We start from the raw sequence: 56,436 nt of genomic DNA on the forward strand, positions 1-56,436 counted from the left end.
GAAATGCGTTAAAAAAGCAACAGACATGTGCTGTTATAATTCCATGTTGTCACGCGTTATTATGCAACAAGCTTATCCGCAATTAGGAATAGACCCTGTCGCCTCTAATTGCGTGGGGCTATCAATAAAGCAAATACAGCAACTGGATTTCGATAAAATTGATCTGACGGAGTGGATTAATGATGCAGTTCAGGTAGGAGAAGTTCCTGATCAATATTCAAAATTCTCCGAAGAATCAATTGTGGAAAACTTACCATTCCAGAATGAGAACTATCAACTTCCATCAGAACGTACCAAGGAAGCAATGGGCGGTGAAGAAAATATGATAAAGGCCAGACAAGAAAATGCTCAGGCTATAAAAGAGGAAAATGTAGATTGTAGCTATTTACCTCGACCGGCCATATGTGAGGTAGGTTCAACTACGCTGGATCCGGTTACGGGCAAGCAGTTGCCGAAATATTGAAGAAGGGGCCGTTAGGCCCCTTTTTTAATTACTTGGCTTTCAATGTTTTTTCTGGGAAGCCTTTTTTACCGTATTCACCGGTAAAGAGGTAATAATCTTTTCCGTTGATGGAGGCTGCAACACCCCCTGGAGTTGTTGTATTTGGGCTATCAGAACGGAAAATGATACCCGAAAAATCAGCGCTTGTTTCGTTTCCTTTAAATGGGATGAACACATAACGAATTACAGCGTAATCACCAGCGGGAAGGTTTAGCTCAGGAATTTCGGTTCCTGTTGCGGGGCGAATCGCCTGAAAGCTGTACATTGAATCTGTAGGGAAAACATCAGCATCAGGCTTAGAGGGCAGATCACAGGTACTCCATTTATTGACGACTGCCATATCAATTTTACATGTGGCCAGAGCTGCTTTCTGTTTTTCAGGGTTGTATCCAAATGAGGCCTGAGTTGCTTTTGTATGCTCAAAAACATACTTAGCTCCCTCACGTACCAAACTTTCATCATTGTAAGGCAATTTTTTTGGATTGGGGACGAACACTAGGTATTGATTGACCTGGATGTATTCGGCGTCAGAAGAACTGTACAAAGAGCTGAGGCTCATGATCCCAAAACCTTTTAGACCGCCTGTTACGTAGCCCATCGAACTATTGATGAGATACTTAGAAAGAAAGTTGTCGGCATCCCCTCCAGGAGTAACCTCTTGCTCCTTAAAATTAACGTCGAAACCAGCAAACGAATAGGCATTCTTGGCGACAGAATCATTTGCATTAGCATGCCAGTACTGGCCGTGACTGTACGCATTCAGAGCGGTGCCTGGCGTAGTGCCGGTGTCACCGGCACAACCCGATAGGGAAAAACCAATGACGACAGAAGAGACCAGAGATACTAAACGTAAAAGTTTCATTTAAAGCCCTTTTTGTAATGTCTTTTGGAGATGGAACCATTATTCCATAGTCACGCGTTTCACAAACAACCTGATTGCATAAAAAAGGAAAAAAAGTGATTTCCAGTAGAACCAGCAGTACACAAGAAAAGCGCTTTTATAAAAATGTATAATTATTAAAACGAAGTAATGAGGTTGAAATGGGTAAGCCAACAGAAGAGCAAAGACCTGTTATCGAGAATGCTAGCGCAAACAATATGGTGATAGCAGCGCCTGGATCAGGCAAATCGTTCACCATGATAGAAGCGGTTATATCGATTCTCAAAAAGTATCCATATGCAAGAATCGGGATGGTGACCTTTACTCGCGCTGCAACAAACGCACTTGCAGCAAAGTTACAAAAGCGATTGAGCAAGAAGGATCTTGACCGGGTGCTGGTGGATACTTTTCACGGACTCGTTAAGAAGCAACTGGACATGATTCGCTGGCCGGGAAAGATGTTGATAGGGCCAGCACAGAGATCTGTCATTCACCGGGCTTTGAAAGAATCCGGTGTAACGATGAAGTTTGCTGAAGCTGAATTCGTTATTGATGCTATCGGCAGAGAAATGGATACGGATGTGATTTCAGTTCGGCATAACAGACAACAGATCCATTTGTTTAATACCTATCAGGCGTTATGCCAGAAAGACCATGTGGCGGACCTCAATGCTCTTTCAAAATTTGTTGTCGGTCAAATGCATTCGGGAAAAATGCGCACGTTAGATTTGACACATTTGATAGTAGACGAAGTTCAGGATACTGACTCTATACAATTCTCATGGATAGCATTGCATACAAGAGCTGGAGTCTATACGAGTATAGTTGGAGACGATGATCAGGCCATCTACTCCTTCAGATCCTCAGGAGGAGTCAAAATATTTCAACAGTTTGAAAAACACTTCAGACCTAACATATTTTACTTAAACACATGCTTTAGGTGTGAACCTGAAATTTTAGAGGTGGCCGGAGCACTGATAGGAAAGAATGTTTACCGTTATGCCAAAGAGTTACGCTCGGCAAAAAAGGGAGGGGGAAAGGTCACTTTTCGTTCATATGTAGATATGGAGGAACAGATACAGGGTATTTTAAGCCTTATAAATCAGGATCCACATGGATGGGCAATTCTAAGCCGCAATAATGCTCACTTGGATGAGCTAGAAAGTTTGATCGAACAGCCAGTAATTCGTTACGGAGGTAAATCATTCTGGGATGAAAAAGAAACAAGCGATGTGTTAAGCCTTATGGCCTTTTTCCGACAATCAAATGATCCTCGCTTAATGAAGAGAGTATTGGCATTGTTTGGAGAACAGGAATCAGTTTTGGATGAAGTGGCATTGAGTATGAGAGGAAGAAAAGTTACTTTTGGCGACCTTGCCATCCCGGAGGACAGTTCTCTCGAAACAAAAACATTACATTCAAACTTCGTGCGCTTTACCCAGGAAAGTTCTGATAAAGTTGAGATAGCAAAACGTTTCGCCAACCTTACGAAATGGATGGAATCGTCGTCAATCAAGATGAGGAGTAATAAAGGTACAGCAACCTTAACAAAAATTGCTTTAGACACTTGTAAACAGTGGGCAGAAAAGACTGGTTGGATGAATATGATAAATCGTGCTGCTGCAATGTCATTAGGCCCTAGGAAGAAGGACGAGGAATACAGCCCAGAGAAAGTAGTCCTATCAACCTTGCATGGTTCAAAGGGTCTTGAGTGGAATAAAGTAATAATAATGAGTTGTAATGCGGATCAGATACCAAGTAAAAGATCAGTTGGGGAGGAGGCAATAGAAGAAGAAAGACGTTTGCTTTATGTTGGATTTACGCGTGCAGAAAAGCAACTTTTTGTAATGTGGTATGGTGATCCTTCTTTCTTTTTAAGAGAATGCAGTGAAGAAAAGATAAAAGAAGCAGCTAATATTCGAATTTCTCCACTTTATACAGAATAATTCGATATGGGCATTTACTTATGCTTAAAGCTATAGTATAAAAACAATGAGCTTAAATATCAGCTCCCAAATTTGAGTAACTTTGCTTAAAGTTACTTTCGCGTTAAGCGTTGATTTAGCCGTGAAAAGCGGCCAGCTTAAACAAGCTGTAAGACACCACCGGCAAAATGTCACCTTTGTCGCTGGTGCACTTCCCATGCCTGCAAAAGGCAATCTGAATTTACCAAACCGTAACTAATTTAGCTCCTCCTGGGGCTATTTTTGTTGCGTACTTCTAATGCCAGATAGTATAAATCAGGCGGTTCATAGCTTACGGGAGATGAATGACAGGCTTTGCCTTCGTGTTGAAACAAAAATTTGTTTCTTCCTTCTTACTATATATAGGTGACCCCAAATGTCTAAAAATAAAGCTCGCAGTAAAGCCCTTCATCAAACCTTTAGTGAAATTATTCCAGAGATGGATAAGGCGCTAAACAAACAGCTCTTAGAAGTTCTGATGAAATATACAGAACGTGATAATGAACTGATTGTTATTTTGAATGAGGACGGCCCAAATATCATTGAACTTAAGTCTCTTAAGCCTGTGTCTTTGTTGGCCGAAAAGCTTTCTGCTTATTCAAGCTATTATCATGTGGATGTTGTGGAGCTCGTGGTCAAGAAAATTGATTTCGAAGGAGCTTATAAGCTTCTTAAAGCTTCCCCAGATGTACCACTTTTTAAAAGCTTAACTGAACTGGATAAATATCTTGTTGAGGAGTTTGAAAAATACGGATTAAATTCATTTCTTGACGTGGATAATCTGGATTACTCACTTGAAAAAGCCAGTGAACTCAAAAATGAGCAGTTAATAAATTGGGTTTCGGACATCATTTGCAAACGTGAAAAATTAACTTTACGTAAGCGTTTTGATGTCGCAGTAAAGGCCCACTACGAAAATGTAGAAAAAATGTATGATACCATTCGTCCGTTAATGAAAAAACTGGGTTTCCCAGAAGATCTCATGACGCACACCTTTAGTGAGTTAAGCGTTTTTGAAACTAAAGGATGGGACCATGCAATAAAATCGAAAATTGAGACTCTCGCTAAGCGTGAAACTCAATATTTAGATGATGCGGCTAAAGCAGAGAATCGACGTCTTGTAACAGAGAAGTTGGAGAACTCTTTAGCGATTGCACCAACTAAACCAACAAGAAATTGGTTACATATTGCCGGAATTGCCTGTTTGGTAGTCTGCACGTTCATGTATGTAACTAATAAATTTATTTAATCCTGTTAAGGGGGAACCCTAACGGGGCTTCTCTTTGAACAAATCGAGGAGCGGAAAATGTCATATCTTGAATATATCAATGAAGTAAAAGTGTCCGGGATAGTTATCAGTGCTGTGGAGAAAAAAATGACTGACCAGAGTATAGGTTTGTTAATAAAGCTCAAAAATAGGATGAAGACAGAAGTTGATGGTGAAATCACTGAGAGAGAATTTTCAGTTCAAATCAAGGTGTCGCCTGAAATGTATTCAACCTGTTTCACTGGTATAAATCAGGGTGATGAGTTGATGGTCTCCGGTTATATTGTTGTCGATACTATTATGATTGAAGGGAGAGAACATCCTCTTGACTACATGAGAGTGGTAGCAACAAGTAAGTTGGCTCACATACCTAAACCTCTAAAAGGTTTTGGACAAAGTAGCTTTAATCAGATCTGACATTAAACCCACCCTAAAGGGGAGAAATCCCTTCATGGGATTTCTCCTTTTGGAGTCCCCATGAAACAAAAATTTAGGGCTACTGCAATAAGTAGTAATCAACTTAGTTTTTTTTCTATATTCGATATAGATGAAGATGAAATAACGCAAATAGTTGATTCACCCAAAGAGCATTTAAATGATGCATACACGTCCGGATTAAACTTTAAATCAGATGAAAGTAACATTTCTGAGATAAATTATGATTCTGAAAGGCGTGAAAATCACCTTTATGAAAAATCCAAATTACTTAAAAATCAGATTTTGCATACAATTAATTTTGCAGCAGAAACAGATTATCTATATTCGGTTGAAGAATATAACCCAGATTTGGGTGGTCTGGTAATAGAATGGACCCCTGAGGATGTGTATGTTGTTTTTCTATCCGCTATGGAAGAGTCTTTGGAAATCATTAAAGAACTAGTGTTGAGGAGAAAGTTATTCTTCAAAGATGACAATGGTAATATCACAGTGAATCCACTTTTAGAAGCTGAAACACGGTGGTATATGTCAAAATCATTTGAATACACTTGTTTATCTCATGGACTTGATGCATGTGAATTTAGAGCGGAATTAAAATCATGGCTCTATTATCATTCGCATCGTTCGATTAGTGAAAACACGAAATTAGCTGAATGCAGGAATGATGATGAAATCATTTTGCATGATTGCAATGACGATATGGGCTGGGACATCTTCTTTGATCAGGATTATTTAATGTCAGAAAAAAAACTGGCTGTTAAATGGACTGACAGGGAAATTATGGATGTTTACATAAAAGCTTTTAAATCCACATTAGAGTTGTTTGACGAGCTTGTTTCATGTGATCTGTTAACTAAACGAAACGCTTTTGGCAAGTTAGAAATAAATCCAATATTCGAAAATCATTTTGAATGGATCATGTCTGAAGCTTTTGAAATAGTGGGAAATCATCTTGGTTATAATGTGCCTCAAATCAGGAAACTGATGGCAACTATTTGCCAAATGAATCTCAAATAAAATGCCACTGGCAAACATCTGCCAGAGGGCGGTGTTTGCATTTTACCGGAGTTAAAAATGTCTAATGCCGCTATGAAGTTAAATGAAACATCTTCTGATGCTTATGAAAAATTAGAAGCTCTTCTTTCCCCGGATGTTATAAAGTTAAAACATTATGTGGATAAAGGTGAGTATCTTTTAGTTCTAGCAAAGGACCTTTTTGGTATTCCAGAAATGGATCCAAAGATGGCTGTGCCTGTTTTCAAAACTAAAACCTCGTATCGAGCTCCGCTGAACAAAGACTACATACCAAATCCCCGAATACTTGAACAAGTGGTTAAACTGCTTATCAGTCCGGATATAGATTTAAGTGTGTGTCTTAAAGGTGAGTCCGGTTCTGGCAAGACTGAAATGGTAATGTACATTAGCCACATGATGAATTGGCCGCTGACAATTAAGCAGATCAACAGCAATATTCGAGTTGATGAGCTTGAAGGTGAGCGCAGTCTTAATGGTGGTAATACAGGTTTTGTACACAGCGATTTGGTAACGGGATTTCGTAATGGTCACCTCATTCTTCTGGATGAAGTGGACAAAATCGATCCTGATACGGCAGCAAAACTTCACATGCCCATTGAACGTAAGCCCTGGTCACTCAGTGCTAATGGTGGTGAGGTTATAACTGCTAATGGCTACACGCGATTTATTGGTACTGCAAACACAAACATGAGTGGAGGCGCTCGCCGGTTCGTTTCTTCTCAACGTCAAGATGCAGCTTTTATAAAGCGGTTCTTGATAGTTGAAATGGTGAAGCCCGACAAAGTTGCTTTAACCAATGTGCTTACTAAACGATATAGCTCTTTGCCTTTTCAGGTCATTGAGAAGTTCGTAAGAGTAGCGATTGCAGTAAATGACTCTGGTACAGAAGACAGTGTGATGGATATTCGTCAATTAGTAGCTTGGGTTGGCACGTCGATGACGTTAAAAACCTTTAGTCTTCTTGACACTTTCAAAATAGCTTTTGCTTCTGCTTTACCTTTACATGTGGTCGATCTTGTTCTTCAAGCTATAGATCTTTCTCTTGGCGAAGACAAGGATAAATCGCTGGAGTATTTCACAGCAAAAAAGTCGAGTTAGATGGGATTTGTTATGAAACCTCTGATATTTGTATCTCAGAGTTATCCCATCTTGAATTTAGTGCGTTTTTAAGTACGGATGGTGCTGCTACCATTGCTATAGCAAAAAACGGAACTAATTTTACTGGACTTATGCAACTGAATAACGACTATTCTTTATTGTTTTATCATGATGGTAAAATAAATATGGAAGGTATAATTAAAGAAATGGAATTAAAAGGTTATATGTATCAGGGAGCAATGGGCAATGATGATGTTGCCGCTGAGTTTCCCGGTATTCTTTTAATTGCGCCAGAGAAGCTTTAATATCAACCCTATCGGGAAATCTTTCCCGTTGGGGAGGGTTTCCCCTTTTTTTTGGAGAAACCCATGACTTTAAATACTTCAATGCTTAACAAAGTATCTGCAAAACAAATCTCTGAGAATTTTGCAAAATCATATCCAGATTTACTGGAAGGTGCAGTTATAACAAAAATTGAAATAAGTGGCTGTCAAGGATCGCGTCGAACCGATAAAATCGATTTGTCTTATGATGGAGATGATATTACGGATCAAAAAAGCGTATCTAAAAGCGAAGTACGTTGGATTGACATAAAAGCCCTTAGCTTCAAAAGTACGATTACCAGCAGAATATCAACCCTTTGCTCACGCTTGTGCATCCGCTATAGCAATATGTGGATTTTACCAGTTTCCAGTATGGAAGAGTTTCTGGAAGGGGCCCAAGAGATTGAACGAGAGTTTCAGGCAGGTATTCAAAACGTTGTAGACAATTATGAGATGCATATTGAGGCTGAAAAAAATAGAAGCCCAAGAATGTCTTCTTTGATTGATCAGTTGAAATTAACTAAAGATGATTTCATAAAATCCTTTAGATTTAATATTGCTCACTTTATTCCTTTTACGCCTATTAGCGTTGAAGGTGATGAAACCCAGGACTACTATCAGGAACAATTGATAACAGATCTGGCAGAAGAAGCAATGAGGGTTTATGAAAAAATTAGTAAAAATAATAATTTGCGCTCAAGTACTATTGACCGACTGAAGCAAATGCAAAATAAGATCATTAGCTTCATGTTTATACATAAAGAGGCGGCAGTACTTGCAGAAGCTATAAAACACATAATGAATAATTTACCTAAAGGTGCCATTTCTGAACCTCGCGACGTTGCGGTGTTACAGCAGTGGTTTTATTTCATGAGTGATGCTTCAATGTTAAAGCGTATTATTTCAGGAGAGCAAAAGGTTACTGACTGGTTGGAATCTATTACCAGATCATTTAATCAAAGCTCACAAACAGAACCGAACGCGCTACAGAACACAGGTATTGAAGCTATTTTAGATTCAACAAATGTGTTTCAGGTTGAACCTGTCGTAGAGAACGATATAAAAAACAGCACGTTTTCAAACACTGATTCTGTAGCTGAACCTGAGAAATCAGTTTCGCAACAGGAAGACAATGCTGAAAATGGTTTTGATATCGAGCTCAAAGGCTGGTAACTGTTTGCTTTATTAAAAACCCCAGATGGGTACTTCACCATCTGGGTGAGTACCCCTTTTTTATAAAGAGGTATTCTATGAAATTAGATCTTAAATCATCGCCGCGCCATATTAAGCGTTTACAGAATATAGCAAAAGTCATTAGCGGCTTAGGCGATGTAAGAGTTGTAATAGACGACAATACCAAAGGACCGTATTTTGATCCTGTCAATAAAGTTTGTGTTTTACCAAACGGCGATTATAGCGATGATGACTTTGTCAGTCTGATTGAAGGTTTTACCTGTCATGAAGCTGGTCATGGTCGCTATACCGTCAGTGAGGTTTACAGTGACGCCTTTAATAGTGTTCTCATGTCATCTGAAGGGTTTACACGCTTCGATGACGGAATGAATGCAGAGTTTGAGAGCCTCGCTGAGAAACGTAAAGCTTATAGCAGGGCAAAACGTCTTACCGGGCTTATAAATCTGTTCGATGATGTACAGATGGAAGAGAAGGTTGGTAACGATTATCCGGATGCAAAGCGGCGGCTTGCAGCCACTTACGCACTGATGGTTAAAGCCGGAAGGATGACTCCTGATATATCTTCTCGTCCGGAAAATCCTGTCCTATTTATTGAGTGGTATCTGCTTAACTCATTGCGAGTAAAAGTCCTTCAGCAGGTAGGTCACAAAGAAACCCTCGATCCGTTTTTTGACTATGCCCAAAAGATACTTTCTCCAGTAATTTCTGATGTTGAGGAAATTTTTCATGATGCTCTTGGTTGTGAAAATACTCAGGGCTGTGAATCCCTTGCTCGTAAGACCCTGGCTCTTTTAGAGAGACTGCGGGATGAGGCAAAGGAACAACAGCAGCAGACAGAGCAGGAGGAGCAGGAGGCATATGATGAATCCGAGACCGATACCGATACCGAATCAGAAGATAAATCGCTTACGTCGACTGATAGTCGTGAGGATGATTCTGAGGACGATAGTGAAGGTCAGGCAGATACTTCCGATAACGCTGATCTTGCTCAAGAGGGATGTTCTGAGCCTTCAGAACTTGCTGAAGATAACGAGGGAAATAATGAACCCACCGGTGGCAATCCCACGGGTGATAACATTATTGAAGACGATACTGATGCGATTAACCCTTCCGAGAGTGAATCAGATGAAGCCAGTTCGACTAACGTTGAAGATGAAAGTAACTTTTCATCGGCTCAATGGGAGATACTGGCAGATTTGTTGGATGCCTTTCTTAGCAGTGATGAGGATAGCGAAGATTATCACGATGCTTTGGCTAAAGAGATTGAAGGTATTGCATCAAAAGTATCCGATGACGTGAAAGCCGAATTCGGTGCTTCTGAATGGGATATCCCTGATCTCCTTATCGATTTGAATGTTTACAATGAGGCTTTGTCTCTGAGTCATTCAATCGGTAGCGACTTGTCTGTTTTACAGCAGGTTAAAATGCGTGGCCGAAACAAAACTCATGAGCGTGGAATTACCTTCGATGGAAATCGATTAATTCTGTCACAAATGGGAGTTCGTGATGTCTTCAGAGCTCAAAGCGAATCTAAAAATAGAGGGCATGTTGGCCTCGTATTAGTTCGTGATATTTCAGCGTCAATGGCTAATGATGAAAGATATATTCATGCCATTAAGTCAGATCTTGCTTTATCGATGGCCGCTGAAAGTTTGTCAAAAATGCATGTCTCCAATATAGTTTTTCCCTTCAAGGAAAGTGAATTTGAGATTATCAAAACGTTTGATCAAAGCGTTGAGGAATCTCTATCGAAATTCACTCTTGGATGTAAGGGTTATTATACCCCTACGGGATCTGCTTTAATGGCAGCTGTTGATCTGTTACTTGACAGCCAATTCGATAGGAAAATAATTTTTCTTATAACTGATGGTTATCCGAATAAATCGGAATTTACTATCGTCGAAGTTATGGAAAAGGCTAAATGTAATGGAATAGAAATCGTTGGTGTTGGTATTAAGACTGATGAAATAATTGGTTTTGAAACGGACACTTTCGTAACAGTTGATGATACTTCTTTATTGTCTATTGAAGTCAGTAAGCTAGTTCATCAAATACTTTCTTAATAAACTCTACCCAATCGGGGCAAAAAGGCCCCGGTGGGTCTTTTTGCTCCATGAAGGAATAAGGAGCAAAATATGACTCAGATAAAAACTTACCGTGTAGAACATGAAAAAGTCGGTGCGATGCATAAAGTCCGTATTTTCGGACGTGTTGGTGAAGTTATAAGCAATGATAGCCCTCAGGAAAGAATCTTCCGCGAAGTCACTATAGCGGAGGGTAATAGCCAGCAGGCTGCGTTACTTGTAGATAACTACATACAGCGTCTTGAGAATAATGGCTTCACGACTGAAGCATAAATGTTGAGGGCCCCCGGGCCCTCTTTCTTAAATTCTGCGTTGTGGGTTTCTCCCTGTCTTCTGCACCGCAGAAGGCATTGAGAAACTCACAATGCCAGATAAGAGAGATCATCATGACTTATGCATCCCCGGCTCTTCGTCGTAAACCACAGGAAGTATCTGAACACTTTATTAAACTCGTTCATGCTCGAATTGCTGAAGTGTCTGGCTGGAAGTATATATTCGAAAGAATACCTGCTTTCAAAGACGCTTGTGCAAAAGCCCCGAGCCAGGTTCCTTGCCCGTTTACTGGCGCAGGGAAATCGAAGTTTCGTTTCCGGCAAAAAGACCTTTATACCGGATGTGCGATCCATAATGACTTTCCGGTAAATGAGTTTTGCGACGGAATTGATGTTCTGGCGAAATATTATGAATTAAGTAAAACGCAGACTTGCAAAAAGATTCTCTCAGATTTTTTCGGGATGGATCTGCATGCTCCGTTAACTGACGCCGACATTGAAAATGAACGACGCTATAAATCAGCAGTTCGTGCCACAGAAACTCTTGACCGAGAGGAAGTGGCAAAGCGAATGCGAAAACTTGATGTGATGTATCACTATACCGGTGAAATAAAGCCTAATACTCCTGTTGCTTTGTACCTCCGTAATCGTGGGATCTCCCGCTTACTGAGTCACTTACCAAAGGATTTAGGCTTTAATAACCGGATCTACTATTGGGATAAAGATAAGCAGAAATCGATTATCTATCCGGGAATGATTGCAATCTATCGTGACACCCGAGGTCGGCCTCTGACTATCCATAGAACATACGTAGACAAAAACGGTGATAAGGCACCTGTAGAAAATCCAAAGCTGATGATGAAGCCTCCTGCCGATATGACAGGTGGCTCAATTCAGTTGTTTGACCCTCACTATGATTCAGGTAGTTCGACCTGGACACTGGGAGTGGCTGAAGGGATCGAGAATGCGCTTTCTGTTGTAGAAGCGACTTCAACACCATGCTGGGCAGCCAGCTCCGCATGGTGCCTTGAAAACGTTACTGTTCCTGATTTTTTACTGCCTCCGCCGGATGTAAAATATATAAACTTTTATATCTGGGCGGATAAGGATATTGCTAACTCACAAGGCACTCGTGCCGGTATCGAAGCTGCTCAGCGACTTCAAAGCCGCATGGTTGAGTTTTTGGCTAAACGATATCCCGCATCAAAGCTGACAATTGAAGTCTTCGAACCAGCACAAGATATTCCTGATGGGAAAAAGGGTATCGACTGGAACGATGTTCTCCAGTTAACAGGGCAGGATGGATTCCCGATTCACTGGGCTCCTGAATGTCTTAATCAGCTGTAACAACGATAACTCCCCCGCATTTTGCGGGGGGGGTTATCTTATCAATATTATTTTTTAAATTGTATTGATAAGATAACCGCTTTCCTTCGTGATAATTACCTGCCTTTAAGGTCTTTTCACGGCTGAGATGCTTGCTCAGTTAAATAAATGTGCGGTACTACTGGCTATGGTCGGTTGTATGACATGGTTATTCCATAAACTATTAAAACCCATAACGGGAGTATTACCGTTATGGTGATGCTCGTCGTTTTACATCGGAGAGCATTTTAATGAATTTTCAAACTAACGAAGTTTTTAATAAATTTGCTGCTGTTATAAAATCGCGCATCGTCAATGAACCATCGTCATGCTATTTGCTGCATGATAATGAGATAGATATAACGATTTTGAAACATGGCATATTAGAAAATGACAGAAACCTGTTGTACGTAGTTCGTCCTTCAGGAACGTGTTTGTTGCGTTGTGACAAATATTTCTATCCGAAATATTATCTTCGTTGCCGTGGAGATTATAAGTCATTCATATATGTCCATCTTGATCTACATAGTGGTGAAGCTAAAGAAATCACATGGGAGCAAGCAGACGATATGCTGTCTAGTCCAGGAAAACCCCCATTAAAAGGAAATCTTGGACGATTTGAGTATATAAAAGTTGTGGTTGAGGACCTTCGTATTCGAGGTTACGCTGATTATCTTCCTGCGTATAATCTTGATGACCTTCGCCGTTTTGCCTTACAGGACGACCGCCCATCCCTTGTCAGATACATTGACAATGTAATGGCAACGGTCTGATTGGTTGCTAATTGATTTACATATTTTCCCTGATGGCCAACCTGCATCAGGGAGGCCTCAATAACGACTGGAGGCTGTATGAAGTTAGCTACGGACCTGGTAAAAGCTATTTTGATTAGAAATGGTGTTGAACCAGTAAATATAAGCGAATCATCTAAATTATCTTTGAAACAACCACTGACAGAACTTAAATTCAGTTTATATTTGCGAACTGAGCATTTATCTCACTTCCTACCCGGTTATGTTTATTCTATAAAAGAATGTCCACTGTCATATGACATCGGGATCGAAATTCAGAAAATCTTCGAAAGTTTACATTTGTTAAACGAAGAATTTGAATCCCTCGGTTTTGTTTCTGTATGGATAGAAATGCATCAAAGCATTTTTGAACAAAGTCGGTTTAAGAAAAGTAACTTTACTTTTCGGGAGGAAGAGGTCGAGCTTGCTAAAGGGCTTGTTTGTTCTCACAATTCACAAATAAGTAATGCGGCTTATTTCTGGCTTCAGCACTTTGAGGAGTTTATGATTTATGTTCGTAATAAGCTTATCGACCTCTTTCGAGAGGCCTATGACCTGATCCTTGGAATGCAGCAAGTATTTTTCATTCGGGAAAAGGAAGAGCTGTTGAAAACTATAAGTTATGGGGATGACCTGTATGAGGTGAAATTAATGGCGGCTGAGCTTTACTCTATCGAACAGAACTTAAAGTGTTCTGAATCGATAAGTACAAAATCTCAAGCTTCGGCATATATTAACCGCATCCGTGAGTTTGTGCGTTCGGGGTGGAGGCAGGGCTATATAGTCTGCCATCATAAGCGAAGTAATCAAATCTCATCATTGTCATTACCGATGTACTTGAAAGATACGTCAGGCCGAAGTGCTCGAAAGCGAGTAAAACGTCTTATATCTTCTACAGTTTGTGGTAGAAATAAAGATTTAGGTCTTACAGATTTTTAATTAAATTATACCCATGTGGGGATCACACCCCATATGGGAGTGATCCCTTTTTTATTGAGAGAGGATCACATGAAAATTATCGAAAAAATCATTAATGCCTTTTTGGTTGTTCAACATAAAAAAATACAGGTTAAAAACATTACATTTTTAGACAATGGGCAGGGCATGTTCTCTGGTATGTCTTTTGATGCTGATGTTTCACTGGAGTTTATGTATGAATCAGCAAAAGCATATAGTTCTTGTTTCTGTGATATTCCCTTTCCAGGTTTTGAAGATGCAAATCTGGAGGAAATTACGAAATTTCAATTAGATGCTTTGAAGCAAAGAAAGAATCATTCTTTCATTGTTAACCATTTGAGGTTTCCTATAGTTTTAAGGGAAGGGTGCAAAATCGAAAGAGGAGAAGTCTATTCAATTTCGAATTGCACTTATAATAAAGAAAGATTGCAGTATCTTTTTTCTCAGGATATTTACGGTAAGTTGTATAATTCCTTAGAGAAAGAATTAAGCTCGTTTTTCTCATTTATCAATGTTGAGGTGCACGAGTTGTTAAAAGATGCTGTATGCTTTGCATTAAAAATCCTGAATAAGATATCTTTGGATACACCTGAAAGACTTATTAAAGCTTTTAATTATCGTGACTGGTATTGTAGTTACGATGTTGAGCTTTTTAGGAAAGGCTTACCTGGTCATATTCTGGAAGAGCTCATTGCTCCAGATATCTTACTTTCAGACCTTAACGGTTGTAGAAAAATACTTAGAAATGCAAAACGATTTCTAAATGGACATACAAAAACCAATTGTGTTTATATTAAATATGAATGGTGGTTGGGGCCTGTGGATACCTCACACTCAGCTAAGTTGATGTCTGACAAAGAAATTAACAACCGAAGTGACTTGAAGAATTTTTCAAAGGTCTTTTTCAAAGAGTGTTTAAGTTCTGGTAAGTCGGAATATGAAAACCATCTTAGTGAAAAAGAACATGCGCTTCGCTACAATTATTAATTAAAATTATTTTCTCCCATAGGGATTTCTCCCTTTGGGAGAAATCCCTCTATTAAGAGGGTATTTAAATGAATGCGATACAAAAGTTAGTTGAATCTATTCTTGTTAAAATGGGTTTTGTTGGCGCTGTAGTGGAAAATATATATTTGGATTCAAAACCATTTCGGCATATTCGATTTGTGGCTGATATTCCAGTAATATCTTTTCTACCTCATTTGGTGAAATATCTTAAGGGCGCAGACCATCTTTACTGTGGTAACGATGATTTGCATCCTCTTTTCATTTATTTTTCCGAAGCGGCTACATTAAAAGCAGGCCCTGTAAATCTCGCGAACTTTCGTTTTGAAGTTTCTATAGCTTCAACTCATTTACGACTGGTCTCAGAGAAGCCTGATTTGCTTATCAAAGGATTTAACCGGGATAATCTAGAATACGTTTATTACCGCTCAGATTTGGCCTCTAAGGATCTTATACTAGGCCTTGTTGAACACGGTTCTCCTTTCATAAAACATCTACATGGACTTATACAAAAGCGAATTTTAAACGAGTTCTCTCTGATTTTTTCTGTTCTTGAAAAGATTTTAGAAAGCGCGAAGCCACAAATTCTTGCTTGCTTCCATAGTGTTGATTATGAAATGAACGTAAAAATAATAGCCGAAGCTATACCTGAAACTGTATCTAATCAGATAGTCACATCTGATTATATAGTTAATTCTATATCAGATGCGGACAAGTTTATAAATCATGTTCGTCGCTATTTAGCAGGCAGGGTAATGAAGAGGCGGATATACGCTGAATTAGATGTTTGTGAAGAAACATCAAATATTTCACTAGTGAACTTAGGATGCTTTACGTCTCCTCTGCTCGTTACGGAATATCAAATGTTTAAGCCACACTCTTCAGGGTTATATCGAAAAGCTATAAACAACTCCTTAAAACAGTTCAAACCAGAAATGCATGTACCTTCTGAAGAACTCTTTTATAATTAATCTAACCCATCCGGGAACTTGCTTCCCGGTGGGAAGCACTTCCTTTTTAGTCATGAGGTAGTGTAAATGTTTAAAGAATCTGACCACGTGGAATTTGTTAGTGCCTTTCTTTATCAAAATTTAGGCCTTAATGTTCCCGCTGACGATATAACCGTTCAATTATCTGATACTTCGTTCGACAAAGTAACCTTTGATTACGATGTAGATATCGATAATTTAAATTGTATGTTGGATCTCTACATATCTGAACTAATAAAGCACAACGCATCTTACTCCGATTCTATTCTTTTGAAACAAAAAATAATTTATTTTCTTGGAGTATTTAAGAATTTCGGATTTTTTACGTTTGATATTCGCGGATATAGTAATACTTTAAGCCCAGTTAAAGTTATTGATATTGTTTCAATGATTATTAATGACTGTGAAGAGTTATCTAAAGCTAATTCTTCTACTGATGCTATAAGAAATCTTTATCTCGATAAAATGAAGGTGGATGGGAAAGTGTTAGTTGCGAAATTTGCACTTAAACAGTTTTTTCATTCCGACTTTGGTGACTTTATCTCATTTGTCGAGAAAAGAATTACAGATTGTCTTAATGAAACTTTAAGGATTATCAAAGCTGTTGAACATGGCTTTGTACGTGTTGGGCAGCATAAGATTAATCGCCGTATTAATGATGACTTATAGTTATGCATTGATTTCAATACTGATGATTATCCGGCAAATATGCCAGATATATATATTAAGTTTAACGATACATTTGATGGGAACGGGGCGTTATATTGTGACAATGATGCCCTCATATCCCTCTATACCGATGTTGCTTCAATTATCAATGTGCCGGTGATGATGGAAGTAAGATTGATCAATAAAAGAGGGCGTGTTGTCTGTGATTCTTCGCATTCAACTTACGTATCTCTCGAAAGTAATGACCGATACAGAGTAACTGATCGCACATTACTAATAACTGAAGCTTTTGACGATTTTCGTAACGCGTCTCAATGATCCTTTTGCTTCAGTCCAAAAAAGTAACTTTGGTTGGCTGAAGACACTTGTCTATGACAATGTAAAATCTGTCGCTGGCATCTTCTTTTAGCTTAACCAAACTTTTATCTAACCCAGTGGGGAAGTCGCTTCCCTTCTGGGGCACTTCCTCTCAAATTTGAGGTAGTGTATATGACACATTCATCTGATGATAAAAACTATGTCCGAGCAGTTCTGAGCTATCTTGGCATAGATTTTGATGAGGCGGATATAGTATTAAGTGTTTGCCATTGTCAAAGTGACGAGCTTTCTTTTACCTGTAATATCAAAGCTATTGAACTCAAGAATGCTGTTGATTTATATGTCGATAGTATCTCTGAGAATGAAATAGAAGCTTTAAACAGAGAATCTTTAAAATCTCGACTCTGTTACTTTCTTGAGGTGTTTGACGCAGTCTCTGGTCAGTACCTTGAGATTTCAGGAAAACACTTTGCAACTAGCCGTTTTGAATATGATGATGTTTGTAGTGAAGTTCTTAGCATGTCTAATGATGTTTCTCAGTCGAAAGGTTATGACCGGGATGAATATAACAGACTGATGCAGGTTGATGGTCAGGTTATGATTGCCCGTTTTGCTTTGCAACAGTTCTGGGATACTCATTTTATTGGACTAATAACATTTGTATCTGAGTCTATAACATCGAGCCTCTATAAAGCTTATGAAACTTTTAGTGATATAAGTTTGGCTTGCTATAAACTGAGTGAATATTCTTATTCACGCTCTATCAACAGTGAATTGACCCTTAATATTTCACTTAAAGAAAATGACTTCTGTGAGGACCTATCTGATTGCTATATGGAAGATGAGGCTTTACCTTCTGGTAGGGTAATTTCTCGACGCAACAATGACTCCATAATAAGTATTTATGAGAGCTATGCTGCGGCTTCTTATATTCCGATGATTGCATCTTTGGAAGTCGTTGATGAATACGGCGAAGTGGTTACTGACCTCTGCCATACCGTTTATGTTTCAGAGTTAACCGGTGGGCGGATTAAAATCCACGACCGTAATGACTTAGTATCTGAAGTTTTCGATAACCTAAGAAATTTAAATCTTGCAGTTGGAGATTCAGTTTCACAAGCTGCTTGATTCTTTCCCTGATTTTGATTTTTTCTCACATACTCTTATGGCACGGTTTCCGTGCCTTTTTTTTGCCTCGCTTACAAGCGTCTACTCCTCTTCTACCTATCCCACCTTACATCACCACTTAAAATCTATCTTTCTAATTCCATTATCCTTTTCGTAGCCTCTAATGCTCTGGTATGAACATACTCTTTAAACTCAAAAAAGTGCTATTAACGAAAAAAAATCCCTAAAGTGATTTGTATACTGTTCTCAACCAAGGAGAGCTCATGAATGAACTAAAATCCAAAAACGAGAACAGTACCAAAAGCAACTTTCCCCCGGTTGATAATCAGTTTTGCTTTTACCATGTTGATTTCAGCATAGAACGACTACTTTCAACGGCCGAGGATCTCCAGCTTGAGTACATCTTCCAGAAACCTGGAAGTGAAGTAAGAAAGGATTTGGTTGAGCGATTCGAACGTGGAGAGCGCTTTGTTACAGCTTCACACTGTGACAATTTCTGTGAAATCCTTGGTTGTCAAGGCCATCAGGAAAATGCATAAACCCATAAACCTACATTTCCACTTTTAAGGATGTTCACTAAAGAATGATTGGAGAAAGTATTTTTGACTGGGTAATTTACGGAATATCCATTTTGATATTTGCCTCAGCACTAATTGAAGGAAAGACAACTCGCTACCCAGCACTTTTTTTCTATGGGAGTTTAATTTTAATGTTAATCCTGATAGTTGCTGGAGGCCTTAACTGGTGGTTCTACAGGTCAAAATATGGCGCAGTAATCGTTATCTTCACAGTGGTCTCTTTACTGATGACTCGATTCCGCCTGGTCATATATAAATTAAGATTAAGAAAGTTAGTTTCAGAAATCAGATTTCGTATAAAAACGGGTTTTCGTATAATTCTTGTTTTGTCGGATAATGAGGATGAGCGTAATGTTCTGCTGTCTATGCTTAGCAACGTATTGCCAGAGCAAACGCTTATTCACACGCGTGATGCTCTCGGACCTCATTCAGAGCCTATCCTAAAAGCTCTTGAGCTACATCATCAACAGGGAACAGGTTACATACTCGTCTGTGAACAACAAATCTCAGCGCGTACGTGGTTGAGTATCGTAGAAAATGGGAAACCTGATACATCTATAGCTGTTAATTTTCATTCGATCCCAGAAATGGAGTGATTTTTCAATGAGTAGAACCGTTTCACAAAGTGTCACAGAAGATTGTCTTTTTGATACCCGCACACAAGTCAGATTACAACTAAGTCGAAGCGTTCATAAAACGCTGGCATCTGCTAAAGAAATTTTACAGGGAAGGGGGGTTGATTCGGTCTCTATTGAAGATCTTGTGCGAGCCTGTCTTGAAGAGAACCAGCCAATTGATCTAGCCTCACTTTACCTTGAAAATCTCTTAAAACAGAAAGGTACCAGCATTTGCGATTTTTAGTGTTTTCAAACCTATTAGATAAAATGCCGGTTGTGTTTATATAACATCAATAATTTCATGCAACAGGTAAAACATGAGTACTCAAAAGCAACTTTCCAGAACTACCGGCACTGAACGTATGTTTAAGGAAGAGCTGGCGTTATCCTTAATTTGTTGGGTTTTCACCAGTCCTTTTACCAACTGGACCGATAAAGTCTTCAGTGGTATTGAAGTTCCGTCTGAAGGACCGTCATCATTACGGGGTGAGACAGAAAAATTCTTTCGTTTTGTCGTTAATGAAGAAGGCTACGACGCAGGAAGGGCTGCTATTGGTCTTGACCTATGTTGTTTTTCACTTCCGTTGTGTTTGTTCCCGGACGCTGCCCTGTCTGAGGAAGAGGTTATGAGTAAGTTAACCGGAGAAGTTATCCATGGAATTCTTCTTTCCTTACCTGAGTTTATTGATATGCCAGAAGTGCTCGCTTACCAGGTCAGGGATGAAATTCTTGCTTTTAACACTCGCTGTGGAGACGGGATCTTTCATGGTTGGAACACGGCTTCAGAATTGTGGAAGTTTGAAATCTTTCCCCGCACCACCATCATGATGCAGCATACTTCGGCAATACATTAAAATTAGGCGGGGCAGAATGCATAAAAAACTTTTTCTTCTCGAATGGAAACCCTGTCAGAGCCGCGTATGGGCCGGTTGGATGGCCCTGTGGTTGACTATCAGTTTTCTGATGTTATCTGCCTTGCTTATGACAGATCATCTCCTGAACAAAGTCATCCTGCCGCCAACATGGTTGTTGATCTGGTTTTCGCCAATGCTGGGGTTTTTGATAAAAGTTCGCGTCGTCGAAACTCAACATTTCCTGGAGCATGACCTCTGTGTTGCAGGTTTCTCTTTTTACCGCTGGAAGAGGTTAGTTTCTCCCGGGCTTTGGTCAGTTGACTGTATAAATGGTCGTTTTCGCCTCAATCGGATCACCCAGGTGGGTAAGACTATCCACTATCCATGGCGTCTCCATTATCATCCTTTGTTCATGAGCCCTATCGAACATAAATCGCATGCTGTGAAAGCTGTTTCAAAATGACTTCTTTAGAGGTTTACATGACATTTATGTTCTGCAAGGTCAGCCTGGGCAGCAAAATTGATTGGAAATAACATGAGCCTGGAGAAACGTATGAGTTATGACGATTTGCCCTATTTTCGTGACCAGATTCTGGAACGCATCGACTCGCTCAAGTGTTTTCTTTCGAACACCCCCCCGATGATGGCAAACCTGATGACTGTCTCCACCGTATCTAGAACAGAAGAGCGCTTGAAGCAGGTTAAACCCATCAGGGTTAGTATTAAAGACGATGCTTCGGTTGAGGAAATTATTCAGGCACTTACTGACATCTGTGTGGATGACATAGAGTCATTAAGTCATGATTCCACCAAAGTAACCACTAAATACCCGGGTCTAATCATTGTCCCCGAAAGAGCAGATCTTCTCGAAAGCTTGATCACTTCTATAAACGAAGCAAAAAATGATTTTGCTGCGGCAATGAGGCGTATCGATAATAAAAAGAATGTCCGTTTTGATAAAGTGCACAAGAAGCTCCCGGGCCTTGTCGCTATGCACTCAACAAGAAATATCCTTTTCATCAAGTCCCAGCTTAAAAAAGTTACTTTTTCATGGCGGCTAAACCGAAACCAGGAAGTTAAAACAGCAGAGCAACTTGTGAGTTTGTTGGAGCGCAGGAGAGCCTCAGAAGTAAAAAATGTAGCAACTACCAATTTGAATGTCGTGTCTAATATCGATAAGGCTTTACACCGTCTTGAATTTCACCCACTGAAGCAGGGCGAATCTTATCGCCTTTGTCGAACTAACTCTTTCCCTGTTCCGATTGCTCACATTTTTGCATTTAGGCCTGAAGGGCAGGAACGAAACGGGAATAAATATGCTGAGACTGATTATTCAGTAGTAAAAGCATCCTTGCCCATTTTCGCAGCAGGCAACATACCTCAATTAAAAACGCTCTCTGACTGGGCTCCTGAAAACAGCCAGGGTCCGTCCAACCAACGGAAGCTGAGCCTGAAATATACAGAACTCGTGCCGGGGGCTGAGCTGGGCATTTTCATTGTCAGCCCCGAAAATTAAGGAACAACAATGCAATGGATTTCCACAGCCAGCCAGAAAATCGATGAGCGTCTCTATCGTGTCTGCGTCTGGGTAAAAAAATATCACGCTGATGCGATTAACCGCGTTGTGCTAACCGTTGATCTAAGTAAAGCCCGACATGACCCTGACGAGGACCAGGTAAGAGCAGAGCTGCTGTGCGGCCATTATTTTTTGCTTCGTAAGGAAAACGCTTCGAACTCTGCGCCTGACGATCAAAAGTTTGCTTTCCTGCCTGACGGGCGCAATCTGTGTTGGCAGACCGCAACCCCGGTGCTTCAGCATCTCCTACTCAATAAAAACGTTCCTGAGTCGCTGAGGTTGCTTACGGACTACATACATATGCGTCTGGCCAGGCTGACAATGGTACCTATGTCCGGAACCATCATGAACGAGGCTCTGCTGGACAGCATCAGCTGGGTTAAGGTGGATTTGACCTACTTCTGGCAGTACGAACAGCTCAGCTCTCATCTGGGACCCATCCAGATAACCCACAAGGCACTTGTACGCTTCGGGCACCTGGCAAAGAATGATGAAAACTCCAGTGCCATAAGAATTCTGCGTCAGCGTCTGTCTTCAGAATTCTTACAAGAATTTCAGATGGCTGAGGATGAGCTAAAGCGCAAACAGTCGTTGATGGGCACCATGGACGTGAAAATGCTGTTTCATGCTCATTACCCCAGCCAGAAGATGCTGGTGGCTCGATATAAAAATGGTTGGGTAATGGTGGATTGTTTTCTGTTTCACCATACCAAACCTAAGAAAAAAGCAAAAAACAAAACTACTGTGGCTAAGCCTCAACTTAAACAGACTAAAAGAGAAGGGAGTGAAAATGGAACTGGGCATTATGGTGTGCATCGTGTTGTTACTCTCAGTGGCGGCGGCGTGGATCAGTAATAAGACAGTTGATTTGCTCGAAAGATTCTATTTCAAGCGTCCGCTGAGCATGGAGTACGCGGCATGGCTACGTGTAATGTGTGCAGGCTTGTTATTAGTTTTTATTCAGGTTGCTCCCCAATTTACACTCCTGTATACCCTTAAACTTGTCACGCTTATTAATCTTGGAATCCAGACAATGAAATTAAATGGCGTGTACAAATATAAAAGGACGGGAATTTTGCCTCCGGGAGGGGCACTCTCTAATCTCACCAGACTTAACCCGTTCAAGAAAAAATAAAGTTATGCGCCCGTGAGGGCGCTATTCATCAAAGGCATTTCGCATAAGCTTGATCATGGCTTTTTTACCAGCTTCAATATTGCGAATGTAGCGCATAACCATTTCTTCATTCGACCAGTTCCCCATTTCCATAATCTGTGGTAGCGAGTAACCTTCAATATCCAGCTGTATCGCACCGCCTACACGAACGCTGTGCCCTGTCCAGTAACGGGTTTTAGTCTCATTTGGATAAAGCTCATTCCACATTTCTTTAAATGCCCGTAAAAGGGAATTTTTGCTGAGCATACCGGCATCGTCCACAGTGTCTTCCTCATCTTCATCGTTCAGAAGACTTTGTTTAGCACGGTAGGGCAGGTTATGCCGTTTAAGAAGCTCAGATAGCTCATTCCCTTTACTCCGAAGCTTCCAGCCGGGTGGCATATAGCCTGTATCATGGAAATTTACGGCCTGGAAAAGGTATTCATCCGGATGACTGTGCTGATCCATTTTCACAAGGTTCATCAATCTCAAGAGGCAGTTAGTTAACTGACGTGTCAGCCGGTAGGTAAGAAGTGTACTGATGTTCGTTTTTGTACGGTATACCGTCAGGTTAAATTCACCGGTCATACTATCCAGAGACAGATCTTTCAGACGTATACGGCGAATTTCGGATGAACGGAGCAGTGTTTCAAAGCCTGTCCAGATCAGGCACAGGTCACGAAGCTTACGAACTGAGTTTGTAGTACTGCGTAACTTTATCAGAGCCTTGAGATCGCCAATAAGAAAGGGAGTTGCCTGTTTAGTCGTCTTTCGCTTCCGGGCTTCCGATTGTTTTAAGGCTTCCAGCATGTACCATGCTTCAGACGTAATAATCCCGGGCAGGTTAAGCCCTTTTTTATGGATACTGTTTAAGGCCTGAAGACAGCTGTTTATGCTGCTTCGTGACAATTTGCCTTCAAGATGCCCCATAAACGCCAGCAGAGCTTCCTCAGACACGGGGAGCGAACTTACTGGCCAGTCTGTATGCAACCGGGCATTCGCCTGATACCATTCGTTCCATACTCGTAGCCAGTGCAGATAGGTTTTAGCTGTGTTGTATCTCAGATGGGAAAAGTAACGGATCAAGCGTGAAAGCTGTTTATCATGGTTGCCGAACGTTTCCAGCTGCTGATGCAATTCGCTTTCCGAAAACTGTCTGATCACTGATTGATTCTTCATCCTGCTCACCGGGATACACTGGTTTTATTTACAGTCATTTTAGCACTCATGTACCTGGTTATGAACAGGGTGGAAACAACGAAAAAGGTTGTGAAATCGTTAGGCTTAAGTGAAAAATGATATTAAGATTATCCCTGGCCAGTTGAGGCCTGTCTAAAGAAGGTTGATTATGTCTGACACAAAGCAGTCTTATTTAATGAAATTCCGTAAGTGTAGTTCGTTCGAAACGCTCGAAAAAGTATTTGAAAGGTTATGTGAAAAAAACTCGGGTGTCGCCTCTCTTGAAATTTCTGGTGCTTATGATCATCGTAAAGCTGAACTGACAATGAAAAAGTTATATGACAAAGTTCCTGCGAGTGTGTGGACCTTTGTTCGCGAGTAATTATTGATATTGGCACAACAAAAAGACTGTGTCTGGATTTGAAAATAGTTTATGCCCCTTTCGGGGCTAAAGGCACTGTAATAGCCTGTCTTTTTAACTTTCTTATTAAGTTCGGAGAAAGACTTTAATCATAAGCCAAGCCCACTGCTAAATACATCCGATATTCTCCTTAATTTTAGAAGTTGTGATAAAAGTTACTTTACCTAAACTTCTCTCTCCATATTTGTAAGGCTCTCATTTGATTCTTGTCAAACATTAATCTGGAAAACTAAAAAATCATTTCTTTTAATTCGTTTTACAGAAATCCTCCTCCGTTATTTCGGATATAGTTTGAATAATTATCAAAAACGGGGTGCAGCCATGCGTAAGAGTTACACATTTGGTATTCCATTTGGACTCCAGAGAGAATCAGGACTCTTTTTAGATATTACAGAGGTCAGCCGGGGTATCGACTGTAACTGCATCTGCCCCGCTTGCAAAACTGATCTGTTAGCAAAGCAGGGGGAGGTCAAGCTTTGGCATTTCTCACACAGTACTGCTGTAGCCGGTGACTGTGATGGTCTGATGGAAGCCATCCGGGGAAAAATTATTGAAGTCATCAACGAGCACCAGGTTCTTGGTTTCCCAAATCTTCTCGCTGGCGACGATGGTGGGCCGGTTTCACTGAATGAGGTTATTGGAAGCGGCAGTATGTTCGGAGGCACAGCTGATCTGTTCGTAAAGGTTAATGATTTATGTGTGGCCGTCTTTCTGGACAGGGATCGTAGCATTTCTGCGAAGTTAACCTTTGACCACCTTCATCCTTCCGAAAGAGTTGCCGCATTGCGTATCGATCTTCCAGATATTGAATATGAAATCAGTCAGGTGCAGCTCGGGCGACGTAAAACAACATACAGTGAGTGCATTGAAAGCCTGATCATTGATGAGACCAGTTCCCGGGAATGGCTATATCATCCATTAATGCATGAACTTGAATCTGAACCTCTTCAGGAGTATCGGGGACGGGAGCCTTCAGAGGAAGGGCCTCTTCTTCAGCGCCTTGCTGACTGTAAGATGAAATTGCCTGATATCCTTCCGGGCAGTCATAACGCGTTAGTCAGGTTACAGCAGGATACGATTGTATGTCTGTGTCGGTTAACGGTTCGGGCTTATGACATCGCTCAGACCGATGAATTTCCTTTGTTCCTTCGCTATTTCAGGTTGCACTGCCTGGAAAACAGCGAACATGTCAGTTACGAAAGACTGATCTGCTGGCAGGAAATGATTTCAAAAACCCAGGAAGGCCAGTCCTTGACACAAAACGAACTTGAATATCTTCATGAGATTGTCCGCATCGCCTTATACAATCACCGGCTTAACAATGTCAGTATTTCAGATGTTAAAAACCATGACACAGGAAAGGAGAGCGGCAGGGTAGAGCCACAAAACTATTCACTCTTATAAATAAATTGGGCTTTGCGCATTAAACCCTTGCCGCAGGAGGTGTACCGCATATCCGGCACAGACAGTCAGTTTTTCTGGCAGCTTAAATTTGACACAGCTTAATATAGTGATTCATTAAACAGGTTCAGTATGCTGCCAGAACGTTTTAGTCGTTATGGGCGTCCGTTAGTTTTCTACTAACTGAACGACGACCAGCCTGCCGCCTTCCTCCTTTGACAGAACAAACTGAGCGTTATTCGTCAGTTCAATTTTTTCCCCAATGGCAATCTGTCGTTTATCCGGTAATGACATAAGCCCATTTATGCCTTCATTTACTAACCACCACTGATCGTTATGGAAAACAAAATACCCAACTCGTTTCCTTTGCAAATCGGTTGTACGCTCATTTGGCGCAATGAGGCGATTCACATGCCACGCATAGATTGACTGCCCGCTCCACACCATCAACCGGTGGTCGTCAGGACGATAACTGCCTTCCTTTCGGGAAGAATATAAATTTAGAACCGGTAATTTACCCTTGTATGGCGTACCGCAGTAGGGACAAACCGGCTTTGTCTTACCCGAGAAAACGTACCATTTCTGTTCACACGCCTTGTTCTGGCAGGGCTGTATCAGATCGACTGTTTTAACCAGGGCGCTTTCCCACTCATCGGCGGTCGGGCGTTTAGTGGCATCGTGTAAGCCATCTATAAAGGCGCGCTCAAACAAAGGTGTCAGATAAGGGCCCATGATGGTGTAAGGAATTTTCTCCGGGTCAGCCCAGGGCAGTGAAAAGGACGATAGCTGACTGACTTTGACTGCATTGCTTTTGTCTGTCGGATGTTCAATGAAGAGTGCCTTCTCACCCATAGATAAGGTCTCATCACGTACTTCATCCGACATGTCATGTATTTTTCCGCCACGTAGCGGATGACGGAAGAACAGATACATGTAGATAAGCACCGACAGCGCATGACGGTCAGTAGTAATGCTTGGCAATACGCGGTTCGGATCCTCTTTGGAAAGATGACTGGTTTTCACCACTTCCGGAGCGATAAAATCCGGGGTGCCCACCACGTCGGGAGGATACTTTCCAGGGACAACCAGGCCGTCTACGTCAATGATGCAGGCATGTCCCATTTCTGGATCGATAAGCACGTTTTTATAGCTTAGATCGCTGTGACAGAGACCTGCCGCATGCATCCTTCTGACGGCTCTTGTCAGCAGCAGACAGACCTTGAGATAGGTAAGCGTATTGCCTCGTTCACGTGGGTCGAGAAATTTGTTCTGGTTGCTGGCGCTGGCAAACCATTTGCCTTCCTTTTCACGACCTTTTATGCCAAGAAAATCATCGTTTTTAGAGCCGTATTTAAAGAAAAAGTAGCTTTTGTAGGTTGGAACCACGATGCCGATTTTATGCCCATGCTCAACAACATGGGTCGGCCAGCAAAACAGGTCCTTCCAGTATTCACCTCCGGACTGGCCAAAAATGTTTTGCCTGTAGCGTCCGGTGATCATATCAATCCGATCCCGGGCCTGCTCGTTCTGCGGTTTATGATAAAAAGCGACGACGTATGATTTATCAGGCGAAAAGTAAACATCCTTCATCGAGCCCGAACCAATTACCTCGTCAACATACTGGACTGTTTCGCCGTCCTTTGTTTTGCACGTAACGATATTTGCCATATTGATCACCGAAAAAGCGTATCCCTTACCACAACACCGCAATAGTGCGGTCATCATGGTTCCCTGTGGAGAAAAAGTTAAGCCAGTCGCCTAACCTCTCAGGCGCAATACTGGCGTCTGTAAGGACAGGGTTGAGCTCATCAACGAGACGGGTCCATTTTTCGTCACTGCGAAGCCCATTATCCGTCTCAAACAGAGGGTCTGAGACGCCGTCTGTCATGAGGATCAAGTGAGATACATCATTCCATTTACCCACGCTGATGCGGCCGCTAAACGAGGGGTCTGCGATAATGCTCTGGTCAAGGAAACGGGTTTGTCCTGCGTATTCTCCGCTATCGGGATTTCCCAGTATCCTGACTTTACCGGAAGGGCTGTATGCACCTATCGCACCATCACCAAGCCAGAATGCAGTCGCAAACAGCTCGTTATCAGTTCGTAGCGCTACAGTTGCCAGAAGGGTTGTTGAATAGGATTTCACAGGTTGTTCTGCACAAATGGCTTCGTTCTGGATACTGTTGACCGCGAGCGTAGCTGCCTGTTTAAAATGATGAAGCATGGCGTTTATTGTTGCCTGCTGATCGCTCCCTTCCCACGCCGTGATGTGCTGCTTTAAATGGACGCCTTTCACACCACTGAGCTGATTTAAAAGGTAATCGCCAGCCGTTTTGACTGCAATCCGGGAGCCTTCCCGGGAATTTACCGCACTACCGGCTCCGTCTGCGACCAGCATGACAGACCATCCTGTTTCCTGGCAGTGGTTGATGTAGAAGTCGTCATCTCTGAAGCTTCCGGCATGCTCATGAGAGCGTCCCCGGCGACTGGCGGCAGCAATACGTATATCACCCCTGACCAGGCCAGCAGCGTCCAGATGGGACTTAGGGTAGGGAGCGTCTGCTGGTGGCTCTACCACCTTCCACAGGCTTCTCGGATCGGGATTGATTATAAATAGCTGTTTTGTTTCACATTCGTCGTGCGACGTGCATGACCAGATTACTGAAAGCTCTATATCGCCGCTTTCGGTGGGAGTACCTGTCAGCAACTCCTGTTCTTTGTCAAAAGACAGGCCAATGTTCCGGGGAAAGACAACGTCCCTGACAGTAGCCTGCTGGCCCTCACCCAGAACGATAGCAACCGGCGAAGAGAAACGTTCGCCTGCGCGGGCGTTGGGGATCGTTATTTTAGCTCTCGGGGGAACGGCAGGTGGCACAGCTAAGCTGGCCCGCTGCTGGCCTGTCGGTATCTGCCCGGGTTTTAATACCAGGGAAGACAGGTTTTCGTCTTCCCTCTGTGCTGGTTTATCAAATTCGTAATAAGGCATCAGCTTCCAGAACGGAGGATGAGGCTCATTTTCTGGCAGGGGTTGCAGTGCTGATGTATCGGTAGCGTCAATGCCCGGGTTATCAGCAACACTTACGACCGTTTGTTGCTGATCGGAAAGACTGGATGCTGACGAGGCGGCAATCTCTGCGTCGTTATCACCTTCGCTAACCCGCGCAGATAAACCCTGTGCAAGGCTCTCAATCCGCTCTTTAAGCCGCATAATTTCTTCGGTAAGGGATGGGTCCTGCGATAGAAGTAAAAGCCGCTCACCTTCAACAGGGTGGCCCAGCTCAGACAGAACTAAGCGGATAATCTTCTCTTCAAGTAAAGCATTTTGCGACATCAACCTCTCCCTCTGTTTACGTCGAAGTTAGTGTTTCCGCCATCATTGCTGAATGACAGGCCTGTTTCACACCACGGGCAGATCACGTCATCCGGGCCGTCAATACACAGCAACTTTCCGCATGAGCACAGGGCAAACGCACTGGCATTACCGCAGTGGGGGCAACCCGGTACGCCATGCAGTTCGCTGGTATTTACCTGCAAACCGGTAGCGGTGGCATCTGACCACGCAAAATAGTCCTCATCGATGGGATAGCATCCGGCAATATTAAAGCTGTTCAGGTTCAGACTGAAATCGAGCCCGGAAACCCTTGCTGGTGGCCGTTCATACTTCATCAGGTACGGACGACGGGTCTTGCTGCAACGGCCGGTAAGCGTAACGCAGTTTTCGTCGTACGCTTTTACTGGCTCGTCCTTGGCCAGCCGGACTATGTATTCAGTCTGGCTGAGCTCAGGTTGTTTGTCGTCCCCGACGCTGCGGCTGTGCGCCGTAACCGAGGCCGTGATCCATTTGATGAAGCGGGTAAAGTCCCCTTCCTGAGATTCGGTGAACAGCATGACATTCTCTGTCAGTTGCCGCAGGATATTCAGGTCCGCTGACGGCCCCAGGCCAACGGCAATGAGATTCACTTTACTCGCGTAGTGATCCTTCCAGCGCTTCACTTCTGCGGTTGTGTCGTCAGTCGGACGTCCGTCGGTAAGGAGATACACGACGGGTTTCCAGTCGCCTTTAGCCTCATGAGTGGTTTTTCTGACCTGGGTATCAATTTGCACGGTCAGCTCACGCAATGCAGCTCCAAGGCTCGTACCGCCGCCAACGGGAAGGCGGGGAGGGTAGAACGAGGCAATTTCGTGAAGAGGTACAATCGTACGGGCTACACCGGCAAATGCGATTACCGAGACCCAGGCTGTTTCAAGTGCGTGTGGATCCTTTCTTAAATCTCCGACGATCATTTGCAGACCATCAGTCATTTTTTTCAGGTTTTCACCAATCATGGACTCTGAACAGTCCAGGACAAAAAACACGGGAAGGCGTCTCATAATTTTCCTCGTACGGCTGGTACGGCCAGCAGAAAACGTTGCTGTACAGAAAGGTGCTGCCCGGAAACAGCACCTTTCTGTCTGTCAGAGCACCAGCTGGATTTCTGGTGGAGGAGGGGGAAGGGTATCAGTTCCGTTATTAATCCCCGCGCTTGTGCTGCCGGAAGACACGCTGGCCGATACCCATTTAAAGAAACCTGCAAACGCGGTTGAATCTAGCGTCTCCAGAGACACAACCTTATCGGTGAGCTGTTTTAAGTGCTCATGGCCTGCTTTAGGACCAACGGCGCAGGCAATGATGGATCCGAATCCCCGGCCGCGAATCGCTTTTACCGCTTCACCGTACGCCAGGGCATCAGAAGGGGTTCCATCAGTCATCAGGAATACCAGAGGACGCCAGTCTCCTTTGGTATCACCATCTGAGCGACGTACATCCCGTTCAACACACTGCATCAGACATTCAAGGGCAGCACCGGTGAACGTCCCGCCTGCGCTTGGCACAACGATGTCAGAAAACTGGAAGTCTTCCAGCGGCGTGAGAGGAATGAACTCACGCGCCTCATTGTCATAGGTGATAATGGAGATATGAACGCTTTCGAGGGCGTAGGGATCCTGGCGAAGAGCGCTAAGCATCGCCTGAATTCCAACGTTAACGGAATGGATTGACTCACCGCGCATCGAGCCGGATGTGTCGATAACAAGGTAAACAGGCAGGCGGCGCATCACATGTAATTCCTCAGGTGCGAGACAAACGAATCTGATTCTGAAGGCTCACCAATTGCCCTGAGTTTCCAGCCTGTAGCCTCGCGTATCAGCTCGGCAAAGACCATGGAGCGCTGGCTGGCGAAGGCGGGTCCGCCAGAAAGATCGAATCGTGCCATTTCAATATTACGGGCATCTACTGCCCGGATGAAGGCATTCTGAACTTTACCAAAGTGCTGCTGGAGCTTTTCACCATTGTAGATCTGAACGATGAACACAATTTTCTCGTACTGAGCGTCAAGGGAATTCAGGCGCACAATAATTTGCTCATCGTCACCGTCACCGGCTCCGGTTCGGTTATCGCCCGTCAGCCAGATATTGCCTGACTTATGGCGAAGGCTGTTGAAAAAGATGATATCGCCATTCACAAGCGTTGGTTTACCATTTTCCACATTGCCGAGATCGGTCACCTTTCCGGCTGAATTACACAGGAAAGCGATCACATCAAGGTCGTATTCTTCTTCTTTTTTACCAAAGATCCCGCCGAGAAAACCTTTCTTTTCCTCATTAATATCCCAACCGAGGCCGATAGTAACGGACGAGAGATCGTATTCATTTTTTTTCAGGCTTACGCCCTGGCCTTTGCTCAGACTGACAGACATGATATCCCCTTAATCAATAAAATTATAAGACCACATTTACTTCTGGCGGCGGCGGTGGCAGGTCTTCAAGACCGATCACTTCTTTTTTGCTGGACTCCACTTTCTGACTGCCTACCGAAATGCTCGCACTGACCCATTTAAAGAAAGCTTTAATCGTCGAACTGTCAGCTGTATCGAGCTGAACCACGATTTCAGTGATTTCTTTGAGGACGCTGGTATCGGCATCATGCCCGGCTGCACATGCCACAACAACGCCGGTTCTGGCCGCTTTAAAGTCATTCAGGCCTTTACGCCAGTCATCATTCGGACTTCCATCCGTCATCAGGAATACAAGGGGACGCCAGTCACCTTTAGTGTCAGCCGTCGTTTTCTGTACTTCTTTGGCAATGGAGCTGGCCGTGAGGGAAAGCGCTTCGCCAAGAGACGTGGTGCCGCTGGCTGTTAGTGCTGGCATCTGGAAACTCAGGAGGTCTGTCAGGGGGACTGCCTGTCGGGCTGAAGAATCAAAGGTGATCACTGACACGTGAGCCGTTTCGAGTGCATACGGATCCTGTTTCAGCGTGGTAAGCAGCGTCTGAACGCCATTTTTAACCGCTTCGATAGGCTCTCCGTGCATAGAGCCGGACGTGTCGAGTAGCAGATATACGGGTAAGCGTCTCAAATGTAATTCCTTCTTAAGAGATCGGAAGAGGAGAGTAGTTTCAGGAAGAGGCCAGGGTTTGTTGATTTGATAAAACGGCACGACATCTGTCGGGTGGAGATTAAATACTCAGAAGCGGCATTAAAGAAATAAGTTAACCACCATAGAATTACCGACATGTGAATGGCCTCTTATCAACAGAAAAATAATTCAGACCGGACTGGAATATAAGATTTCTGAAAAAACTCGGACAAATAAACTGTCTTATGTATGAAATTCATCATACATCACAGATCTGCATGAATGGAGTGTAAAACGCCCAAAGATTGATGTGTAGCACAAGAGGATGTCAAGACACCAGGTTTTGTAGTCAGTAAGGCGCTGCTGGCATTGCGGGAGGAGAATAGATCAAAACTACGTCACGCCAATACAGAGGTAAAATATGACAAAACCGGGGTTTTCACCCCGGTCTGAGATTTAGCGTCAGGACTTTTTAGCGCTGTATTCTTTTATCAGTTCGTCAACGGAGTGCAGAGCCAGCTTCTCTACCGCTTCACTTCGGGTCGAGCCACTCAGCGCAGCCAGACGGTCAATTTTTCTTAAGATCCGCATGCGTAGCGATAAGGACACGGCTGTTTTTTTATCCTTATCGAGTACGACCTTCCCTGTAGACTCACCGGTTTTCAGTTCAGCATTCTGTGCGAGCGCTTCATTCATCCGGCGAAGGGTCTTTTTATCCAGCTGGCCCGGATTAACGAGATGGTAGGAATGACCTGCCTTGCTGTATTTGATCTCCGCAGAATATGACTCGCGTAGCTCTTTGAGGGCCCGGGTTAATGTCGGCTCTGAGCATTCCAGACTGGTTATAATGTCGGCAGCGGAAACGGGCTTGCCGGTGCCCAGTAAGTTGGCAAGCTTAAAAATCCGGGCCTGTCTGGTATTTAATTGCATCGTAAGATTTAGCCTGCTTAAAGGGTTAGTGGTTCAATAGGCTGAAAAATGAAGGTACTGCTCATCTTTCGAATAACCGGGTGATCGCCTAACGCTTCAACCGGATCAATGTGTTCTATGCCTGCAAAATTTACTGACGACATCTGGCTGCGAGTGCATTTGCAGGACAGGATATACTCATCCTCCAGATAGCCGGTCCGCTTACTGACCCGTTGCGTAAAGCCTGACACAATCACGTTGTCGAAAGGTAGCGTATGTAAAACGATACCGACCAGGCGGAACAAGCAGCCATGGACGTGGCGGGCATAGTTTTCGCGTACGGCTTTTTGCGTCATGGCTTTTTCCGTCAGCTCCGTGCCCCGGGCATTAACGCCGTAAATCTTATCAGGGAAATCTTCAATCTCAGCTAAATCAACGTCCAGCAGGACTGCTGATAGCTCCGGCTTTACTTCAAATGCAACAATCGTTTCACGCGGCCATTCAGTTTCTGCCAGCACACCCGCCAGGTATGATTCGAAAAACGCGGCGTCTGTCCGGAACTGCTGCCGGGCATCTGCCTGAGCCGTGGCGAGCCGTTTTTCATGTTCTTCTGCTTCAAACTTCCAGTTTGCATACTGTTCGGCCCAGGCCGTCCGTTGTTGCTGGTACCGGTGCTGTCGAAGGGTATTCTCACGCTCCACATCAATCAGCTCCTGCTGCCACCGGCGAAGATTTTCGGCGTGGCGCTCAGCTTTAGCTGATTCCGATTCAAACCATTTACCCAGAAAACTAATGCCTTCGCTCTCGGCAGGCTTTTCCGGCAATGCAAGGTAGTCTGGCTTTTCTGGACGCACCGGTGCCGGAACCTGAAAAGGCGACGTTCTGTTATGCAGGTATACTGCTTCCAGCTCTGCCCAGCTGATGCCTGTTTTTGGATCCGGCGTCAGCTCGTGAATATTACGGATTGCGGTTACCGCTGACATGAGTTCAGCGGCTTCCTGCTCAAGCGCCTGTCTGAGCCCCGGGTCGGTTGCCGTCCGGTTTCCACCTCCGGAACGCGCGGCCCGGTCAAGCCGGGTACGGTAACTCAGCCCGGTACCGGGCAAGCCCAGATTGGCATAGGTCCCCCGGCTACCAAAAGAAACGGAAGCACCTCTCGGCCCGACACTCAGGCTCGGTGCACCGTTACTCAGGTTGAGGCGAACGCCAGGAATAATGTTGATCGACTTTCTGAACCTGAACCCCATTATGATTTCCTTAATGATGCTGGGTCACGGTAAGTAATCTGATTCCATCAGCGCTTTGCTCGTTCTGTAACCCATAAAAACGAGCTCTGTCCAGAATGCCAGCCGCCCAGCGGCGATGTGTGGCGGGTTCACACATTGCTCCCTGCGACTTAAACACGGCCTGGGTAGAGTTCAGGATCCGCAGAGCGTCAGAATACTCACCCTGAGTGACCATCAGCGCGTTTTGAATGACCTCTATCTGACCCGGGTGAATGGCCGTTTTCCCAACAAGCCCATGTGCCATATCAAGAGCCAGCTCTCTGGCCATAACGGCATGATCGTCAATATGCTCACATACGGGCGCGGTCAGGGCAAAATCACGCGGGCCGAAGACTGAAACGAGCATTTTGATGACGTAGCCCATCGGGCTGTCATACAGCGTCAGGTCCCGGGGGCGGCGAAGCGACACAACGTTCATAAGATCGTTGCCGCCGATTCGAAGCGCAATAATGCGGTCGTGGCAGGGATGTTCCACCAGGCGAGTGGCCAGCTCGCGCATCTGAACCACGTCAAAGACGTCTTCTGTTTCCAGCGTTGGCATCATGCACAGGTGAGTCCCGCCCATGATATCCCACCATTCAGCTAACGAACTGAGGGTAAATTTCGGCAACACAAACCCATCGACAGCGGAAAGATCATAATGCGCTTTTAACCATCTGCCCATGTCGGCATGCCGGGGGCGAATGAACACCAGAGGCCAGTCATTTTTACCCAGGCTACGCATGCTGTTACTGAGCTCGTGCAGCAGGTGCTCCAGATTTTTGAGGGCGATGGGGATGTCTGCTTCACTGACAGCATCCTCCAGGCAAATCACCAGAGAGCGCAAACCCGGGATTTTCCCGTGCAGGACGGCATCAGCAATATCTTCCCGTGTTGCAGGCATGTATAGCGTGGCTCCCAGATTCCAGGGAGAAAGACGATTTTTCATCAGAGTACCTTCTTGATAATGGTTACAGCCCGATACTGGCCGAGGGTTCCCCCCATTTCTGTAACAACTATTCCCTTTTCACGAGCAAGCCCTACAAGCAAGGCAACGTCCGGGTCGTCAATAGAACGCACAAATACATGGTCCGGTACCCGACGTAATACAGCCCGGGTTGCTTCAGCAATACCGGGTTTAATACGATTGACGCTGTCCACTTTAAATTCATCGGCCAGGAACGCGATAACGTCGCGACTTGTCTGCCATAAGACCCGGGCTGACTCCATATTCCAGCTCAGGGTAGCGAGGGATGACGGGGTTAACTTCTTACGGAAATGGGCGACGGTATCGACAAGCATCCGGCTGCATTCGAATTCACTGAGATGCTCGCAAACCATGCACCCATGTAATCCTTCAGAGGACCATACTGACCGGGAGATCAGGCCTGATACCGGCGCACCCATGATGCCAAAAGGAATGAGCCAGTCATCATCACTGGCTGCAAGCCAGGAGCAGCCACAGGGATCGGCCAGGACAACCAGTCGCGGCTGCTCAGGATAGCCCGGGCGATCTTTCAGTGCGCGTACAAGCTCTCCGGTAATTGCGCCTTTACCTGTCCATCCGTCAACAAAGACAATACCGCTGGTACCATGGCGCTCTTCAATGACGTCGAGGGCTGCACCGTCAATTCCACGATCCCGGATAATGCTGATACCGTAATGCCATGAGGTTTTCCCCATGTCACGCAGGGCCTGGTGCAGCATAACGCCGAGCGGCACGCCAGCTCTGACGAGACTGGCCAGTACAATGGGCTCATCACCGAAGCGTTCGGCCAGAGCAATAGCGAGCTGTGTGACTTCTTTTGCAAGTCTCTCTGCGCCCCGATCCAGCGCCCGGTGAAACAAATCAAGATGCCATTGTGTTGGCGCTGGCTCCTGACTGAGCATGTCCGAATAATGTTTCTTCCCTGACTGAATCAGCTCTTCTTTTTGCTCAACCGGCGTCATCTCAATGACTACCGGCTTTAGCAGAAATTCCACGTCACCGGGCTGGTATGAGCCGGTAAATGTGTCATGTGGCTGCATTTTAATTTTCTCCAAAAATTCGCTGTGAAATGGCATCTGCAAACTGACTCTGACGCGGGATGCCAAACCAGCTGCACAGTTTCATAAAACGATGATCGCTCAGGCTGTCGCCCAGACCAATTACGGGGAAGACTCCGCGTTCAGCCCGAAGTTTTTCAAGAAGCCATCTGACTGCCAGCCCTTTCTCAACCGCGGTGGGAAGCCAGGCCACGTTATTACTGTTGCGGTGGATGTAGAAGCCCTCGGTCGGAAACACCGTTTCTATCTCATCTGCAATGGCATTGAGCTCGTCAAGGCGGGTGCTGTCGCGGTGCTTCATCACCATATAAACCGCCGTTTCACCGTATTCGAAGTTCAGCCTTGCCCAGGCATTGATCCCTTTTGCGTCCATCATTTCAGTGATCAGACGCTGCATCGATGTCAGCTTTTCCTGATAGGGAGCCAGCTGGCCGAGCATATGGGCCTTCCACTCCTCGTCGGGTTTGCCTTCTGGCGTGAGAATGACGGCCCCGTGAGTGGTGATTGCCCAGGAGTGGAAAGGGATCCGTACGCGGCTGATTTCTTCAGTTCCCCGTGCGGTAACGGGTATGAGTTCAGCCTGCTCCAGGAGCCAGTCCACCAACATGGACTGTTCTTCCGTCATAAAGCTTCGTGGATTCAGGGTGCGATCAACGGCACCGGTACGGAATGGCTCCAGGGCCAGCTCGTCCACCATTTTACGACGGGTCTGAAAGAGCGTGTCGTCAAGGTCGCTCAGAACAACGGGTTTATTCATAGGTAACAATCTCCACGACGGCCGCAACCTCAGCCAGCGCTTTAAGAAGCTGCGTGTCAATACTTTCTGCGGGTGTCTCAGTACACACAAGAATGCGGTCAAACTGCTGGTGGGCGACGTTATAGACAAAATTGGGGATGCCCAGCCCGTAGTTATCCGTAAAGGAAATGGCGGACTCAATGGCATAACCAACGGCGATAGGGGAGCGGGTGGTCGATCCATAAAATGCCTGTGCTCCGGCAGCTTCGAGCCGTTCAGCAAGCAGGAACGGCTCCCAGACGAATTCCCCGGTCCCGAGAACCAGAATACGTTCCCCCTTGTGGACGGAGACCTCATGGCCGAGATCGGCCGCAGGTGCGAGCATCCCCAGTCGGCCCCAGGACTGTTTTCCCTGGATGTCCCATTCTCCTCGTGAAGTTACGTTGACTTTCGGCATGTCCGGGACAGGTGCATCAGGTAATGGGGTCCATCCCCACTTACCGCTTACAAGAGAAACCGAAGTGACTGGTAAGGTGCTGCGCTCGGACAAGGCTTTGCCACTCCAGTCGGTAAGCGTAACGGCTATAACCTGTTCAATATGTTGAAGCTTGCCGGTATTACGCAGGGCTGAAAGCAGGTTAATAAAGGTATTACCGGTGGTTGCCTCGTCATCAATCAAAACCAGCGTTCGTGCGTTGGTAACACGACGTCTTTTCTCTTCATCATCTGGCAGATAGATCAGATGATCGGTGGCGTGGCTGTGTTCTTCCTTGAACTCGCAAAGCAACGTGCCATCAACCGGGTGACGGGTAGAGGTCAGATAGACAGATTCAGGATGCTGGTGGCGCACTTCATCAAATACACCGGCCCCAAGCCCAACGGCGGTTTCAGCCATACCGATAAACAGTACGGGTCCTGTCAGTGTCGAGGGGAACTGGCTGGCAAGCTGTCTGTAGGCCTGCCGCATGACTGAGGGTGGCACGGGAATGTGCCTGCCGAGTACTTTGCTGACAAACAGAAAGGCGCGTTTCGGGTTACGTCTTTCAGCGATGTCAAACAGGTCATCGAGCGAAACTTCACCCTGGTCGCGGGTTACCTGAATCGTACCGCATGAGAGGGTACGGCGATAAATCATATCTTCGAGGATATCAGACATAAATACGCCTTAATTCAGAAGGTTAGAGAGTGATTCCGGGTATGCAATTACATCCGTAATGGATCTCACCGCAACCGGAGAAAAGGTGTTTTTAGCGCTCTGGCGCACCATATCTTCAGACATCAGACCGAGCTTAAAGGCAGCAAATAACCCAGGAAGGTTCACCCCGCTGTGAAGGGTATAACCCACCCCCCCTGACGGACGCATGTTGGTTTCAAGCAGCACCGGGTTGCCATTCACATCGTTTCGCGTCTGAACATTCACCAGCCCGTCGGCCTTCATAACCCTGGCGCAGTCACACGCCAGTTCCCAGGCGCTTCCTTCGTTTACCAGATACTGGATAACCCCTTCCTTACGGCGTCCCACGGCTGCGAGTATTTCGCCCTTATCCGCGAGGATATCGACGGAAAATTCCGGGCCTGGCAGGTACGGCATCAAAACAAGGGGTTTAAACGACTCAGCAGCTGATGCTGCTGCAATATACTGTTGCGGACTGACCAGACGATGTTCGGGATGATTAAAGACGGCCATAGGCGAAGCACTGTCATCAAAGCGCCAGAATCCCATGCCATAGATACCCGTCACCGGCTTCACGCATACCGGGCTGTCAGTGAACGGCGGGGCCGCGAGGTGTGTTTTTAATTCTGCCAGCGTATTCACCCGCCAGGATGGTACGACCGGGAGACCCTTTTGCTCCATAAACTGAGCAAAAGTAACTTTTTCGTCAGCCAGAGTTAACCAGTCGACGCCCGTTGCACCGGTAGTAAGGGTGGCACCGGTCGATTCAATGGCTGAACGGTGTTCTTCAAACCACTGGCTGTTACGGCCAGTATGAATATGGTGGATGCCGTAGGACTGAATGGTTTCCTGGATAAACTGAAGACGTTTTTGAGGATCTTCAGGTTCAGTCAAAGAATAGTCGGCAACGGAAAGGATTTCATTTCTTTCGTTACGGTGGGAGGCAAAAACGGTAATGGCAAAATTATTTTTTTTTGCAAATGATTTTACCCCCTGAATAATATCTCGCTGGGAGGATAAACCTTCCATAAACCAAATTTTCTTGTTCATTTTTTTTAATTATCCGGAACGCCATGCAAATTTATGATTGAGAAGTGAGTCTATGAGTGTCTAAGCTACATGTCAATCATAATATGATTTATAACTCCTGTGGTTATGGAGTGCGTCAGGTTTTTTGGATTCCTGATAACACATTGATATTTAAATTAAACTTAGAAAATTAACACCCTGAAAAGGATTTCTTTTTGTGTTTTTACAGAAAACTACCAAAATTTCCCTTGTCAGAGAACTTCATCATGATATGATTTTCTTCGTCAGTTACTAAATATACCTTTGATTGTCTCGGTCATTACCATTTTAAGGAATAAAACATGGTTTCATTAGTTAAGAACCAGACGGTATCACTCAGCAAAGAATCATCTGCATTAAGCCAGCTTCATTTCGGTCTCGGTTGGGATCCGGTTAAGAAAAAAGGTCTTCTTGGAGGATTGTTTGGAGGCAACGACTCAATCGATCTCGATGCTGGCTGCGTATTAATGGACAGCACCGGTAAAACAATTGACACCATCTGGTTCCGCAAACTGGAATCCACCTGCGGCGCTGTTGTGCACAGTGGCGATAACCTGACCGGTGAAGGTGACGGTGACGATGAGGTGATTAATGTCAACCTCTCCCGACTGCCTGCAAACGTTGAATACCTGGCGTTTACGGTAAACAGCTTCCGTGGTCAGTCGTTCAATGACGTCGAAAACGCGTTCTGCCGCGTTGTCGATCAAACCGGCAAAGAGCTGGCTCGCTACAAGCTGACTGAGCAGGGCTCACATACCGGGATCGTTATTTCTTCGCTGCGCCGTAATAACGGCAACTGGGACTTTACCGCCCTTGGCCATGCCTGTCGCGGCCGCACAATTGACGATATGCACTCCGATATCGTTTCAGCGGTTATTCGCTAATGAACCTGACGCCGGGGGGCAATGCCCCCGTTCCAGCCCAGGAGTTGCGGGTCCGGATCACCTCGGGCGGCCAGGTGGATGCTTCGGCGTTTCGCCTGTATGCCGACGGGAAGGTGCAGGGTGATGCGGACATGGTGTTTTATGGTCAGCCACGTAACGATGATGGTACCGTCAGCCTGGTCAGTGAAGGCCAGTACTCAACCTTTACTGTCGCGCTCAACCGGCTGAAACCTGATGTCCAGAAAATTGCGTTCACCGTGACCTGTGACGGTGGGCAGACGGTGTCCGGTCTTCGTAATCTTTCCATCGACGTGGAGCAAGGGGCTACCGGCCTGGTTAGCGGCAGTGTCGAACTGAGCGGCCGTCAGGAAGCAGCCTTAATTCTGGGTGAATTTTACCGTCGTAATAATGACTGGAAATTCCGCTTCGTTGCGCAGGGGTTCAACGGTGGACTTAAACCGCTGGCAGAGCATTTCGGCGTAAATATTGCCGACGAACCGGCTCCCGCAGCCCCGACTCCTCCGGTTGTAACCCCTCCGCCAGTTGAGACAAAAATCAGCCTGAGCAAGGTATCGCTGACAAAAGAGAAGCCTGCAATCAGCCTGACCAAACGGGATAACTTCGGTGAAATCCGGATCAACCTGAACTGGCACCGGGGCAGCGGCAAATCAGGCTTTGCAGGCATGTTCGGCTCCAAAGGAATCGACCTGGATCTGGGGGCCTTTGTTGAGCTTCAGGACGGGTATAAATCGGTCATTCAGGCGCTCGGTAATGCATTCGGTGATTATCGCGATGAACCGTATGTTCAGCTCAAGGGCGATGACCGGACGGGTGATGTATCAGACGGCGAGTGGCTGCATATCAATGGACGTGAATGGAAGCATATCCGCGAAGTGCTGATTTACGCCTTTATTTATGAAGGTGTTCCCAGCTGGGACAAGACTGATGGTGTGGTCACCATTCATGTGCCGGATCAACCGCCCATTGAGACCCGCCTGACCGAAGGTGAAAACCGTCGCACATTGTGCGCCATTGCCAGACTCGTAAACGAAAACGGCGCAATTAAAGTCGAGCGAATTAACCAGTACTTCAAAGGCCAGGACGAAATGGACCGGGCATTTGGCTGGGGATTTCGCTGGAGCGCCGGTTCTAAATAACACAGCAACAAAGGAAACAGGTATGAGCTTTTTCGACAAAGTTAAAGGTGCCATTAACTCAGGCCGTGACGAACTGACCCGCCAGGTTGGCCGTTTCAAAAACAAAAAATTCATGCAGGGCACCGTTGCTGTATGTGCCCGTATTGCCGTATCGAGTGACGGCGTAAGTTCGGAAGAAAAGCAGAAAATGATGGGCTTTCTGCGCTCTTCAGAAGAGCTGAAGGTCTTCGATACCAATGAGGTGATTGAGTTCTTCAATAAACTGGTTTCAAGCTTCGATTTCGATGTTGAAATCGGCAAGGGCGAAACCATGAAATACATCCTGGCGCTGAAAGATCAGCCTGAGGCCGCTCAGCTGGCCTTACGTGTTGGTATTGCCGTTGCGAAAAGTGACGGTAACTTCGATCAGGACGAGAAACTGGCCTCCCGCGAGATCGCTATCGCGTTGGGCTTCGACCCGGCTGAATTTGGCCTCTGATCCACATCCCTAAGGGTAAAATATGGTTTCCACACACATCGGCTTCCCGACTGAAACGGTCATTGTTTTTATTGCGCTTTCAGTCGGTGCCATCTTTATTGACCTGTTTATGCACCGTGATGACAAGCCTATTTCGCTGAAGAGTGCGGCGCTCTGGTCCGTATTCTGGGTTGTGGTTGCGATGGCATTTGCCGGTTTCCTCTATATCCACCACGGTGCTGAGGTTGCCAGTCTGTTTGTCACGGGTTATGCGCTGGAGAAAGTGCTGTCGGTCGATAACCTGTTCGTCATGATGGCCATCTTCTCCTGGTTCGCCGTTCCGGATCGTTATCGCCACCGTGTTCTCTACTGGGGGATCATTGGTGCCATTGTCTTCAGGGGCATCTTTGTCGCCATCGGTACGAGCCTGCTGAGTCTGGGGCCGTATGTTGAAGTTGTCTTCGCTATTATCGTTGCCTGGACAGCGGTCATGATGCTTAAAAGCGGTGATGACGATGATGAAATTGAGGATTACTCCCAGCATCTGGCTTACCGCATGGTTAAACGCTTCTTCCCTATCTGGCCGAAGCTCAGAGGGCATGCCTTCCTGCTTAACCAGAAGGAAGTGGATGCTGAACTGGCGAAACCAGAAAACAGCGATGTCACCATTGGCCGTGGTAAAAAAGCGGCGCTGTATGCGACCCCGCTGTTCCTGTGTGTGGCTGTGGTTGAACTCTCGGACGTAATGTTCGCGTTTGACTCGGTACCGGCAATCATTGCCGTCAGTCGTGAACCGCTTATCGTCTATAGTGCCATGATGTTTGCTATCCTGGGCCTGCGTACTCTGTACTTTGTCCTTGAGGCACTGAAACAGTACCTGGTTCATCTGGAGAAGGCCGTTATCGTGCTGCTGTTCTTCATCGCGGCAAAACTCGGCCTGAATGCGACCGATCACATCTGGCATCATGGTTACAGCATCGCGGCAACAACCAGCCTGTATGTTGTACTGGGTGTACTGGCGCTGGGCATTCTCGCAAGCGTCATGTTCCCGGGCAAACCTGAATCTGAGGAAAAGGGGAGTTAATCCCCTTAAGTGTTAACCTGAACAATTACTAATCGAAGAGGTTATTTTATGAGTGTTTCTCTTTCCAAAGGCGGGAACGTCTCCCTAAGTAAAGCAGCTCCGTCAATGAAAAACGTCCTGGTGGGCCTTGGCTGGGATGCGCGTTCAACAGACGGTCAGGACTTTGACCTGGATGCTTCAGCATTCCTGCTGGCCTCAAACGGCAAAGTGCGCGGCGATTCAGATTTCATCTTCTATAACAACCTGACGTCATCCGACGGTTCCGTAACGCACACCGGCGATAACCGCACCGGTGAGGGCGATGGTGATGATGAATCGCTGAAAATTAAACTGGACGCCGTCCCGTCTGAAGTTGACAAGATCATCTTCGTTGTGACCATCCACGATGCTCAGGCTCGTCGCCAGAGCTTTGGTCAGGTATCCGGTGCGTTTATTCGTCTGGTTAATGACGATAACCAGACTGAAGTTGCTCGCTACGATCTGACCGAAGATGCGTCCACTGAGACTGCCATGCTGTTCGGCGAGCTGTATCGCCACAATGGTGAGTGGAAATTCCGCGCAGTAGGTCAGGGTTATGCTGGTGGTCTGGCATCTGTATGTGCTCAGTACGGCATTAACGCGTCCTGATCAAAAAGTAACTTTTCTACCCGGGGCTGTTAATGCAGCCCTCATTCAACTGTTTGCAGGAGCTAAAAATGGCAGTTTCTCTCGTAAAAGGCGGCAATGTATCTCTGACCAAAGAAGCACCAACCATGAATGTTGCTATGGTTGGCCTAGGCTGGGATGCCCGTGTAACCGATGGTCAGGGTTTTGACCTGGACGCTTCCGTGTTCGCAGTAGGCGAAGACGGTAAAGTGTTGTCAGATGCGCATTTCATTTTCTTCAATAACAAAACCAGCCCTGATGGCGCGGTAGAGCACCAGGGCGACAACCGTACCGGTGAAGGCGACGGCGACGATGAGCAGGTCAAAATCGATCTGACCAAAGTCTCAGCAGATATCAAAAAACTGGTGTTTGCCGTTACCATCTATGATGCAGAAGCGCGTAAACAAAACTTCGGCATGGTGAGCAACAGCTTCATGCGCGTTTACAACAACGACAACGGCACGGAAATTGCCCGTTTCGATCTGTCTGAAGATGCCTCAACCGAAACCGCTATGGTCTTCGGTGAACTGTATCGTCATGGCGCTGAGTGGAAGTTTAAAGCTGTCGGTCAGGGCTTTGCCGGTGGCCTGGCGGCTCTTGCCTCCCAGCACGGCGTTAACATCTAAAATAACGCTGAATCATACCCCGGCAATGCCGGGGTTTTTTTTGGTTGCGATCCGCTATCAGGAGGGGGGGGGCAGAAAGGGTTCGGGAATCTCAGAAAGCAGAGAGATGTTAATTCTGACGTGAGCCTTTTAAAGGCAGGAAACGGATTTTTCTCTGGTTGCTGGTTAAAGCCTGTATTCCGTGCCTTATATCAACAGCATGCCCCTCTGATATATGTTACGTTTGCGACTTATGAAGGCACGGGTTCTGGAAGATAAAATACCCGACCAATGGAAATTCCAATTCAACAGGTATAGAAACTTCAACGTGATGAAATATGGTGTCACACCATATATACGCCTCACCAGAAATCCAGCGTCCTGAACTAAGCCAGGGGAACCTATATAAACGCTGCGCTTTAAAATAATCAAAAATCAGGAGAGTTAATGTGAATCTACAATCCGGACAAAACATACCACTTCAGCAATCTGCGATCAGGCTGAATCTTCAGTACCCTACCAAATCCGGCTTTAAAGGCGAACCCGATACCTGCCTGTTCCTGCTTAATGCTCAGGGAAAGGTCAGCGGCGATTCTGACTTTATCTTTTACAATAATCTGTCTTCTCCTGAAGGGGCAGTAAAGCTCGTTACCGGTTCTCAGCAGTCCAGCATTGAGATAGCACTGGATCGTGTTCCTGCGAACATCAGTAAAATTGCAATCACAGTTGTCATTGATGGTGAAGATACCATCAGTGGGCTCAGTTCGTTGAGCATGCAGGCTCAAGGAATCGCTGAGTTCCAGGCTGAGACTCAGGGCCGCAGTGAGAAAGCAATTATCCTGGGTGAAGTATATCGGCACAATGGCGCCTGGAAGCTTCGTGCGCTCGGGCAGGGTTTCAACGGTGGTCTTGAGCCTCTGGCCATTAGCTATGGCGTTGATGTCGCACAGCCAGCTCCGCAGCCAGCAAAGCCTGCTCGTATCAGTCTGGAAAAGAAACTGGAAACCAGATCTCCGCGCCTTGTAAGCCTCGCTAAAAAAGCCTCGGTCAGTCTTACTAAAAATAAACTGGACACCCTTGAGGCAGCGGTTGCATTTGTACTTGACGCATCCGGCTCAATGAGTGGCCAGTTCAGTAAGGGTAACGTTCAGTCTGTGCTGGACCGCATCGCCGTTCTTGCCGCCCAGTTCGACGACGACGGTGAAATGGATGTCTGGGGATTTGGAGAGAAGCATAAGAAGTATCCAAACGTCACACTGGACAACCTGGACACATATATTCAGTCCATTCGCGGGGCTGGAAAGCGTTCAGCCTGGGAGAACCTGCCGGGCCTCGGAGGGACAAACAACGAGCCTCCTGTGATGGAAGAAATAGTCGACTACTTTAAGGACTCGAAAATCCCGGTGTATGTTGTATTTATTACCGATGGCGGGATCAGCAAGACCCGGGCGATTAAAGATGCAATCCGGCGTTCTGCCAACTACCCCATCTTCTGGAAGTTTGTCGGCCTGGGTGGTTCAAGCTACGGTATCCTCAAAAATCTGGATGACTTTACTGACCGCCGGGTTGATAACACCCACTTCTTTGCCATGGATGATTTCGGTTCGATTAGCGATGAAAAGTTATATGATAATCTACTGGAAGAATTCAGACCGTGGATCGATGAAACAAAAAGGTTAGGCATCCTTTAATACGCACAGTTTGAGCTTGGTTGAATGAGCTCTACAGCAGCTTAATACTGTAGAGCCTTTGTTCATTGGAAATCGTACAGGGAGGCGCATATGGACCGCATCAAGTACCTGAAATGGATAGCTGAAGAATCACCAAGTACGGCTCAGCAGCTGGTGGCCTGGTTAAACAGAGCAAGGCACTATACGCCCGACATGAAAGAGCATCAGGCAGGTGTACAGATTCAAGAAAAGGGGATTGTTGTAGGGCTTAGACAAAGTACTAATCGTTATCATGGAGATTGTCTGACCATACATGTGGTACGGCTTCCGGAAGAAATACAAAACAAGGGATGGTTTAAGTCTTTTCTGAAGCTTTGCTGTGAATCGAATCCCTGGTGCGATGTTGTAATAGAAGACGTGAAAAACCCATATTTATTAAGCTTTTGTAAGAAACTAAACTTTACTGTATTAGATGAATTTTACCCGAATACTTACATAGTAAACACAGATGCCATTATGAGTTTACCTATCCCACCCTTAGGGAGATACGAAACCTATCTTTATTAAACCTGCGAACCTTTACCGGTTGCGTGGGGAGCGGATGGACTTCGGCTAAAGAAAAATCACATCGTCTATTTTGACCAGAAAAAGCTAATCTGCTTGATGTAATGCAGAAACGCATTACATTAATATCTTCTCCCAACAATCACCTGAACAATTCCCTGATTGCTTTTCACCTCATACCAGTGCTGGCTCATAGTTAGTCCTTAAGCAAATTTGTTATCGGAATAAAGAACGAAGCCAGCCTCATCGAGGCGCATAACCTTCTTCCCTTAACGCCTGTTGTAATTTTTCAATTGCGCTTTTCATTACCCAGGCTTCTTCGTCACTCACAGCACAGCCACGAAGATCGCTCCAGCTCAGACGTTTAACTAATTGAGCAAGGGCCATAGTTTCATTCTCATCAAGCTGCAAACTCAGTGTCTCAATACCTTCCACTATCTAACCTCCCTTATACTGAAAAATGGCGCTTTATTTCTGACCAGATGCCGAAGCCTTGAATGCGGCCGGAACTGCCGTTGTTTCTACTTTACAGAAATGGAATTAAAAAGTGGTGGTGCTGGGCACGTTTCTTTTCCAGTCGGGGTTTAAGCCAGAGCCGAAACTCATTCAACTTCTCAGCAGCCAAAACCGCTTCAACGGGGAAAACTTTATATTTACCCTGCTGCTGAGGTTCACCCAACCATCGCCTGATGGCTCCGTCAGTCCATAAACGAGTCTCTTTGAGCCTGGTTACAGTGACCCATTTCCTGGACCATTCATCAAATTGTCGCTGGCGATCCCGATAACGTTGTTCTTCCTGCTGACGAAGCCAGTCGCGATCAACAGCGAATTTTCGGTATCCAACAAAGAGCCCTTGTACTTTGGCCATGACAACATTCCGGTTTGCTTAGAACTGTTCAGACAGACATGTCAGGGATAAAGCTGAAGAAAAAGGTACAACGAAGAATAACCAAGACATAGGCCTGCCGGGTAAGTGGTGCGGTGCACAGGACTGTCGGAAAGTACGCTCAGAGAGGGTCGTTTAAGCATGATGCACCACCGCCAGCCAGCCTTAATAATGGTAATGTACCACTGGGTTACCAGACAGACCAGTAACGCATCAAACATAAAACTGTTTTTTAAAAAACGTCAGGAACGTAGCCTGACCTTTTAACCAGTGGTGTAAAAAACATACAGATTGCTCTGAGGTATGAGGTTCAGCAACTAGCCTTGTCGACGCAGAAACATTAAGTAATCAATAGCAGCTATCGCAAACAATGGTGAAAACCACCACGTGCTTTTCAACAAGCCAAGCGGCAGAAAGAGTACAGTTGCCATCGAATAAACAAAAACACGAACCATACCATCTGTAATAAACATAGGCTATTTGCAATCTGAGGTTGGATTGTAGATTTTAGTTAGAAATGGATCAAAGTCCGTTTTGTGCAAAACTTGGTTGACAACCCTCTTTTGGAAGATGTGCCGTTTCGTGCAAAAGTTGGTTGGAGGCCAAGATGGCAGAGTTCGTAGGTTCGGCTGCTTCGCAAGCTGATTTCATTTGGAAGAACGCGGAAGACCTGTGGGGGGGGATTTCAAGCATACCGACTTCGGCAAGATCATTTTGCCGTTTACTCTGCTGCGTCGATTGGAGTGCGCACTGGAGTCTACACGGGAAGCATCGCTCGATAGCCAACCAGCCACGATTGAGTTCTTAGAAGCAGAGTTCAGTGTTGATTTCGATGCGCTGCTATCTTGACCGCCAATCAGACCCGCATGGTTCAGGTTTGTGTATGAGAGTCCCCAAATGGCTGTAGTTCTAACCAAAGCCTTGATTGAAGCCGGCCGCGCCGGAAATAGTGGGTACAGAAAAGGCAGTTGCTTGCGCTGGGCGTAAGTTACCCGCCGAAAAGCGGCTGGATCGAACGACTGATCGGCACTGAGGTATCTGACGAGCAGTACGAACGCTTTCTGGGGCACAGCACGAGCAAGCAGGCTGAACAGATCCTACGCGGAGAGCAGCCAGCCAAGGGGCTTCAGTATGCAAAGCGAGCGAAGAAGCTCGCTTCTGAAAGAAAAGCCACAATTGATCTGGATAACGAGCACCTGTCTGAAATCGAAAAGTATCGGTAGCCCTAGACTTTTAGCCGCTGAAGATCTCTTAGATACCATTGGTGAAACTTGCTGAAGTCAGCCTTCTGTTTCTCTACCGTGCTGTTATAGATCGCATCACTGGTAACCGCACAAGCAGTCCAGCCAGCCTCATAGACGAAGCGAGTAGCTATCGGTGACTTCTTCGGGGTGCTATCCCAGCGGTTTTTGAGCCACCGCGCAAGCCCTTCATCAAGAGGGACCACCAGATTTAGCTGCTGTTTTGTGCGAGTGATACCGACATAAAACAGCCGACGTTCCTCCTCGATTTCCTCTTCGGCCGGAGGGGTGTTCATCGATGTGCGAACGCTGTAAACATCATCGGGTTTGCCGCCAGGAAATTCCTGCTCATTCAGCCCGATCAGGGGTCGTCTCAGAAAACGGAATCTATGGTCACTCCCGTTTTTGCAACACCGATTTTGACGACAAGTTGGCTTGCTTGAATCTATCCGGCGTCTGAATGGGATTTTATTCCCGCGCCTTGATGAGTTCCGCGCCTGATGAACCTCCAGAAAATATACGGCTTCAATGAGCCTTTCCGTTTTACAGGTTCCTCAACAGGCCGGTGGGCCGTTAGTATCATCAATATCAGTATTCGCAAAACCAGATCAGTAATTCTTTAAACCGGTGTATTTCTGCCGTTATGCTACATAAGTTTGCTGTCGTGCCGTTAGGGCCCAGGCTATTCTGGCCAGCTTGTTTGCCAGAGCACAAGTGACGACAAAGTTGCTTTTCCGGCACAGTAAATCCCTGACCCAATCGGCCAATTTGCCAGACTGGTGTTCCAGTTTTTGTATGAATACCCTGGCACATTGAACCAACAAAGTTCGGATCTTTTTATTACCTCGCTTACTAATTCCCAGCAATGTCGTCCTACCTCCCGTGCTGTACTGCCGAGGTACAAGCCCTGTTGCCGCCGCAAAGTCACGGCTGCTGGCGTACTGCTTCCCGTCGCCAATCTCAGTTGAAATAGTACTCGCTGTCAGTGTTCCGACGCAGGGAATGCTCAGCAAGCGCTGTCCAACCTCATCTTCGTCCAACTTTCGTTTCAACTGGGATTCCAAATCTTTAATCTGCTCAACAAGATAGTGATAATGCTGTTGTAATTTCAGCAATAACTGGCTGAGGTAAAGAGGCAAACTATTATCCTCAAGAATGGTACTCAGTCGGCTAATAACGGCAGCTCCTCGGGGAACGCTAATGCCAAATTCCAGCAGAAAAGCATGCATTTGATTGGTTGTTTTTACCTTATCCTGAACCAGGGATTCACGGACACGATGCAGAGCCCGCATTGCCTGCTGAGATTCCGTTCTGGGCTGCACAAAACGCATAGACGGACGCGATGCAGCTTCACAAATAGCTTCGGCGTCGACAAAGTCGTTTTTATTGCTTTTAACGAACGGGCGGACAAATTGTGGTGATATCAGCTTTGGGGAATGCCCCAACTCTTCCAACTTGCGTGCCATAAAGTGAGAACCGCCACAGGCTTCCATTGCGATGGTTGTAGCGGGGCATGTCGCCAAAAATTCGATCAACTTTGGCCGGGTAAATTTTTTACGGTAAACAGCCTTCCCGCGACGATCCTGGCAATGAATATGGAAAGAGTTTTTACCCAGATCGATACCAATGAGCGCAATGTTTTCCATGATAGTTGTCATTTTCAGAAGACGACTGCACCAATTGACGGGGCGTAACGCCAGATGTGCAGGCGACTCCTGACAACGCAATATCAGAAGTCATCTGCACCAATCTCGACTATGCTCAATACTCGTGTGCACCAAAGCGAGGTGTGAGCATGGCGTCAGACACATCATTGATTGCCGAGCAAGGCGTGGCCACCCTGCCCGATGCGGCTTGGGCGCAGGCCCGGCAACGGGCGGAAATCATCGGGCCGCTGGCAGCGCTTGATGTGGTCGGGCATGAAGCCGCCGATGCCGCTGCTCACGCGCTTGGCCTGTCCAGGCGGCAGGTGTATGTCCTAATCCGCCGTGCCCGGCAAGGTGCTGGGCTTGTGACGGACCTGGCTCGCAGCCGATCCGGCGGCGGAAAAGGCAAGGGACGCTTGCCGGAATCAGTTGAGCGCATCATCCGCGAGTTGCTGCAAAAGCGCTTCCTGACCAAGCAGAAGCGTAGCCTGGCAGCGTTCCACCGCGAGGTCGCGCAGGCTTGCAAAGCGCAAAAGCTGCGGGCGCCGGCGCGCAACACCGTGGCTCTGCGGATCGCCGGCCTCGATCCGCTCAAGGCCACTCGCCGCCGGGAAGGTCAGGATGCGTCCCGCAGCCTGCAAGGTGTCGGTGGTGAGCCTCCCGCCGTGACCGCGCCACTGGAACAAGTGCAGATTGATCACACGGTCATCGACCTGATCGTGGTGGACGAGCGCGACCGGCAACCGATTGGCCGTCCGTATCTGACCATCGCCATCGACGTGTTTACCCGCTGCGTGCTCGGCATGGTCGTCACGCTGGAAGCGCCGTCATCTGTTTCGGTCGGCCTGTGCCTTGTGCATGTCGCCTGCGACAAGCGTCCCTGGCTGGAGGGTCTGAACATAGAAATGGAGTGGCCGATGAGCGGCAAGCCCAGGCTGCTCTACCTGGACAACGCGGCCGAGTTCAAGAGCGAAGCGCTACGCCGAGGCTGCGAGCAGCATGGCATCCGGCTTGACTATCGCCCGCTCGGGCAGCCGCACTACGGCGGCATCGTGGAACGGATCATCGGCACGGCGATGCAGATGATCCACGACGAATTGCCAGGGACGACCTTCTCCAACCCTGACCAGCGCGGCGACTACGATTCCGAAAACAAGGCCGCCCTGACGCTGCGTGAGCTGGAGCGCTGGCTCACATTGGCGGTCGGCACCTACCACGGCTCCGTGCACAACGGCCTGCTCCAGCCGCCGGCAGCGCGCTGGGCCGAAGCTATCGCGCGGACCGGCGTGCCAACCGTCATCACTCGCACCACGGCTTTTCTGGTCGATTTTCTGCCCATCATCCGCCGCACGCTGACCCGCACCGGCTTCGTCATCGACCACATCCATTACTACGCCGATGCGCTCAAGCCGTGGATAGCTCGGCGCGACCGCTTGCCTGCGTTCCTGATCCGGCGCGACCCGCGCGACATCAGCCGCATTTGGGTGCTGGAGCCGGAGGGGCAGCACTATCTGGAAATTCCATACCGCACCTTGTCGCACCCGGCTGTCACCCTCTGGGAACAACGACAGGCGCTGGCGAAATTGCGGCAGCAAGGGCGCGAACAGGTGGATGAGTCGGCGCTGTTTCGCATGATCGGCCAGATGCGCGAAATCGTGTCCACCGCGCAGAAAGCTACGCGCAAGGCGCGGCGCGACGCGGATCGACGCCAGCATCTCAAGGCAACGGCAGTTCTTTTCAAAACCACGCCACCACCGGACGCGGACATGGCTGACCCGCAGGCAGACAACCAGCCACCTGCCAAACCGTTCGACCAGATTGAGGAGTGGTAGCCGTGGAAGAATATCCCATCATCGACTTGTCCCACCTGATGCCGGTGGCCCAGGGCTTGGCCCGTCTTCCGGCGGACGAACGCATCCATCGCCTTCGCGCTGACCGCTGGATCGGCTATCCGCGAGCAGTCGAGGCGCTGAATCGGCTGGAAGCCCTGTATGCGTGGCCGAACAAACAACGCATGCCCAACCTGCTGTTGGTCGGTCCAACCAACAACGGCAAGTCGATGATCGTCGAGAAATTCCGCCGCACCCACCCGGCCAGCTCCGACGCCGACCAGGAGCACATTCCGGTACTGGTCGTGCAGATGCCATCCGAACCGTCGGTAATCCGCTTCTACGTCGCGCTACTTGCCGCGATGGGCGCGCCATTGCGCCCGCGCCCACGGCTGCCGGAAATGGAGCAATTGGCGCTGGCACTGCTACGCAAGGTCGGCGTGCGCATGCTGGTGATCGACGAATTGCACAACGTCCTGGCCGGCAACAGCGTCAACCGCCGGGAATTCCTCAACCTGCTGCGTTTCCTCGGCAACGAGCTGCGCATCCCGCTGGTCGGGGTCGGCACACGCGATGCCTACTTGGCGATCCGCTCGGACGACCAGTTGGAAAACCGCTTCGAGCCGATGATGCTGCCGGTGTGGGAGGCCAACGACGATTGCTGCTCACTGCTGGCCAGCTTCGCGGCTTCGCTCCCGCTGCGGCGACCCTCGTCGATTGCCACGCTGGATATGGCCCGCTACCTGCTCACGCGCAGCGAGGGCACCATCGGCGAGCTGGCGCACCTGTTGATGGCGGCGGCCGTCGCTGCCGTGGAGAGCGGTGAGGAAGCGATCAACCATCGCACGCTCAGCATGGCCGATTACACCGGTCCCAGCGAGCGGCGGCGGCAATTCGAGCGGGAACTGATGTGAAGCCAGCGCCACACTGGCCACTGCATCCGGCTCCCAGGGAAGGCGAAGCCTTGTCTTCGTGGCTCAACCGCGTGGCCCTTTGCTATCACATGGAGGTGTCCGAGCTGCTGGAGCACGATCTTGGTCACGGCCAGGTTGATGACCTGGACACCGCGCCACCACTGGCGCTGCTGGCGATGCTCTCCCAGCGGAGCGGCATCGAGCCGGACCGGCTGCGTTGCATGAGTTTCGCCGGCTGGGTGCCTTGGCTACTGGACAGCCTTGATGATCAGATTCCAGATGCATTGGAAACCTATGCGTTCCAGCTCTCGGTGCTGCTGCCGAAACTCCGCCGTAGGACGCGATCCATCACGAGCTGGCGTGCCTGGCTGCCCAGCCAGCCGATACATCGCGCCTGCCCGCTCTGTCTGAACGATCCGGAGAACCAAGCCGTACTGCTCGCGTGGAAGCTGCCCCTGATGCTGAGCTGCCCACTGCATGGCTGCTGGCTGGAATCCTATTGGGGCGTGCCAGGGCGGTTTCTCGGCTGGGAGAACGCCGACGCCGAACCGCGCACTGCCAGCGACGCGATTGCGGCGATGGACCAGCGTACCTGGCAGGCACTGACGACCGGCCACGTGGAGTTGCCGCGCCGACGCATCCACGCCGGATTGTGGTTTAGGCTGCTACGCACGCTGCTCGATGAGCTGAACACCCCGCTTTCGACGTGCGGCACCTACGCGGGGTATCTCCGCCAAATCTGGGAATGCTGCGGGCATCCGCTGCGTGCTGGGCAAAGTCTGTGGCGACCGTATGAAACCCTGAACCCGGCAGTACGGTTGCAGATGCTGGAGGCGGCGGCAACGGCAATCAGCTTGATTGAGGTGAGGGATATAAGCCCGCCAGGCGAGCACGCAAAGCTATTCTGGTCCGAGCCCCAAACCGGGTTCACCAGTGGCCTGCCGGCGAAAGCGCCGAAGCCCGAACCCGTCGATCACTGGCAGCGTGCAATCCAGGCCATTGATGAGGCCATCATTGAAGCACGACACAACCCCGAGACGGCACGCTCGCTGTTCGCGTTGGCTTCCTATGGTCGGCGCGACCCCGCTTCCTTGGAACAGTTGCGCGCCACCTTCGCGAAGGAAGGCATCCCCCCGGAATTTCTGTCACATTATGAGCCTAGCCTACCCTTTGCATGCCTTAGACAGAATGACGGGTTAAGTGACAAATTTTGACGTGCAGAGCTTCCCGATGCAAACTGTCACATAATCGAACGTATATGTGACAGGTACAAGATGCTGATTGGCTACATGCGAGTATCGAAGGCGGATGGCTCCCAGGCGACGGACTTGCAGCGCGATGCGCTGGTCGCGGCCGGTGTTGATCCGGCGCATCTCTATGAAGACCAAGCGTCCGGAAAACGCGAGGATCGTCCCGGTCTGGCGAGCTGTCTGAAGGCACTACGGCCAGGCGACACGTTGGTCGTTTGGAAACTGGATCGGCTCGGGCGCGACCTGCGCCATCTGATCAATACCGTCCATGACCTGACCGGACGCGGCATCGGCCTCAAGGTGCTGACCGGGCACGGCGCGGCCATTGACACCACGACCGCCGCCGGCAAGCTGGTCTTCGGTATCTTCGCCGCGCTGGCCGAGTTCGAGCGCGAGTTGATCGCCGAGCGCACCGTGGCGGGCCTGGCCTCAGCACGGGCACGCGGCCGGAAAGGCGGCCGGCCGTTCAAGATGACCGCCGCCAAGCTGCGGCTGGCGATGGCGGCAATGGGGCAGTCAGAGACCAAGGTCGGCGACCTGTGCCAGGAACTTGGCATCACGCGGCAGACCCTGTATCGGCATATTTCACCCAAGGGCGAGCTACGTCCAGATGGCGAGAAGCTACTCAGCCGAATTTGATGCCGACATGAGGCGACGTAGCGAAAGCGTGGTTTGTCTCAATTTGACGGCGGCGAACCGCAAGCGTTCGGTTCGCCGCTCGTTTCGGTCGCAGTGCTGGCCCGCGCCTGGAAACGTTGATAACACTCCAGCCCGCAGAAGTGCTCGACGTACTCCGCGCCTTCCGGTGTGAAGGCGGCATCGAGCGGAATTTCCTTGCAGCACACGCAGCAACTGGTGGCGGTCGGATCATTTGCATTCATGGTGGCACCCCTCCATTGACTGACGAAGACGGCGAATGCCGCCGCCGGCATCGGCTTTGCGAACAGAAAGCCTTGCCCGCGCTCGAACGCTTGGGCCCTCCGCCGTAGTCCATCCATCCGGCCGGGAAGCGCTCATGATCTTTCCCTGAATGCCCGCAACGCCCGCGCCAGTGACAGAAGAAACAGGCCGGTCAAACCGAGCGCCGTGATGACCCAATACTCGACAAGGAATGCACCGGCGGTTGTGCCGGCCAGCACGGCAGCGAGGATGGACAGGTGGCAGGGGCAAGTCAGCACGGCCAGCGTGCCCCACAGGTAGCCGGTGAACGGTTTGTGCGTCTCGGCCGGCATGCGCTCGGGGCTGTTCATGGCAAACTCTCCGCATGCTGTGCCGGCGCGGTCGGCATGGCGGCCAACTGCACTTCCAGATTGGCCAACGCTTCGCGCCGGCGTTCGACGAACTGACGCAGCACAGCAAGCTGCGCGGCAGTTTCATCGCAGTTCGCCGCATCCAGCGCCCGGCACAGCCGCGCCAATGCGCCGAGGCCGATGCCCGCCTCGAAGGCGGCCCACACGAAGCACAGTCGCTGCAAGGCGGCGTCATCGAACAGGCCGTAGCCACCCGTGGTGCAGGCGACTGGCCGCAGCAATCCGCGCAGCAGGTAGTCGCGCACGATATGCACGCTCACCCCGGCATCAAGGGCCAGCCGGGACACCGTGTAGGCGTTCATCGAACACCTCCTTTTGGTCGGTTCACGGCAATGCATATACCGTTTCGCCGAGTTCAATCCGCGCGCTGCGAATCCGATGCCGGTGCCGTAGAACATTGGGTCGATATCCGATCACGGTGTCCTAGATGACATGGTCTGCAACAGATGTCGATTAAACTCCTGGCCCAAGCCGAAAGCCTCGTGGACACTGACGATCGCCAATCCTTCCAATCCTTGATGCTTGGAGGCCCAGTCTTCCGCCGTCGGGACAGATGCAAAGAAATGTACATGGCAACAGAAGGACTGACGAACGTCGGCTGCTTCCTGTGGCAATACCAAGGACACCGCCATGCCGGCAGGT

The 56,436-nt window shown here is 47.1% G+C and carries 62 protein-coding genes and 2 pseudogenes (2 of these 64 running past the window's edge); 40 read left to right on the forward strand and 24 right to left on the reverse strand.

Annotated features, from left to right (window positions below; all coding sequences use genetic code 11):
• On the forward strand, nt 1-463 hold the final stretch of the coding sequence (gene trhN / locus CU081_RS24315; protein ID WP_000776701.1) for an IncHI-type conjugal transfer protein TrhN. Its footprint begins 2,726 nt before the window's first position; only the last 463 of its 3,189 coding nucleotides appear in the window; its start codon lies beyond the left edge, outside the window; the stop codon is at nt 461-463.
• A gap of 28 nt (nt 464-491) precedes the next feature.
• Here the strand turns inward: trhN and CU081_RS24320 are convergent, their stop codons facing one another.
• On the reverse strand, nt 492-1,364 hold the full coding sequence (locus CU081_RS24320; protein WP_000771834.1) for a hypothetical protein: 873 nt from the start codon (nt 1,362-1,364) through the stop codon (nt 492-494).
• A gap of 179 nt (nt 1,365-1,543) precedes the next feature.
• Between CU081_RS24320 and trhI the strand changes: the two genes are divergently transcribed.
• The 23 genes from trhI to CU081_RS24430 all read left to right on the forward strand — a co-directional run bounded on the left by trhI (nt 1,544) and on the right by CU081_RS24430 (nt 22,759).
• Nucleotides 1,544-3,328, forward strand: a complete 1,785-nt coding sequence (gene trhI, locus CU081_RS24325) for an IncHI-type conjugal transfer helicase TrhI (RefSeq protein WP_000517885.1) — start codon at nt 1,544-1,546, stop codon at nt 3,326-3,328.
• A 394-nt stretch (nt 3,329-3,722) separates the two neighbouring features.
• On the forward strand, nt 3,723-4,595 hold the full coding sequence (locus CU081_RS24330; RefSeq protein ID WP_000041927.1) for a hypothetical protein: 873 nt from the start codon (nt 3,723-3,725) through the stop codon (nt 4,593-4,595).
• A gap of 57 nt (nt 4,596-4,652) precedes the next feature.
• A complete protein-coding gene (locus tag CU081_RS24335) occupies nt 4,653-5,030 on the forward strand; it encodes a hypothetical protein (RefSeq protein WP_000120822.1) in 378 nt (125 codons plus the stop codon).
• A gap of 60 nt (nt 5,031-5,090) precedes the next feature.
• Nucleotides 5,091-6,068, forward strand: coding sequence for a hypothetical protein (locus tag CU081_RS24340; RefSeq protein WP_000810361.1), 978 nt, complete (start codon nt 5,091-5,093; stop codon nt 6,066-6,068).
• A 57-nt stretch (nt 6,069-6,125) separates the two neighbouring features.
• Nucleotides 6,126-7,184: an ATP-binding protein gene (locus CU081_RS24345; protein ID WP_031942298.1), complete on the forward strand. Its 1,059-nt coding sequence runs from the start codon at nt 6,126-6,128 to the stop codon at nt 7,182-7,184.
• Nucleotides 7,185-7,315: 131 nt separating this feature from the next.
• Entirely contained in the window at nt 7,316-7,489 is a 174-nt protein-coding gene (locus tag CU081_RS26355; RefSeq protein WP_031942299.1) for a hypothetical protein, read from the forward strand.
• Between the two features lie 63 nt (nt 7,490-7,552).
• The gene (locus CU081_RS24350; protein WP_000174396.1) at nt 7,553-8,680 is read left to right on the forward strand and encodes a DUF3150 domain-containing protein; all 1,128 of its coding nucleotides are present in this window, start codon (nt 7,553-7,555) and stop codon (nt 8,678-8,680) included.
• A gap of 77 nt (nt 8,681-8,757) precedes the next feature.
• Nucleotides 8,758-10,764, forward strand: coding sequence for a VWA domain-containing protein (locus tag CU081_RS24355; protein ID WP_000762700.1), 2,007 nt, complete (start codon nt 8,758-8,760; stop codon nt 10,762-10,764).
• 72 nt (nt 10,765-10,836) lie between these two features.
• Nucleotides 10,837-11,058 carry a hypothetical protein gene (locus CU081_RS24360; RefSeq protein WP_000192120.1) on the forward strand — a complete coding sequence of 74 codons (222 nt, stop codon included), beginning with the start codon at nt 10,837-10,839 and terminating at the stop codon, nt 11,056-11,058.
• Nucleotides 11,059-11,171: 113 nt separating this feature from the next.
• Nucleotides 11,172-12,404, forward strand: coding sequence for a DUF7146 domain-containing protein (locus CU081_RS24365; protein WP_000220379.1), 1,233 nt, complete (start codon nt 11,172-11,174; stop codon nt 12,402-12,404).
• A gap of 269 nt (nt 12,405-12,673) precedes the next feature.
• Nucleotides 12,674-13,195, forward strand: a complete 522-nt coding sequence (locus CU081_RS24370) for a hypothetical protein (protein ID WP_001011130.1) — start codon at nt 12,674-12,676, stop codon at nt 13,193-13,195.
• Nucleotides 13,196-13,273: 78 nt separating this feature from the next.
• Nucleotides 13,274-14,152, forward strand: coding sequence for a hypothetical protein (locus CU081_RS24375; protein ID WP_000762003.1), 879 nt, complete (start codon nt 13,274-13,276; stop codon nt 14,150-14,152).
• A 69-nt stretch (nt 14,153-14,221) separates the two neighbouring features.
• A complete protein-coding gene (locus tag CU081_RS24380) occupies nt 14,222-15,157 on the forward strand; it encodes a hypothetical protein (protein WP_000691119.1) in 936 nt (311 codons plus the stop codon).
• Between the two features lie 68 nt (nt 15,158-15,225).
• Nucleotides 15,226-16,146: a hypothetical protein gene (locus CU081_RS24385; RefSeq protein WP_031942300.1), complete on the forward strand. Its 921-nt coding sequence runs from the start codon at nt 15,226-15,228 to the stop codon at nt 16,144-16,146.
• A 66-nt stretch (nt 16,147-16,212) separates the two neighbouring features.
• On the forward strand, nt 16,213-16,833 hold the full coding sequence (locus tag CU081_RS24390) for a hypothetical protein (RefSeq protein ID WP_031942301.1): 621 nt from the start codon (nt 16,213-16,215) through the stop codon (nt 16,831-16,833).
• Nucleotides 16,834-17,322: 489 nt separating this feature from the next.
• Nucleotides 17,323-18,279, forward strand: coding sequence for a hypothetical protein (locus CU081_RS24395; RefSeq protein ID WP_000149830.1), 957 nt, complete (start codon nt 17,323-17,325; stop codon nt 18,277-18,279).
• A gap of 263 nt (nt 18,280-18,542) precedes the next feature.
• Nucleotides 18,543-18,818 (forward strand): hypothetical protein, encoded by a 276-nt coding sequence (locus tag CU081_RS24400; protein WP_001004201.1) that lies wholly within the window; start codon nt 18,543-18,545, stop codon nt 18,816-18,818.
• Between the two features lie 44 nt (nt 18,819-18,862).
• Entirely contained in the window at nt 18,863-19,453 is a 591-nt protein-coding gene (locus CU081_RS24405; protein WP_000578891.1) for a hypothetical protein, read from the forward strand.
• A 7-nt stretch (nt 19,454-19,460) separates the two neighbouring features.
• Complete coding sequence (locus tag CU081_RS24410) at nt 19,461-19,718, forward strand: hypothetical protein (RefSeq protein WP_001371933.1); 258 nt, start codon at nt 19,461-19,463, stop codon at nt 19,716-19,718.
• Nucleotides 19,719-19,791: 73 nt separating this feature from the next.
• Nucleotides 19,792-20,328, forward strand: a complete 537-nt coding sequence (locus CU081_RS24415; RefSeq protein WP_000107167.1) for a hypothetical protein — start codon at nt 19,792-19,794, stop codon at nt 20,326-20,328.
• A 16-nt stretch (nt 20,329-20,344) separates the two neighbouring features.
• Nucleotides 20,345-20,791: a hypothetical protein gene (locus CU081_RS24420; RefSeq protein ID WP_000549069.1), complete on the forward strand. Its 447-nt coding sequence runs from the start codon at nt 20,345-20,347 to the stop codon at nt 20,789-20,791.
• Between the two features lie 90 nt (nt 20,792-20,881).
• Complete coding sequence (locus tag CU081_RS24425) at nt 20,882-21,844, forward strand: DNA replication terminus site-binding protein (RefSeq protein ID WP_000119428.1); 963 nt, start codon at nt 20,882-20,884, stop codon at nt 21,842-21,844.
• A 9-nt stretch (nt 21,845-21,853) separates the two neighbouring features.
• Nucleotides 21,854-22,759 (forward strand): hypothetical protein, encoded by a 906-nt coding sequence (locus CU081_RS24430; RefSeq protein ID WP_001198595.1) that lies wholly within the window; start codon nt 21,854-21,856, stop codon nt 22,757-22,759.
• 301 nt (nt 22,760-23,060) lie between these two features.
• On the opposite strand, the gene CU081_RS24440 is transcribed toward CU081_RS24430, so the two are convergent.
• Nucleotides 23,061-24,236, reverse strand: a complete 1,176-nt coding sequence (locus CU081_RS24440; protein ID WP_000795949.1) for a tyrosine-type recombinase/integrase — start codon at nt 24,234-24,236, stop codon at nt 23,061-23,063.
• A 169-nt stretch (nt 24,237-24,405) separates the two neighbouring features.
• Between CU081_RS24440 and CU081_RS24445 the strand changes: the two genes are divergently transcribed.
• The gene (locus tag CU081_RS24445; protein ID WP_001285422.1) at nt 24,406-24,618 is read left to right on the forward strand and encodes an Hha/YmoA family nucleoid-associated regulatory protein; all 213 of its coding nucleotides are present in this window, start codon (nt 24,406-24,408) and stop codon (nt 24,616-24,618) included.
• A 360-nt stretch (nt 24,619-24,978) separates the two neighbouring features.
• Nucleotides 24,979-26,061, forward strand: coding sequence for a competence protein CoiA family protein (locus tag CU081_RS24450; RefSeq protein WP_001232447.1), 1,083 nt, complete (start codon nt 24,979-24,981; stop codon nt 26,059-26,061).
• Nucleotides 26,062-26,226: 165 nt separating this feature from the next.
• Here CU081_RS24450 and CU081_RS24455 read toward each other — a convergent pair whose 3' ends face one another.
• The 13 genes from CU081_RS24455 to CU081_RS24515 all read right to left on the reverse strand — a co-directional run bounded on the left by CU081_RS24455 (nt 26,227) and on the right by CU081_RS24515 (nt 39,634).
• The gene (locus CU081_RS24455) at nt 26,227-27,726 is read right to left on the reverse strand and encodes a helix-hairpin-helix domain-containing protein (RefSeq protein ID WP_001284318.1); all 1,500 of its coding nucleotides are present in this window, start codon (nt 27,724-27,726) and stop codon (nt 26,227-26,229) included.
• Nucleotides 27,727-27,751: 25 nt separating this feature from the next.
• Complete coding sequence (locus CU081_RS24460) at nt 27,752-29,389, reverse strand: PP2C family serine/threonine-protein phosphatase (protein WP_000081060.1); 1,638 nt, start codon at nt 29,387-29,389, stop codon at nt 27,752-27,754.
• Nucleotides 29,389-30,429 (reverse strand): TerY-C metal binding domain-containing protein, encoded by a 1,041-nt coding sequence (locus tag CU081_RS24465; protein ID WP_001253656.1) that lies wholly within the window; start codon nt 30,427-30,429, stop codon nt 29,389-29,391. Before CU081_RS24465 ends, CU081_RS24460 begins: the two co-directional genes overlap by 1 nt.
• An 84-nt stretch (nt 30,430-30,513) precedes the next feature.
• Nucleotides 30,514-31,152 carry a vWA domain-containing protein gene (locus CU081_RS24470; protein WP_001253658.1) on the reverse strand — a complete coding sequence of 213 codons (639 nt, stop codon included), beginning with the start codon at nt 31,150-31,152 and terminating at the stop codon, nt 30,514-30,516.
• Nucleotides 31,152-31,793, reverse strand: a complete 642-nt coding sequence (locus CU081_RS24475; protein ID WP_000116681.1) for a TerD family protein — start codon at nt 31,791-31,793, stop codon at nt 31,152-31,154. Before CU081_RS24475 ends, CU081_RS24470 begins: the two co-directional genes overlap by 1 nt.
• A 22-nt stretch (nt 31,794-31,815) precedes the next feature.
• The gene (locus CU081_RS24480) at nt 31,816-32,454 is read right to left on the reverse strand and encodes a vWA domain-containing protein (protein ID WP_001253657.1); all 639 of its coding nucleotides are present in this window, start codon (nt 32,452-32,454) and stop codon (nt 31,816-31,818) included.
• 462 nt (nt 32,455-32,916) lie between these two features.
• Nucleotides 32,917-33,384, reverse strand: coding sequence for a tellurium resistance protein TerW (terW, locus tag CU081_RS24485; protein ID WP_001176767.1), 468 nt, complete (start codon nt 33,382-33,384; stop codon nt 32,917-32,919).
• A gap of 17 nt (nt 33,385-33,401) precedes the next feature.
• Nucleotides 33,402-34,610 (reverse strand): DUF4236 domain-containing protein, encoded by a 1,209-nt coding sequence (locus tag CU081_RS24490; protein WP_011152964.1) that lies wholly within the window; start codon nt 34,608-34,610, stop codon nt 33,402-33,404.
• A 10-nt stretch (nt 34,611-34,620) separates the two neighbouring features.
• Nucleotides 34,621-35,577, reverse strand: coding sequence for an HpcH/HpaI aldolase/citrate lyase family protein (locus tag CU081_RS24495; RefSeq protein WP_031942304.1), 957 nt, complete (start codon nt 35,575-35,577; stop codon nt 34,621-34,623).
• The gene (locus CU081_RS24500; RefSeq protein WP_001585166.1) at nt 35,577-36,656 is read right to left on the reverse strand and encodes a cysteine protease StiP family protein; all 1,080 of its coding nucleotides are present in this window, start codon (nt 36,654-36,656) and stop codon (nt 35,577-35,579) included. Before CU081_RS24500 ends, CU081_RS24495 begins: the two co-directional genes overlap by 1 nt.
• A gap of 1 nt (nt 36,657) precedes the next feature.
• On the reverse strand, nt 36,658-37,431 hold the full coding sequence (locus CU081_RS24505; RefSeq protein ID WP_001040058.1) for a hypothetical protein: 774 nt from the start codon (nt 37,429-37,431) through the stop codon (nt 36,658-36,660).
• A complete protein-coding gene (locus CU081_RS24510; RefSeq protein ID WP_001280115.1) occupies nt 37,424-38,566 on the reverse strand; it encodes a phosphoribosyltransferase domain-containing protein in 1,143 nt (380 codons plus the stop codon). Before CU081_RS24510 ends, CU081_RS24505 begins: the two co-directional genes overlap by 8 nt.
• Before the next feature lie 9 nt (nt 38,567-38,575).
• Nucleotides 38,576-39,634 carry an ATP-grasp domain-containing protein gene (locus tag CU081_RS24515; protein WP_012695441.1) on the reverse strand — a complete coding sequence of 353 codons (1,059 nt, stop codon included), beginning with the start codon at nt 39,632-39,634 and terminating at the stop codon, nt 38,576-38,578.
• A 320-nt stretch (nt 39,635-39,954) separates the two neighbouring features.
• On the opposite strand from CU081_RS24515, the gene CU081_RS24520 reads away from it, so the two are divergent.
• From CU081_RS24520 to CU081_RS24560, 8 genes are all read left to right on the forward strand, one after another.
• Nucleotides 39,955-40,536 carry a tellurium resistance-associated protein TerZ gene (locus CU081_RS24520; protein ID WP_000254137.1) on the forward strand — a complete coding sequence of 194 codons (582 nt, stop codon included), beginning with the start codon at nt 39,955-39,957 and terminating at the stop codon, nt 40,534-40,536.
• A complete protein-coding gene (locus CU081_RS24525) occupies nt 40,536-41,693 on the forward strand; it encodes a TerD family protein (protein ID WP_001054786.1) in 1,158 nt (385 codons plus the stop codon). The genes CU081_RS24520 and CU081_RS24525 overlap by 1 nt, the downstream gene beginning before the upstream one ends.
• 22 nt (nt 41,694-41,715) lie before the next feature.
• On the forward strand, nt 41,716-42,171 hold the full coding sequence (locus CU081_RS24530) for a tellurite resistance TerB family protein (RefSeq protein WP_000007449.1): 456 nt from the start codon (nt 41,716-41,718) through the stop codon (nt 42,169-42,171).
• Nucleotides 42,172-42,193: 22 nt separating this feature from the next.
• Entirely contained in the window at nt 42,194-43,234 is a 1,041-nt protein-coding gene (gene terC, locus CU081_RS24535; RefSeq protein WP_000255079.1) for a tellurium resistance membrane protein TerC, read from the forward strand.
• A 48-nt stretch (nt 43,235-43,282) separates the two neighbouring features.
• The gene (terD, locus tag CU081_RS24540; protein ID WP_000116680.1) at nt 43,283-43,861 is read left to right on the forward strand and encodes a tellurium resistance membrane protein TerD; all 579 of its coding nucleotides are present in this window, start codon (nt 43,283-43,285) and stop codon (nt 43,859-43,861) included.
• A gap of 68 nt (nt 43,862-43,929) precedes the next feature.
• Complete coding sequence (locus tag CU081_RS24545) at nt 43,930-44,505, forward strand: TerD family protein (RefSeq protein WP_000301247.1); 576 nt, start codon at nt 43,930-43,932, stop codon at nt 44,503-44,505.
• 428 nt (nt 44,506-44,933) lie between these two features.
• Nucleotides 44,934-46,175 carry a vWA domain-containing protein gene (locus CU081_RS24555; protein WP_001053340.1) on the forward strand — a complete coding sequence of 414 codons (1,242 nt, stop codon included), beginning with the start codon at nt 44,934-44,936 and terminating at the stop codon, nt 46,173-46,175.
• Nucleotides 46,176-46,265: 90 nt separating this feature from the next.
• Entirely contained in the window at nt 46,266-46,721 is a 456-nt protein-coding gene (locus tag CU081_RS24560) for a hypothetical protein (protein ID WP_000374058.1), read from the forward strand.
• A 240-nt stretch (nt 46,722-46,961) separates the two neighbouring features.
• Here the strand turns inward: CU081_RS24560 and CU081_RS24565 are convergent, their stop codons facing one another.
• Together CU081_RS24565 and CU081_RS24570 are read right to left on the reverse strand one after the other, a co-directional pair.
• Nucleotides 46,962-47,153: a DUF7706 family protein gene (locus CU081_RS24565; RefSeq protein WP_000398479.1), complete on the reverse strand. Its 192-nt coding sequence runs from the start codon at nt 47,151-47,153 to the stop codon at nt 46,962-46,964.
• Nucleotides 47,154-47,244: 91 nt separating this feature from the next.
• Nucleotides 47,245-47,586 carry a hypothetical protein gene (locus CU081_RS24570; protein WP_001151572.1) on the reverse strand — a complete coding sequence of 114 codons (342 nt, stop codon included), beginning with the start codon at nt 47,584-47,586 and terminating at the stop codon, nt 47,245-47,247.
• A 625-nt stretch (nt 47,587-48,211) separates the two neighbouring features.
• Here CU081_RS24570 and CU081_RS24575 point away from each other — a divergent pair.
• Both CU081_RS24575 and CU081_RS24580 read left to right on the forward strand, forming a co-directional pair.
• Nucleotides 48,212-48,432: pseudogene (locus tag CU081_RS24575) on the forward strand (type I restriction-modification system subunit M N-terminal domain-containing protein); the annotation flags it as partial.
• Nucleotides 48,433-48,572: 140 nt separating this feature from the next.
• Nucleotides 48,573-48,827: a hypothetical protein gene (locus tag CU081_RS24580; protein ID WP_000880375.1), complete on the forward strand. Its 255-nt coding sequence runs from the start codon at nt 48,573-48,575 to the stop codon at nt 48,825-48,827.
• 2 nt (nt 48,828-48,829) lie between these two features.
• Here CU081_RS24580 and CU081_RS24585 read toward each other — a convergent pair whose 3' ends face one another.
• The 3 genes from CU081_RS24585 to CU081_RS26785 all read right to left on the reverse strand — a co-directional run bounded on the left by CU081_RS24585 (nt 48,830) and on the right by CU081_RS26785 (nt 50,594).
• A complete protein-coding gene (locus tag CU081_RS24585; protein ID WP_306307854.1) occupies nt 48,830-49,375 on the reverse strand; it encodes a 3'-5' exonuclease in 546 nt (181 codons plus the stop codon).
• Between the two features lie 111 nt (nt 49,376-49,486).
• On the reverse strand, nt 49,487-50,491 hold the full coding sequence (locus CU081_RS24590) for an IS110-like element IS4321 family transposase (RefSeq protein ID WP_000427623.1): 1,005 nt from the start codon (nt 50,489-50,491) through the stop codon (nt 49,487-49,489).
• Nucleotides 50,454-50,594, reverse strand: a complete 141-nt coding sequence (locus tag CU081_RS26785) for an NTP-binding protein (protein ID WP_071886807.1) — start codon at nt 50,592-50,594, stop codon at nt 50,454-50,456. Before CU081_RS26785 ends, CU081_RS24590 begins: the two co-directional genes overlap by 38 nt.
• A gap of 46 nt (nt 50,595-50,640) precedes the next feature.
• Here CU081_RS26785 and CU081_RS24600 point away from each other — a divergent pair, with 46 nt between their 5' ends.
• From CU081_RS24600 to CU081_RS24615, 4 genes are read left to right on the forward strand one after another with little or no spacing between them, the layout of a single operon-like run.
• Complete coding sequence (locus CU081_RS24600) at nt 50,641-52,323, forward strand: Mu transposase C-terminal domain-containing protein (protein WP_010791757.1); 1,683 nt, start codon at nt 50,641-50,643, stop codon at nt 52,321-52,323.
• A 2-nt stretch (nt 52,324-52,325) separates the two neighbouring features.
• Entirely contained in the window at nt 52,326-53,234 is a 909-nt protein-coding gene (locus CU081_RS24605) for a TniB family NTP-binding protein (protein WP_000393453.1), read from the forward strand.
• Nucleotides 53,231-54,448, forward strand: a complete 1,218-nt coding sequence (locus tag CU081_RS24610) for a TniQ family protein (RefSeq protein WP_011405615.1) — start codon at nt 53,231-53,233, stop codon at nt 54,446-54,448. The genes CU081_RS24605 and CU081_RS24610 overlap by 4 nt, the downstream gene beginning before the upstream one ends.
• A 60-nt stretch (nt 54,449-54,508) precedes the next feature.
• Complete coding sequence (locus CU081_RS24615; RefSeq protein WP_010981357.1) at nt 54,509-55,123, forward strand: recombinase family protein; 615 nt, start codon at nt 54,509-54,511, stop codon at nt 55,121-55,123.
• A gap of 38 nt (nt 55,124-55,161) precedes the next feature.
• On the opposite strand, the pseudogene CU081_RS26675 reads toward CU081_RS24615, so the two are convergent.
• The 4 genes and pseudogenes from CU081_RS26675 to merB form a co-directional block, all read right to left on the reverse strand.
• A pseudogene (locus CU081_RS26675) lies at nt 55,162-55,449 on the reverse strand (DUF3330 domain-containing protein); the annotation flags it as partial.
• A 48-nt stretch (nt 55,450-55,497) separates the two neighbouring features.
• Complete coding sequence (merE, locus tag CU081_RS24625) at nt 55,498-55,734, reverse strand: broad-spectrum mercury transporter MerE (RefSeq protein ID WP_005413392.1); 237 nt, start codon at nt 55,732-55,734, stop codon at nt 55,498-55,500.
• A complete protein-coding gene (merD, locus tag CU081_RS24630; RefSeq protein WP_031942307.1) occupies nt 55,731-56,096 on the reverse strand; it encodes a mercury resistance co-regulator MerD in 366 nt (121 codons plus the stop codon). Before merD ends, merE begins: the two co-directional genes overlap by 4 nt.
• Nucleotides 56,097-56,207: 111 nt before the next feature.
• On the reverse strand, nt 56,208-56,436 hold the end of the coding sequence (gene merB / locus CU081_RS24635) for an organomercurial lyase MerB (RefSeq protein ID WP_000761850.1). Its footprint extends 410 nt past the window's final position; the window shows 229 of its 639 coding nt (coding positions 411-639); its start codon lies beyond the right edge, outside the window; it ends in the stop codon at nt 56,208-56,210.

The organism is Enterobacter sp. CRENT-193, assembly GCF_002787395.1.
Classification (GTDB): Bacteria; Pseudomonadota; Gammaproteobacteria; order Enterobacterales; family Enterobacteriaceae; genus Enterobacter; species Enterobacter hormaechei_C.

Excerpts from the sequence above, each read along its gene's own strand:
- CU081_RS24320 (WP_000771834.1), bottom strand. The coding sequence starts at position 1,364 with ATGAAACTTTTACGTTTAGTATCTCTGGTCTCTTCTGTCGTCATTGGT.
- CU081_RS24510 (WP_001280115.1), bottom strand. The coding sequence starts at position 38,566 with ATGTCTGATATCCTCGAAGATATGATTTATCGCCGTACCCTCTCATGC.
- CU081_RS24405 (WP_000578891.1), top strand. The coding sequence starts at position 18,863 with ATGATTGGAGAAAGTATTTTTGACTGGGTAATTTACGGAATATCCATT.
- CU081_RS24430 (WP_001198595.1), top strand. The coding sequence starts at position 21,854 with ATGCAATGGATTTCCACAGCCAGCCAGAAAATCGATGAGCGTCTCTAT.
- CU081_RS24385 (WP_031942300.1), top strand. The coding sequence starts at position 15,226 with ATGAATGCGATACAAAAGTTAGTTGAATCTATTCTTGTTAAAATGGGT.
- CU081_RS24335 (WP_000120822.1), top strand. The coding sequence starts at position 4,653 with ATGTCATATCTTGAATATATCAATGAAGTAAAAGTGTCCGGGATAGTT.
- CU081_RS24380 (WP_000691119.1), top strand. The coding sequence starts at position 14,222 with ATGAAAATTATCGAAAAAATCATTAATGCCTTTTTGGTTGTTCAACAT.
- CU081_RS24560 (WP_000374058.1), top strand. The coding sequence starts at position 46,266 with ATGGACCGCATCAAGTACCTGAAATGGATAGCTGAAGAATCACCAAGT.
- CU081_RS24495 (WP_031942304.1), bottom strand. The coding sequence starts at position 35,577 with ATGAAAAATCGTCTTTCTCCCTGGAATCTGGGAGCCACGCTATACATG.
- CU081_RS24440 (WP_000795949.1), bottom strand. The coding sequence starts at position 24,236 with ATGAAGAATCAATCAGTGATCAGACAGTTTTCGGAAAGCGAATTGCAT.
- merD (WP_031942307.1), bottom strand. The coding sequence starts at position 56,096 with ATGAACGCCTACACGGTGTCCCGGCTGGCCCTTGATGCCGGGGTGAGC.
- CU081_RS24615 (WP_010981357.1), top strand. The coding sequence starts at position 54,509 with ATGCTGATTGGCTACATGCGAGTATCGAAGGCGGATGGCTCCCAGGCG.
- CU081_RS24490 (WP_011152964.1), bottom strand. The coding sequence starts at position 34,610 with ATGGGGTTCAGGTTCAGAAAGTCGATCAACATTATTCCTGGCGTTCGC.
- CU081_RS24530 (WP_000007449.1), top strand. The coding sequence starts at position 41,716 with ATGAGCTTTTTCGACAAAGTTAAAGGTGCCATTAACTCAGGCCGTGAC.
- CU081_RS24415 (WP_000107167.1), top strand. The coding sequence starts at position 19,792 with ATGAGTACTCAAAAGCAACTTTCCAGAACTACCGGCACTGAACGTATG.
- CU081_RS24545 (WP_000301247.1), top strand. The coding sequence starts at position 43,930 with ATGGCAGTTTCTCTCGTAAAAGGCGGCAATGTATCTCTGACCAAAGAA.
- trhI (WP_000517885.1), top strand. The coding sequence starts at position 1,544 with ATGGGTAAGCCAACAGAAGAGCAAAGACCTGTTATCGAGAATGCTAGC.
- CU081_RS24345 (WP_031942298.1), top strand. The coding sequence starts at position 6,126 with ATGTCTAATGCCGCTATGAAGTTAAATGAAACATCTTCTGATGCTTAT.
- CU081_RS24460 (WP_000081060.1), bottom strand. The coding sequence starts at position 29,389 with ATGTCGCAAAATGCTTTACTTGAAGAGAAGATTATCCGCTTAGTTCTG.
- CU081_RS24525 (WP_001054786.1), top strand. The coding sequence starts at position 40,536 with ATGAACCTGACGCCGGGGGGCAATGCCCCCGTTCCAGCCCAGGAGTTG.
- CU081_RS24445 (WP_001285422.1), top strand. The coding sequence starts at position 24,406 with ATGTCTGACACAAAGCAGTCTTATTTAATGAAATTCCGTAAGTGTAGT.
- CU081_RS24570 (WP_001151572.1), bottom strand. The coding sequence starts at position 47,586 with ATGGCCAAAGTACAAGGGCTCTTTGTTGGATACCGAAAATTCGCTGTT.
- CU081_RS24475 (WP_000116681.1), bottom strand. The coding sequence starts at position 31,793 with ATGTCTGTCAGTCTGAGCAAAGGCCAGGGCGTAAGCCTGAAAAAAAAT.
- CU081_RS24365 (WP_000220379.1), top strand. The coding sequence starts at position 11,172 with ATGACTTATGCATCCCCGGCTCTTCGTCGTAAACCACAGGAAGTATCT.
- CU081_RS24505 (WP_001040058.1), bottom strand. The coding sequence starts at position 37,431 with ATGAATAAACCCGTTGTTCTGAGCGACCTTGACGACACGCTCTTTCAG.
- CU081_RS24395 (WP_000149830.1), top strand. The coding sequence starts at position 17,323 with ATGACACATTCATCTGATGATAAAAACTATGTCCGAGCAGTTCTGAGC.
- CU081_RS24375 (WP_000762003.1), top strand. The coding sequence starts at position 13,274 with ATGAAGTTAGCTACGGACCTGGTAAAAGCTATTTTGATTAGAAATGGT.
- CU081_RS24370 (WP_001011130.1), top strand. The coding sequence starts at position 12,674 with ATGAATTTTCAAACTAACGAAGTTTTTAATAAATTTGCTGCTGTTATA.
- CU081_RS26355 (WP_031942299.1), top strand. The coding sequence starts at position 7,316 with ATGCAACTGAATAACGACTATTCTTTATTGTTTTATCATGATGGTAAA.
- CU081_RS24410 (WP_001371933.1), top strand. The coding sequence starts at position 19,461 with ATGAGTAGAACCGTTTCACAAAGTGTCACAGAAGATTGTCTTTTTGAT.
- CU081_RS24450 (WP_001232447.1), top strand. The coding sequence starts at position 24,979 with ATGCGTAAGAGTTACACATTTGGTATTCCATTTGGACTCCAGAGAGAA.
- CU081_RS24420 (WP_000549069.1), top strand. The coding sequence starts at position 20,345 with ATGCATAAAAAACTTTTTCTTCTCGAATGGAAACCCTGTCAGAGCCGC.
- CU081_RS24470 (WP_001253658.1), bottom strand. The coding sequence starts at position 31,152 with ATGCGCCGCCTGCCTGTTTACCTTGTTATCGACACATCCGGCTCGATG.
- terD (WP_000116680.1), top strand. The coding sequence starts at position 43,283 with ATGAGTGTTTCTCTTTCCAAAGGCGGGAACGTCTCCCTAAGTAAAGCA.
- CU081_RS24500 (WP_001585166.1), bottom strand. The coding sequence starts at position 36,656 with ATGCAGCCACATGACACATTTACCGGCTCATACCAGCCCGGTGACGTG.
- terC (WP_000255079.1), top strand. The coding sequence starts at position 42,194 with ATGGTTTCCACACACATCGGCTTCCCGACTGAAACGGTCATTGTTTTT.
- CU081_RS24455 (WP_001284318.1), bottom strand. The coding sequence starts at position 27,726 with ATGGCAAATATCGTTACGTGCAAAACAAAGGACGGCGAAACAGTCCAG.
- CU081_RS24360 (WP_000192120.1), top strand. The coding sequence starts at position 10,837 with ATGACTCAGATAAAAACTTACCGTGTAGAACATGAAAAAGTCGGTGCG.
- CU081_RS24590 (WP_000427623.1), bottom strand. The coding sequence starts at position 50,491 with ATGGAAAACATTGCGCTCATTGGTATCGATCTGGGTAAAAACTCTTTC.
- CU081_RS24350 (WP_000174396.1), top strand. The coding sequence starts at position 7,553 with ATGACTTTAAATACTTCAATGCTTAACAAAGTATCTGCAAAACAAATC.
- CU081_RS24355 (WP_000762700.1), top strand. The coding sequence starts at position 8,758 with ATGAAATTAGATCTTAAATCATCGCCGCGCCATATTAAGCGTTTACAG.
- CU081_RS24340 (WP_000810361.1), top strand. The coding sequence starts at position 5,091 with ATGAAACAAAAATTTAGGGCTACTGCAATAAGTAGTAATCAACTTAGT.
- CU081_RS24330 (WP_000041927.1), top strand. The coding sequence starts at position 3,723 with ATGTCTAAAAATAAAGCTCGCAGTAAAGCCCTTCATCAAACCTTTAGT.
- CU081_RS24400 (WP_001004201.1), top strand. The coding sequence starts at position 18,543 with ATGAATGAACTAAAATCCAAAAACGAGAACAGTACCAAAAGCAACTTT.
- terW (WP_001176767.1), bottom strand. The coding sequence starts at position 33,384 with ATGCAATTAAATACCAGACAGGCCCGGATTTTTAAGCTTGCCAACTTA.
- CU081_RS24515 (WP_012695441.1), bottom strand. The coding sequence starts at position 39,634 with ATGAACAAGAAAATTTGGTTTATGGAAGGTTTATCCTCCCAGCGAGAT.
- CU081_RS24390 (WP_031942301.1), top strand. The coding sequence starts at position 16,213 with ATGTTTAAAGAATCTGACCACGTGGAATTTGTTAGTGCCTTTCTTTAT.
- CU081_RS24425 (WP_000119428.1), top strand. The coding sequence starts at position 20,882 with ATGAGTTATGACGATTTGCCCTATTTTCGTGACCAGATTCTGGAACGC.
- CU081_RS24465 (WP_001253656.1), bottom strand. The coding sequence starts at position 30,429 with ATGAGACGCCTTCCCGTGTTTTTTGTCCTGGACTGTTCAGAGTCCATG.
- CU081_RS24600 (WP_010791757.1), top strand. The coding sequence starts at position 50,641 with ATGGCGTCAGACACATCATTGATTGCCGAGCAAGGCGTGGCCACCCTG.
- merE (WP_005413392.1), bottom strand. The coding sequence starts at position 55,734 with ATGAACAGCCCCGAGCGCATGCCGGCCGAGACGCACAAACCGTTCACC.
- CU081_RS24520 (WP_000254137.1), top strand. The coding sequence starts at position 39,955 with ATGGTTTCATTAGTTAAGAACCAGACGGTATCACTCAGCAAAGAATCA.